This is a genomic window from Lentzea sp. NPDC004789 (assembly GCF_053601075.1).
The window spans coordinates 57,672-100,130 of record NZ_JBSGBE010000031.1 but is presented as its reverse complement, the minus strand read 5'-3'; the positions used below and the strand labels follow the sequence as shown (position 1 = coordinate 100,130).

Below are 42,459 nucleotides of genomic sequence, written 5' to 3'. Positions count from 1 at the left end.
GCCACCGAGGTCGAGCTCAAGGAGCGCAAGCACCGCATCGAGGACGCGGTCCGCAACGCCAAGGCCGCCGTCGAGGAGGGCATCGTCGCCGGTGGCGGTGTGACGTTGCTGCAGGCCGCGAAAACGTGCTTCGACGGGCTGGGCCTGACCGGCGACGAGGCGATCGGCGCGAACATCGTCAAGGTGGCCGTCGAGGCTCCGCTCAAGCAGATCGCCGTGAACGCCGGTCTGGAGGGCGGAGTGGTCGTCGACAAGGTCAGGTCCCTGCCGCCCGGCCACGGCCTCAACGCGCTCACCGGCGAGTACCAGGACCTGATGGCCGCGGGCGTCATCGACCCGGCCAAGGTGACCCGCTCGGCACTGCAGAACGCGGCTTCGATCGCGGCGCTGTTCCTGACGACCGAGGCGGTCGTCGCGGAGAAGCCGGAGACCGAACAGCCCCCGGCGCCTCCCGCCGGAGGCATGGACTACTGAGTCACAACAACGTCCACGAAGGGAAGGAGAAGAACGCCATGCTGATGCGCACCGACCCGTTCCAGCTGCTGGACCAGCTGACCCAGCGGCTCGCCGGGACCACCTCGTACCGATCGGCCGTGCCCGTCGACGCCTACCGCGACGGCGACCAGTTCGTGGTGCACTTCGACCTGCCCGGTGTGAGCGCCGACTCCATCGACCTCGACGTGCAGGGCAACGTCCTCACCGTCAAGGCGCAGCGCAGCACCCTCGCGAACGACGTGGAGGTCGTGGTCGGTGAGCGGCCGTCCGGCACGTTCAGCCGCCAGCTGTACCTGGGCGACAACCTGGACACGGACAGGATCGAGGCCGGTTACGACGCCGGCGTGCTGACGCTGCGCATCCCGGTCGCGGAGCAGGCGAAGCCCCGCAAGATCGCCATCTCGGGCGGTCAGCGGCAGGCGATCAACGCCTGATCCGGGCGGAACCGCAGGTCCGGGGCCGGTCGCTGCCACTGGGGGCGACCGGCCCCGAGCCGCATCGGCGCGCGACAGCGGGCCTGTCCGCTACGTTCGGTACGACCGGTTGAGCCAACAGCCGTCTGACGATGTCGTCGTTCCAAGTGGCCCCGTGGAGGGCAAGACATGGCTGTGGACGCGTTGACGGTGCGCATGGGGCGAGTGGGCAACGCCTTCGTGGTGCGGGTGAGCGGGGAGATCGACATCGCGACGCGGCCGTTGCTGACCGCCGCCCTGCTCGACGCGTGCGGGTTCGCGGCCCCGTCGAACGCGCTGGTGCTCGATCTGGGCGGGGTGACCCACTTCGGAGCGGCCGGGATCGATGCCGTGGAGCTCGCGGAGCGGTGGTCCCGCGCCGAACGGGTCGCCCTGCGGGTCGTCGTGACGCCGCGGATCGGGTTCGTGCTCGGGCTCACGGAGGTCGGCAGACGGGTGCGGATGGAGGAGTCGCTCGACGATGCGCTGTGCGGCAACGACGAAGCGGCCGGGTGACACGTTCGTCCGTCCAAAAAGGAGGGACGACCGACTCGGCCGTCCCTCCGTCCACCACGCCGGGCGTCAGCTTCGGTGCTCGGGTTCCGCCATCGGATCCTGCGCCTGACAACGGCCCCGCAGGGTCCAGCCGTCGGGCACCCCGCTCACCGTCGCGTGCTCGCTGGTGGCGCTGATCTGCAGGGTGGCGTTGCCCAGCCGCAGGTCCGCGAGCCGCACCGCGCCCCAGCCGGACGGCAGGTGCGGGTTCAGCTCCAGGCTGCGGCCCGGCACGTGCGGCCGCAGTCCGAGGAACGACCGCACCAGCAGCAACGGTGCCGCGCTCGCCCACGCCTGCGGTGAACACGAGGTCGGGTACGGCACCGGCGGGCTGAACTCCGAGCGGGCGAACCCGCAGAACAGCTCGGGCAGCCTTCCTCCGAACGCCGAGGCCGCGTCGAGCAGTCCGCACGCCAGCCGCTGCGCCAGCTCCACCGCGCCGGGGATGTGCGCGTACCGCAGCAGGCCCGCGACCGCCAGCGCGGTGTCATGTGGCCACACCGAGCCGTTGTGGTAGCTCATCGGGTTGTACGCACCCATGTTCGCGGCCAGCGTGCGCAAGCCGTAGCCGGTGTCCATGTCCTCGGACGCGAGACGGTCGACCAGCACGGCCGCGTGCTCGTCCGGGACGATGCCGCTCCACAGGCACTGCGCGGCGTTGCTGGTCAGTGCGTCCACCGGAGCTCCGCTGCCGTCCAGCGCCACCGCGTACCAGCCGCGGTCGGGCAGCCAGAAGGCCTCGGCGAACCGGTGCCGCAGCTTCTCCGCCTGCTCCCGCAACCGGACCGCGGTGTCGGTGTCGCCGAACGCCTCCGCGAGCTCGGCCCGCGCCAGCCAGGCGGCGTACACGTAACCCTGCACCTCGCACAGCGCGATCGGTGAGGACACGGTCCTGCCCGCGGCGTCGTTGATCCCGTCGAAGCTGTCCTTCCAACCCTGGTTGATCAGCCCGACGTCGGTGGACCGGCGGTAGGCCAGGAACCCGTCGCCGCACGCCCGGTCGATCCACTCCAGCGCGGCGTCGGCAGCGGGCAGCAGCGCGCGGACCTCCGCCTCGTCGGCACCCCAGCGCCAGCACTCGCCGAGCAGCGCGACGAACAGCGGTGTGGCGTCGACGGTTCCGTAGTAGTGGCTGCCGCCGAGCACCCGGTTCGAGTCCGGACCGAGCCGCAGCTCGTGCAGGATGCGGCCCGGTTCCTCCTCGGTCACCGGGTCCACCCGCCTGCCCTGCTTGTCGGCCAGCGTCTCCAGCGTGCCCAGGGCGAGACCGGTGTCCAGCGGCAGCGCCATCCACGCGGTGAGCAGGCTGTCGCGGCCGAACAACGTCATGAACCACGGCGCCCCCGCCGCGACGAACGGTTTGTCCGGCAGCGACGGATCCCGGATCTGCAACGCGCCGAGGTCTCTTTCGCTGCGGCGCAACACGTTGTCGAGCGTGACGTCGTCCGCCTCGATCGTGGTGCTCGCGTCGCGCCACGCCTGAATGGTGCGTGCCGGGCCGCTGCTCTCGATGTGCTCGCCGGGGTGGAACCGCGGCTGCACCCGCAGGTTCGCCACCGTCGGCTGCACCACGATCTCGGTCGTCCACAGCCGCCGCGGCGGCACCACGATCCGCCAGACGAGCTCGCCGGGCAGCACGGTCGGCTCGGCCGACGCGCTGACCGACAGGCCGCGGGCGCCGCGGGAGCGGTCCCACAGCAGGAGCTCGGCACCCACCACCGTCGCGTCCGCGCCACCTCCGGACGTGCGGCCCTCCTTGACCGCGAACAGGTCGGCGAAGTCGGCGTCCACGTGCAGCGACAACGAGACCGCGGTGGCTTCCCGGCCGAGGTTGTGCAGGGTGATCGTCTCCCGCAGCCCGTCGCCGAGCAGCCGTTCGCGCACCACCAGCAGCGTGCTGTCCGCCTGGCCGGGCTTCGGCGGCCTGCGCAGCATGAACCGCGCCGCGAACGCCTCCGGTGTCACCACCGACAGCGCGTGCGGCGGCTGCCCGTCCAGGCGCAGCTCCCACCGCGACACCATCCGCGCGTCGCGGTAGAACAGCCCGTGCGAGGTGCCGGCCTCGACGTCACCGGTGCTGTTGGACAGGCAGAACGTGCTGCCGTCGACCAGCGTGACCGTGCCGTTGCCGGCGTGGCTCATCACCGGTTCACCGGCGTTGAGGGCCGTGGGTGCAGGTCCCTCCGTCATGACCGTTCTCCACCGGCGCGCAGGCTGTTCTTGTCGGCGTTTTCACGGAAACGCTTGCCGTAGCGGTGTTCCAGCGTGGAGTCGAGCGCCGGGTAGTCCTGCTGCAACGTCTCCAGCGCCGGCCGCGACCGCCGCAGCGCCCGCCGGTACGCGGCCTCGTAGCCCGCGCCGAGCCGGTCCGCGCCGAAGTTGTCCCTGACGTGCGCGCGGCACTTGGCCGGCTCGATGTCACGCACGTCGTGCAGCGCTTGCACGAGCTCCCGCGGCTCGTCGCGGACCAGTCCGGTGACGCCGTCCACGACGACCTCGGGCACCGCACCGCGGCGCAACGCCACCACCGGCGTGCCGCACGCCATGGCCTCGATCATGACCATGCCGAACGGTTCCTCCCACTGGATCGGGAACAGCAGGCAGCGCGCCCCTGCCAGGAGCTTGCGCTTCTGGGTCGCGTCCGCGACGCCGAACACGTGGTCGTTGTCGGTGAGCCGGGGGCGGACCTCGCGCTCGTAGTACTCCTGCTCGATCGGTTCGGCGCACTTGCCCGCGAGGATCAGCGGCACACCGGCGGCGTGCGCCACGTCCAGGGCCAGGTGCGGCGCCTTGTCCGGGTGGAACCGGCCGAGGAACAACGCGTACTCACCCTTGTTCTCCTCGAACGGCCAGTCCTCGACGTTCAGCGCGTTGTGCACGGTGCCGATCCAGTTCAGCTCCGGTGCGAGCTGGCGCTGCCGGTCGCTGATGGCGACGAGGTGCACGTCCTCGCCGAGTTCGCGGTAGTACCGGTGGAGGTCGTCGTTCACCGGCCCGTGCACGGTGACCACGGTCGGCACCCCCAGCGCGCGGTACGCGGCCGCGTTGAGCGGGCCCGCCAGCGTGTGGTCGTGCACCACGTCGACACGCCCGGCCTCGACGAGCCGCTCCACCGCACGGCGGCCGGCCAGGGCGTGCACCACCTCGGGATAGGGCTCGCCGAGGCGTTCCGGGATCGTGCGGTCCCAGACCGGCACGAACTCCGCGGCGGCACCGCACTCGCCGGCGCCGATCAAGGTCACCTCGTGACCGCGGCCGCTCAGCGCGTTCGCGAGATCCGCGACGACGGCCTCCACGCCGCCGTATGCCTTGGGAGGAACGTCGAAGTAGGGCGGGGCGACCATGGCAACCCGCAACGACGAATCGACACAAGACACACTGCTCAACACCACTTCCCCTCCTCGCATCCCGAACCCGGGATTAGCACTCTTCGCCATAGACTGCTAACAGGATTCGTCCATTCGCGCAACCCCGCCAGGCAGGCCGCACACGCGGGAACATCTGCGGCCAATACGTATGTGAACGTTAACTTCGACACGTTCTTCGACTGCCTGTCAGCACTTTGCCCAACGTCCGTTAACGCTCACATCGAGCATTGACCGTGCCGTGCGCGCGTGACTACATTCCGTGGCAGGCCGCCACCGCTCTGTCAGAACCGCACTGTTCGCCGAGCAACCGGAGCGTTCCCATGTCCTCATCGTTGAGTCGACGCATGCTCTTCCAAGCCGTTGGTGTGGCCGCCGTCGCGACCGCGGCACCGCCGCTGATGGCGAGTTCGGCGCAGGCCGCCTCGGTGCCTCCGGTCCGCGGCGACGCCGGGGTGTCGGCCTTCCCGTTCGACCTGTCCGAGGTCCGGTTGACGCAGGGCCGGTGGCTGGACAACCAGAGCAGGACGCTGTCGTACCTGAGGTTCGTCGACGTCGACCGGTTGCTCTACAACTTCCGCGCCAACCACCGGTTGTCCACCAACGGCGCTGCGGCGCTGAGCGGCTGGGAGGCGCCGAACTTCCCGTTCCGCACGCACAGCCAGGGGCACTTCCTGAGCGCGTGGGCGCAGGCGTGGGCGGTGCTGGGCGACACGACGTGCCGGGACAAGGCCGGCTACATGGTGGCCGAACTCGCCAAGTGCCAGAACAACAACGCCGCGGCCGGGTTCAACACCGGGTACCTGTCGGGCTTTCCGGAGTCGGACTTCGACGCGATGGAGGCGGGCTCGCCGAAGTCGGTCTCGTACTACTCGCTGCACAAGACCCTCGCCGGGCTGCTGGACGTGTGGCGCCACCTCGGCAGCACCCAGGCGCGGGACGTGCTGCTGCGCATGGCCGGGTGGGTGGACTGGCGCACGGCCAGGTTGTCCTACAGCCAGATGCAGAACGTGCTGGGCACGGAGTTCGGCGGCATGAACGCGGTGCTCGCCGACCTGTACCAGCAGACGGGCGAGGCGCGCTGGCTGACCGCGGCGCAGCGGTTCGACCACGCGGCGGTGTTCGACCCGCTGGCGGCGAACCAGGACCGGCTGAACGGCCTGCACGCCAACACCCAGGTGCCGAAGTGGATCGGCGCGGCCCGCGAGTACAAGGCGACCGGCACCACCCGCTACCGCGACATCGCCGTCAACGCCTGGAACATCACCGTCGGCGCGCACACCTACGTCATCGGCGGCAACAGCCAGGCCGAGCACTTCCGCGCGCCCAACGCCATCGCCGCGTACCTCAACACCGACACGTGCGAGCAGTGCAACACCTACAACATGCTCAAGCTCACCCGTGAGCTGTGGCTGACCGACCCGAACAACGCGGCGTACTTCGACTTCTACGAGCGCGCCCTGCTCAACCACCTGATCGGCGCGCAGAACCCGGCGGACCCGCACGGCCACATCTGCTACTTCACCGGCCTCAACCCCGGTCACCGCAGGGGCAACACCGGGCCGGCGTGGGGCGGCGGCAACTGGAGCACCGACCACGGCACGTTCTGGTGCTGTCAGGGCACCGGGCTGGAGACCAACACCAAGCTCGCCGACTCCATCTACTTCCGCAGCGGCACCACGCTCACGGTGAACCTGTACACGCCGTCGGTGCTGACGTGGTCGGAGCGCGGCATCACGGTCACCCAGAGCACGACCTACCCGGCGAGCGACACCACGACGCTGACCGTCACCGGCAACGCGGGCGGATCGTGGACGATGCGGTTGCGGATCCCCGCCTGGACCTCCGGCGCGACGATCAACGTCAACGGCGTCGCGCAGGACGTGACCGCCACGCCCGGCAGCTACGCCTCGCTGACGCGGTCGTGGACGTCCGGTGACGTGGTGACGCTGCGGCTGCCGATGCGCGTGATCGTCCAGCCCGCCAACGACAACTCGAACGTCGTCGCGCTCACCTACGGCCCGGCCGTGCTGGCGGGCAACTACGGCAACACCAGCCTGTCGGCGCTGCCGACGCTGGACGTCAACTCCGTCACCCGCACCAGCACGTCGTCGCTCGCGTTCACCGCGAAGGCGAACGGGACGCAGGTGAACCTGGGACCGTTCCACGACGCGCACGGCTTCAACTACACCGTCTACTGGAACGCCGGCGGTGGCGGCACGGCGAGCTACCGGTTGGTCAACGCCGCCTCCGGCCTGGTGCTGGGCATCCAGAACATGTCCACTTCGGACGGTGGGCTGGCGTTGCAGTGGGCCGACAACGGCACCGCCGACCACAACTGGCAGCTGATCACCGACGGGTCCGACGTGCGGCTGCGCAACGTCAACAGCGGCAAGGTGCTGGGCGTGGAGAACATGTCCACCGCCGATAACGCGCGCGTGCTGCAGTGGTCGGACAACGGCACCGCCGACCACCGGTGGACCCTGATCGCCAACGGCGACGGCACGCACAAGATCCGCAACGCCAACAGCGGCAAGCTGCTCGGCATCCTCAACGGCTCGACCAGCCAGGGTGCGCAGGTCGTGCAGGACTCCGACAACGGCAGTGCGGACAACCGGTGGCGCCTGGTCGCCAACTGACGACGTGGTGCGGCGCCTTCACAGCGACTGCTCGTCCTTGCCGGCCGAGGTCCTGGTGGAGGCGCCGCCGAGCTGCCGGGCGGTGTTGACGAGGGCTTCCATGCTGAACGCCTGCGGGGTGTTGCCCATGTGCCGGCCGGTGGCGGTGTCGTACTCCTCGCTGAGCAGGCCGACGTCGTTGCGCAGGCCGAGCAGCCGTTCGAACAGGCCGCGGGCCTGCGCGGTGCGGCCGATGCCGTGCAGGGCGTCAGCGAGCCAGAAGGTGCAGGCGAGGAACGCTCCCTCGGTGCCGGGCAGGCCGTCCACGCCACCGTCGGCGTCGGGGCGGTAGCGCAGCACGAAACCGTTCTGGCACAGCTCGCGCCGCACGGCGTCGACCGTGCCCCGCACCCGCGGGTCGTCCCAGGGCAGGAACCCTACGCGCGGGATCAGCAGCAGCGACGCGTCGAGACCGCGGGAGCCGTAGAACTGGGTGAACGTGCCGCGTTCGGCGTCGTAGCCCTTGGCGCAGACCTCGGCGTGGATGCGGTCGCGGACCTCCCGCCACCGGTCGACCGGCCCGTCCAGGCCGTGGTTCTCCACCGTGTGCACCGCACGGTCGACACCGACCCAGGCCATGACCTTGGAGTGCACGAAGTGCCGGCGCGGGCCGCGCACCTCCCACAGGCCGTTGTCCGGGTCGTCCCAGTGGCCCTCAAGGTGGTCCAGCAGGGCTCGTTGCAGGTCCCAGGCCGTCTCGGTGCTGTGCAGTCCCGCCTCGCGGGCCAGGTGCAGGCCGTCGAGCACCTCGCCCCACACGTCGAGCTGGAACTGGTCGGCCGCGGCGTTGCCGATGCGCACCGGTGCCGCGCCCTCGTAGCCGGACAGCCACGCCAGTTCCTGCTCCGGCAGCCTGCGGGAGCCGTCGAGCCCGTACATGATCTGCAGCTTCGCCGGGTCGCCCGCCACGGCGCGCACCAGCCACTCCCGCCACGCGCGGGCTTCGGCGACGAAACCCGTGCCCAGCAACGCCTGCAGCGTGAACGTGGCGTCGCGCAGCCAGCAGAAGCGGTAGTCCCAGTTGCGCGGTCCCCGCCACTGCTCGGGCAGCGACGTGGTCGCGGCGGCCACGATGCCGCCGGTCGGCGCGTAGGTCAGCGCCTTGAGCGTGACCAGCGCCCGGCGCACCGCGTCCGGCCACGGGCCGTCGTAGGTGCAGCGGCCCGTCCACTCGGTCCAGAAGTCCTCGGTGTCCGAGATCGCCCGCTCGGCGTCGACCGCGTGCGGGCGCGGCAGGTGCGAGGCGGTGTGGGTGAGCACGAACGGCACGCGTTGCCCGGCGCGCACCTCGAACTCGGCGGTGGTGGTCAGGTCGTGGCCGTGCACCGGCACGCCCGCCTCCAGCCAGACCGCGTCCGGACCGGCCACCGCCGACAGCGCGCCACCGTGATGACGCACCCACGGCACGACGTTGCCGTAGTCGAACCGCAGCCGCAGGTCCATCCGCATCGGCACGCTGCCCGACACGCCCTCCACCACGCGCACGACGTCCGCGGCCTCGCCACGCGGCGGCATGCAGTCCACGACGCGCACCGAACCGTCCGGTGTGTCCCACTGCGACTCCAGCACCAGCGTGTCGCCGCGGTAGCCGCGCCGGTCGGCCGGGCCGCCGTTGGCCGGGGCGAGCAGCCACCGGCCGGCGTCCACGTCGTGCAGCAGTGCGGCGAAGCAGGCGTGCGAGTCGAAGCGGGGCAGGCACAGCCAGTCGATGCTGCCGTCCCGCCCGACCAGCGCCGCCGTGTGCAGATCGCCCAGCAGGGCGTAGTCCTCGATCGGCGACGGCACGGCTCAGCGGCTCCCGTCCAGGCTGATGACGACCTTCACGTCGTCGGACCGGGCCTCGAAGGCGTCCTCGTAGGACTCCAGCGGCACCCGTCGCGTGATCAGGCCGCGCAACCAGTCCGGGTCGGCCTCGGCCAGCACGTCGGCGGCCTGCCGGTAGTGGCGCAGGTTGGCGTTGACCGAGCCGACCACCACGTCGTTCTCCAGCACGATCTCGCGGTTCACGCTGCCGGCGTCGACCGCGATCCTCCGCCCGGACGGTGAGACCCCGGTCAGGCACACCACGCCGAAGGAAGCGGTGTTGCGGATCGCGGAGAAGACCAGGCCGCCCGCACCGGTCGCCTCGATGACGACGTCCGGTTGGAGCTTTCCCGCCACCTCGTCGGCGTCCTCGTGGTGGTAGGTGGCGCCCAGCTGCTCGACCAGGCGCGGTTTCGGCCCGTCCGTCACGCGGTCGAGCACGTGCACGTCGAGCCCCTGCTGCACACCGATCAACGCCGCCAGCAACCCGATCGGCCCGGCACCGGTGACCAGCGCCCGCGTCGGCTCGTACCAGGCGCGCTCACCGACGCGACGCACCTGCTCCCACGCCTTGGCGACCACCGAGGTCGGCTCCATCAGCACGCCGGTGTCGGCCAGTGCCGGATCCAGCTTGACGGCGTAGTCGGTCTCCACGCACCACAACTCGGCTCCGTACCCGTCGAGCTCCTTGATGCCGCGCTCGGTGTACCGGCCGTTGCGGCAGCTGTCGAACTCACCTCGCGCGCAGGCCCCGCACGGCACCGGATCCGGCCTCCGCACCACGCCCACCACGAGATCCCCGGCCGAGAACCCGCTGTCGCCCGGCGCGGACCGCACCCTGCCGAGCGACTCGTGCCCCAGCACCAGCCGGTCCCGGCCAGGCGGTGCCCAGCCGTAGTCGGCACGCACGATCTCCTTGTCCGTGCCGCACACGCCGACGGCGATCCCCTCCACCAGCAACTCGTCCGTACCCGGCGCCGGGTCGGGCAATTCGGTCAGCTGCAACGAATTCTTCGTCCCTGGGAGAACTGTGAGCGCACGCATGCCACCGGGCTACCCACCACCGCCGGGGCCATGCGGGATTGCGTCTTTCCCCACGGCTGTTCAAGATCGGGCGATGACCGACCTGCACGCGCTCTACCGCGACCTGCACCAGCACCCCGAACTGTCGCTGCGGGAGTTCCGGACGGCCGGGGTGCTGGCCGATGCCCTGCGCCCGCTGGGTTTCGACGTCACCACCGGCGTCGGCGGCACCGGCGTGGTCGGCGTGCTGCGCAACGGCGACGGCCCGGTCGTCCTGCTGCGCGCCGACATCGACGCGTTGCCCGTGGAGGAGAAGACCGGGCTGCCGTACGCGTCGACCCAACGCGCGACCAACGCCGACGGTGAAGAAGTGCCCGTGGCGCACGCGTGCGGGCACGACATGCACGCCACGTGCCTGATCGGGGCGGCCGAGCAGCTGGCCGGTGCCCGCGCCGAGTGGTCGGGGACGTTGCTGGTGGTGTTCCAGCCGGCCGAGGAACTGGGCTGCGGCGCGCGGAACATGGTCGAGGACGGCCTGTTCGAGCGGTTCGGCAAGCCCGATGTCGTGCTGGCGCAACACGTCGGGCCGTTGCCCGCCGGGATGATCGCGCACGGCAGCGGGCCGGTGATGGCGGCCTCGGACTCGCTCCGCGTCACGTTGTTCGGCCGGGGCGGCCACGGCTCGGCACCGGAGATCGCGGTCGATCCGGTGCTGATGGCCGCGCATGTCGTCGTGCGGCTGCAGGGAATCGTCGCGCGCGAGATCGCACCGTCAGAGCGTGCTGTGGTGACGGTGGGGCGGCTGCTGGCCGGCACCAAGGACAACGTGATCCCGGAGACGGCCGAGGTCGGCGTCAACATCCGCACGTTCAACGAGCACACTCGCGGCATCGTGCGCGCGGCCGTCGAACGCATCGTTCGTGCCGAGGCGGCGGCGTCCGGTGCGCCGCGCGAGCCCGAGTTCGAGTGGCACGACGGCACTCCGGTGCTCGTGTCGGATCCGGACGCGACCGCCAGGACGGTGGCCGCGTTCACCGAACGGTTCGGCCAGGAGCGGCTGATCCCCGGCGCGCTGGTCAACTCCAGCGAGGACGTCGGCGTGTTCGGCACGGAGGCCGGGGTGCCGACGGTGTTCTGGTTCTTCGGCGGCATCGACTTCTCCGCCTGGGAGCCCGGGAAGGCCGTGGCGATGAACCACTCCCCCGAGTTCGCGCCGGACCTGGAACCGACGCTGACCACCGGGGTCGAGGCACTGGTCGTCGCGGCACGGGCGTGGCTGGGGAGTTAGATCCTGCCGTGCACGCCGACACCGGCCACCGAAGTCGGCGCTGGTCGTCGCACGGATGTGGCCCAGAAGTCGGCCGCGATCCTGCCGCACACCCCGACGCCGTCCGTCGCCTCGCGGGCGTGGCTCAAGCGGTAGCCGCGATCCCGTCGTACATCACGCGCCGGATCGCCTCGCTGAGCGCGGTCTGGTCCTCCGGCGTGCGCAGCGAGGCGATGGCCGAGCCGAGGATCATGCCGTTGATGGCCCTGGCGGTGTTGCCGACGTCGAGGTCGGCGCGCAGGTAGCCCAGCTCGACGCCGTGCGAGAGGTAGGCGGCGGTGAGCGCGGCGGCCAGGTCGAACAGGTCGAGGATGCGTTCCGCCATGGCCCGGTCGATGCCCGGCGCCTCGAACAGCAGCAGCCGCGGCACGCGCGGGTCCTCGCCGAAGATGCGGGCGAGCGCCTCGCCGATGCGCGCGGACTGCTCGCGGTACTCGGCGAGCGTCGACACCGCGTCCGGCGCGTTCTCCGCGGTGAGGGCGCCGGTGATGCGCGCGACCAGGTCGTCCACGACGTGGTCGACGATGTCCCGCTTGTTCTGGAAGTAGCGGTAGAACGTGCCGTGCCCGATGCCGAGCCGCGTGGCGACGTCGGCGATCCCCGTGGCGTGGTAGCCGCGTTCGGCGAAGCAGTCGAACGCCGCGTCGATGATCTCGCGGCGCAGCTCCTGCTTCTTGCGCTCGGCTCGGCTCACGGGTTCGGTACTGGACGTCATGCACCTGAGTCTATGACCTGCGGACTCTTGTGATCACCCGAGAACTGACATACCGTTCCGGAACTGACATGCGATTCCGTTTCAGCGGAGGAGGTCGGATGACCCCGCAGTACGACGCGGTCGTCGTCGGTGCCGGGTTCGGCGGCATGGGCGCGGCGATCGAGCTCAGGCGGCTCGGGCTGAACGACCTGCTGATCCTGGAACGGGAGGGCGACCTCGGCGGCACGTGGCACGTCAACCGCTATCCGGGCCTCGCCGTGGACATCCCGTCCTCGACCTACTCCTACTCGTTCGAGCCGAACCCGCACTGGTCGCGGCTGTTCGCGCCGGGCGAGGAGCTCAAGCGCTACGCCGCGCACGTCGCGGACAAGTACGACCTGCGCCGGTTCATGCGCTTCGGCACCGTCGTGACCGGAGCCTCGTGGCGCGACGACCACTGGGAGGTGAGGACCGCGGACGGATCGGTCGTCACCGCGCGGTACCTGGTGACCGCGACGGGGTTCCTGTCCCAGCCGAAGACGCCCGACATCCCGGGCATCTCCTCGTTCGAGGGCGAGGTGATGCACACCGCCGCGTGGGAACCGGCCGACCTGACCGGCAAGCGGGTCGCGATCATCGGCACCGGAGCCACGGCCGTGCAGCTGATCCCCCAGCTCGCCCGGTCCGCGGCTGCTTTGACCGTGTACCAGCGCACGCCGATCTGGGTCAGCCCGAAACCCGACTACCCGATCCCCGTGCCGTTGCGGAAGCTGTTCGCGCGCTTACCTTTCGTCCAGCGGGCCGTGCGGTGGCTGGGCAGCTCGATCCTCGAACTGATGATGATCTCGGGCGTGGTGCACTACCGGCAGCTGCGCGTCGCGAACCGGCTGGCCGAACGGTGGTGCCGCGCGCATCTGCACCGCCAGGTCCACGATCCGGTGCTGCGCCGCGAGCTCACGCCCGGCTACTCGTTCGGCTGCAAGCGCCCGACGTTCTCCAACGACTACTTCCGCACGTTCACCGAACCCCACGTGCGCCTGGAAACCGCGACCATCGAGCGGATCGACAGCTCGGGGATCATCACCGCGAAGGGCCGCACCGAGATCGACGTCCTCGTGCTGGCCACGGGATTCGACCTGTGGGACACCAACTTCCCCGCGTTCGAGGTGATCGGGCGCGACGGCAGAGATCTCGGCGCGTGGTGGCGGCAGCACAGGTTCCAGGCCTACGAGGGCGTGACCGTGCCGGGCTTCCCGAACTACCTGTCGCTCAACAGTCCCTACGCCTACAGCGGACTCTCGTACTTCACGACCATCGAGTGCCAGATGACGCACATGCGGCGGTTGTTCACCGGGATGCGGCAACGCGGCGCGGAGGTCTTCGAGGTCACCCAGCGGGCCAACGACGAGTTCCTCGGCCGCATGCGCGCGAAGGTCGCGCACAACACGGTGTTCTCACTCGGCCAGTGCGCCACCGCGCACAGCTACTACTTCAACCAGCACGGCGAAGCGACCCTGCTGCGGCCGACCTCGACGATCAGCGCGCAGCGGGCCGCAGGCCGCTTCCCGTTGCGGGACTACGAGTTCTCGCCGGTCACGCGCACAGGCACAGCAGGTGGCCCTCAGGGTCGGCCAGCACCGTCCACCGCCCCTCGCCGGGCTGGAACTCCGGCTTCGTAGCACCGAGTTCGAGCACCTGCTCGACGGCCAGGTCGAGGTCGTCGACCTGGAAGTCCAGGTGCGCCTGCTTGCCGGGACCCGGCCAGGCGGCGGGCCGGTGGTCCGGCACGCGGAAGAACGCGAGCTGGACGCCGTCCTCGCCGAGGTAGGCGCTGTCCTCGTCACTGGACGTGATCTTCCACCCCGTGACGGCGTGGTAGAACTCGGCCAGCGCCCGCGGGTCGGCGCAGTCGAGGACGATCGTGGTGAGTCGGGCCAGTGCGGGCATGGTGTTCTCCTTCGTTCGTTGCGCACCAGCCTCGGCCACGGGCACCCCGGTGGTCTTGAAGATCCTTGCGCCGGAATTGTCAGACCCCCGGCCTAGCCTGCGGGGGTGCTGTCGTTCGTCGATCTCGTGGTGCGGCCGGAGTTCTCCGTGTCCGCGGTGGACTGCCGTGACGACCACCGCGGCTGGTCGGCCGAGCCGCCGCGGCAGGACGTGCGGCTCGTGCTCGTGCGCCGCGGCGGGTTCCGGCGCCGGGTCCGCGGCGTGCCGGCCGATCTCGACCGCACCGTCGGCTACCTCGGCCTGCCCGGCGAGGAGGAGCAGTTCGCCCACCCGGCCGGTGGTGACGAGTGCACGTCGATCGGGCTCAAACCGGCGCTCTGGCACGCGATCGCCGGTGACGCGCCACGGGTGCGCGGGTCGTCGTTGTACGTGGACGGTGAGCTCGACCTGGCCCACCGGCGGCTGCTGACGGCCGCGCGCACCGACCCGTCCGAAGAACTCGTCGGGCTCGTGGGGGAAATCGTGCGGCAGGTCGTCACCACGACCGTTCCGGACGGCACGGCCGACCAGGCGCTGGTGGCCAGGGCGCGCGGTGTGATCGGCGACGACCACCCCGCCGCGGCCGGGCTCCTTCCGCTGGCCGCGTTGCTGGGCGTCTCGCCGTACCGGCTGAGCCGTGCGTTCACCCGTGAGCTCGGGGTGTCGCTGACCCGCTACCGCAACCGGGTGCGCGTCGCCCGTGCTCTGGATCGTTTGGAACAGGGCGAATCCGGCCTCGCCGCGCTGGCCGCCGACCTCGGGTTCGCCGACCAGGCGCACCTGTGCCGGACCGTGCGCGAACACCTCGGACACACCCCAACCGCTCTGCGCAGACTACTTGCGACAGAACGGACATCTGCCCCATCGAAGGAAAGTGCGGCAGCAAGTCGTACAAAAATCGACGCATAGTGGTGTGTGAATAAGTTAGTACTTGTTAACGAAGGTTTCGGAACTCATTCTTTCCCTGCTCCGCCACACATTCACCTCAGACGAACCATCGGCTCCCCTGCAACCGCGAGCCGGTGCCTTCGCCCTGCAACGAGGAGAACCAATGCAAGCGAGACGCTCTCTCGTGCTGGCCGCGGCAGGAACACTTGTCGCAGCCGTTCTCACCCAAACCGGCGCGAACAGTGCCGTCGCCCAGCCGCCGGCGCAGACCGCCGACGCGATGGCGGTGGACGCGGCCGCGAGCCTGGTCGACAGCAAGCCGTCCCAGTTGCACGCCAGCGCGAACGACTCGTTCGTCCGCCACGGCGTCATCTCGTCGACGAACGGGCTGAAGTACATCCCGTACGAGCGGACCTACAAGGGAATGTCCGTGGTGGGCGGCGACTTCGTCGTCGTCACCAACGCGACCGGCCAGGTGCTGCACACCTCCGTCGACCAGAACTCCACGATCGATCTCCCCAGCACCACCGCGACGGTCACCAAGGCCCAGGCCGAGGCCACCGCCAAGTCCGCGCTGTCCAAGGTGGACAGCACGGGTGCCGCGGAGCAGGTCGTCTACGCGCTCGACTCCACGCCGAAGCTCGCCTGGAAGGTCTCGGTCGTCGGCCGGGACGACGAGGGCCCGAGCAAGCTCGACGTGATCGTCGACGCCGCCACCGGCCAGGTGCTGCACAAGCAGGAGCACGTCCTGCACGGCACCGGCACCAGTGGCTGGAACGGGCCGAACCCCGTCACCATCGCCACCACGCAGTCCGGTGGCACGTACTCCATGAAGGACCCGAACCTCACCAACGTCAGCTGCCAGGACGCGGCGAACAACACGACGTTCACCAAGTCCACCGACACGTGGGGCAACGGCACCCAGACCAACCGCGAGACCGGTTGCGTCGACGTGCTCTTCGCGGCGCAGACCGAGTCGAAGATGCTCACGCAGTGGCTGGGCCGCAACGGTTTTGACGGCAACGGCGGTGGTTGGCCGATGCGCGTCGGCCTGAACGACCAGAACGCCTACTACGACGGCAGCCAGGTCCAGATCGGCAAGAACACCGCCGGCCAGTGGATCGGTTCGCTCGACGTCGTCGCGCACGAGCTCGGCCACGGCATCGACGACCACACCCCCGGCGGCATCTCCGGTTCCGGCACGCAGGAGTTCGTCGCGGACGTCTTCGGCGCCACCACCGAGTGGTTCGCCAACGAGCCGTCGCCTTACGACACCCCGGACTTCCTCGTCGGCGAGACGATCAACCTCGTCGGCAGCGGCCCGATCCGCAACATGTACAACCCGTCCGCGCTCGGCCACGCGAACTGCTACTCCAGCTCGATCCCGAGCACCGAGGTCCACGCGGCCGCCGGTCCCGGCAACCACTGGTTCTACCTGCTCTCGCAGGGCACGAACCCGACCAACGGCCAGCCGACCAGCACCACCTGCAACAACACCACGATCACGGGTCTCGGCGTCGAGAAGGCCATCAAGATCTTCTACAACGCCATGCTGCTCAAGACGTCCGGCAGCTCGTACCTCAAGTACCGCACCTGGACGCTGACCGCCGCGAAGAACCTCTACCCCGGTAGCTGCGCGGAGTTCAACACGGTCAAGGCGGCCTGGGACGCGGTCAGCGTCCCCGCGCAGTCGGCCGACCCGACGTGCAGCGCGACCGGCACCGTCACGGTCAGCAACCCCGGCAACCAGTCGAGCACGGTCGGCACCGCGGTGAACCTGCCGGTGTCGGCGAGCGGCGGCACCGCGCCCTACACGTGGTCCGCGACCGGCCTGCCCGCCGGCCTGTCGATCAACTCGGGCACCGGCACCATCTCCGGCACCCCGACCACCGCCGCCACCTCGAACGTCACGGTGACCGCGCAGGACAGCACCGGCAAGAGCGGCTCCGCGTCGTTCAGCTGGACCGTCGGCACCGGCGGCGGCAACTGCTCCGGCCAGAAGATCGCCAACCCGGGCTTCGAGTCCGGCGCCGCCTCGTGGACGGCGACCTCCGGCGTCATCGGCCAGCACGGCTCGAACGGCCAGCCGGCCCACTCCGGCACCTGGTCGTCCTGGCTGAACGGCTACGGCTCGTCGCACACCGACTCGCTGTCCCAGTCGGTGACGATCCCCGCGGGCTGCAAGGCGTCGCTGAGCTTCTACCTGCACATCGACACCTCCGAGACCGGCAGCACCGTCTACGACAAGCTGACCGTCACCGCGGGCACCACCACGCTCGGCACCTTCTCCAACGTGAACGCCGCGTCGGGCTACGTGCTCAAGACGTTCGACGTGTCCTCGTTCGCGGGCCAGACCGTGACCTTCAAGTTCACCGGCGTGGAGGACACCTCGGCGCAGACGTCGTTCGTGATCGACGACACGGCACTGACGCTGAGCTGACCGGTCTAACCTGAGCACCTCGAAAGCGAGAGGTGCTCATGAAGAAGCAGGTCTACGCGGTTGCCGCGATCGTGGACTCGATCGCGGCAACCGTGCGTCGTACCAGGGCCCTGCGGTCCGTGACGAAGACCGCCCTCATGCCCCTCCTGGCCACGGCCACCCCTCCCCGCGACCCCGGCATGGCGATCGGCCTGGCCGGCTCGTGGGCGGGCGACGTGGCCCTGCTCGGCGACTCGGACCGCGCGTTCCGCGCCGGACTCTTCAGCTTCCTCGTCGCACACCTCGGCTACACCGCCGCACTGATGCGCAGATCACAACCGGGCGCCCGCAAGGCCGTCGTGCCGGTCGTCACCGCCTCCGCCGCCGCCGCAGCCGCGTTCGCCCGCGCCGCCGGCCCCTCGACGGGCCGCCCGGTCGGCCTCTACGCACTCACGCTCGGCACCATGGTGGCCGCCGCCTCGACCGTCCGCGGTGCGGGCGCACGGCGGGTTTTCGGTGGTGCAGCCCTCTTCGCGGTGTCGGACGCCCTGCTCGGCGCCAGCCGGTTCGTCCTCAGAGGACGCGCGGCCCAGGTCGCGTCGGCGGGCGTGATGCCCACCTACGCGGCGGCGCAGTGGCTGATCCACACCGGGTTCGAGCGGACCGGGGACCCCGCGTGAAAACCCGGTGGATGCCCTGTGCTAACGTTCTTCGTGTCGGAAACGCAAGGCTCCGGCACAAGAGACAGGCGCCGCTAGCTCAGTTGGTTAGAGCAGCTGACTCTTAATCAGCGGGTCCGGGGTTCGAGTCCCTGGCGGCGTACTCCGAAGAAGCAGGTAGAGATTCGTCTCTACCTGCTTCTTCGCATTTCCGCGCGTGGCACCCCGCCGGCCTTCGGAACGCCGAACTCGGTCTCGCGGATTCGCCGAGCGTCGAGCTGGGCGGTGTGACCGCTCCCCCTTGTCGCGGCCACACCTGGCTCTACAGCCGTACCAGCCTGATCTCGTGGTCTGCCTCGACGGCCGGCGGCTCCTCCTCCGGCACCGGTGAACGCAACGCCCGTGCGGTGGCGAAAACCGACTTCCAGGTGTCCCACACGGCGATCATCGCGGCCGACAGCACGACCGAGGCCGCGACCGCGAGCACTCCGCCGTCGTCGAGCAGCACCACCACGGCGACGACGGCCCACAGCTCGACGGCGGTGAAGACGACGGCGAGCAGCACGTGTTCGGTGTGCTTGCGGCGTGCACGCGCCTTCTGCTTGCGGGAGCTGGCTTCCGGCAACGGGTGGTGCTTCATGACGGCTCCTGATGTGTCCTCGGTGTCTTGTGCACCAAGGAGAACGCCGTCGCGCCGAGAAGTTTGCGTCATATGCCACACAAGGAGCGAAGTGCGTCCTCGCGTAGAATTTCGATGCTGGTGCGGCGGGTTTCGATGATCCCGGCCTCCCGCAACGTCTTCAACGCCCGCGCCAGCGTCTCGCGCGAGATGCCGGCGATTCCGGCGAGCTCCCGCTGGCTGAGCGGCACCGTCGCGATCATGTCGCTGGTCCCGCGATGCGCGAGGTCGAGCAGCACGGCACCCACCCGGTGCAACGAGGGGCCGGTACGGAGGTCCTGCTGATCGCCCGTCGCCCGTTGCCGCGACACCACGACGCACAGCACCGCCCACACGATCTTCGGGTGTTCCTCGCACAGCCTCTTCAACGCGTGGGCGGAAATCACCATGCCGCGCACGGGATCCACCGCCGTGAGCGTCGCGGAACGGCCGCCGCCGTCGATGGCGGAGAGCTCACCGATGATCTCGCCGGGCCCGCGGACCGCGAGCACGGTCTCCTCGCCGCTGAGGGTGAACCGGCTGACCCGCACGCGTCCGCGGGACACGACGAGCATGTTCCGCGACCTGTCCCCCTGATGGCAGATCACCGATCCGGCCTCGAACGTCACGCGGGTCGCCGCAGCCTGCAGCGCGTTCCGGTCCGCGACGTCGAGCATCTCCCAGAACGACTGGTCGATCCCCATGCTTCCATGATTCACGGATCAGCACGGTGGTCACTGCCCCGATCGATCTAATCCCACCGAATTCGAGCCGATGGGTGTGACCGGATGGCGGCCATTCCACCGCGGCGAGAACTGTCCTATCTGGACACCGGCTACGTCGTCCCGGTCACCCCGGCTGGGCAGCCCACCGCCGCGAACACGGTTTTACCGCCGTCCGCCAGAGATCTCGTGCCCCATTCGCGGGCCAGTTTGTCGATCACCACTATGCCGCGGCCTCGCATACCGCCGAGCCGGAAGCGTCCGTGCACAGGCCGAAGTTCCGAGGTGTCGTCGACCTCGATGGTGATCTCGCAGTGAGCGAGACTCCGGAGGACGCGAAGCCGGCCGGTGCCCGCCGTGTGGTCCAACACGTTGCTCACGAGTTCGGTCATGACGAGCAACACGTCGTAGCGGTGGTCCTCGCCGAGATCGTCCAGCGTGGCGGCGAGGCGGACGCGCAACTGCGCCACCGTGCTCGTCGGTTCGACAGGCAGGTCCAGGACGACGGATGTCGAATCGTCGCCGATCGTCGTCACGGGGCGCCTCCGGGTTGGCACGCGCGGCAGGCCGGACCGGCTCAGGCTAGACCACCATCGCGGGACGGTTCGGCTTCCGCACTTCCGCAACCCGGCGCCGAGGTGTTCAACAGTCGTATCATGCGTTGAACGTGCGTCGAGCAGCTGGCGCCGTGGGTTCCACCCGACGGCGAAGGAGTGCGTGGCATGGCCGACGACGTGCGAACGGTTCCACCGTCTGATCAGTCGCTCAACGGTGACCGCCCCGACGCGCTGGAGCGCCTCGACGAGACCGCTGACGCGCTGGAGGTGTTGCGTGACGCGCTCACCGGCGAGGAATCGCTCGACGACGCGTTGCAGCGGCTCGCGGAGACCGCGGCGAAGGCGATCCCCGACGCCGACGCGGTGACCGTCTCCGTGGTGACGCTGCGGCAACCGCGCACCGCGGCCGCCACGGACCGCCTTCTCGTCGACGTCGACGAGAAGCAGTACAGCGCCGATCGCGGCCCGTGCCTGCAGTCCGCCCGCACCCTGGAGCCCGTCCGCGCGGTCGTCGGCGAGCACCGCGACGAGTGGCCGGAGTTCGAGGCCGCGGCGGCGGAGCAGGACATCCGCGCCTACCTGTCGGTCCCCGTGATCCTGCCGGCCACCGACCGGACGCAGGCCGAACACGTCGGTTCGCTCAACATCTACAGCCACACCGCAGCGGCCTTCGACCCGTTCGACGAGGGCCTCATGCGCCTGTTCACCACGGCGGCCTCGGCCACGATCAGCAGCGCCCAACGGTGGCAACGCTCCCGCGAACAAATCGAGCAGCTTGAACGAGCGCTGGTGTCACGTGCCGTCATCGATCAGGCCAAAGGCGTCCTGATGGCAGTGCACAAGTGCACCCCGGACGAGGCCTTCTCGATGCTCGTGGAGCGGTCGCAGCACGAGAACGTCAAACTGCGCGACGTGGCCAAGAACCTGCTCGACTCGGTCGTGCTGTCCTGACCGAGGGTCACCCGGCCACGGGCGCGACCTTCCGGTTCCGCGCCACGTGCTTCGGGGCCTGGGCGACCGCCGGACGGCGAAGTGCCTTCAGGCCGATGGTGACCGCGGCGGTGGTCAGGACGCCTGCCGCGACGGCGGCCAGGAACAGCAGGGGCTTCCCGAAGTCCGCGACGCCGAACAGTCCACCGTCGGCACGGCTGACCGTGGCGCCGAAGTTCGCGATCAGGGAACCGGTCACGGCACCACCCGCCATGCACGCCGGGATGACCCGAAGGGGGTCACCGAGCACCAGCGGGGTCACGCCCTCGGGGACCGAGACGAGACCGAACAGCCAGGCGGCCTTGCCGTACTTGCGTTCGGCCTCCGTGAACGACTTGCCGCGCACGACGGTGGCCAGCGTCATGGCCAGCGGCGGAACCATGCCGGCCGCCACGATGGCCGCCATGATGGTCATGTTGATCGGGCTCAGCTTCGACGGATCGGCCCCGATCACCTCCATCGAGCCGAACGCGATGACCGACCTCGTGACCAGCCCGCCGAGGTCGGAGCACACCAGCGCGCCGGCGACCAGGCCGAGCAGCGGCAGGCTCAGGAACTCGAGGTCGACCAGCTGTCCGTGCAGCCAGTTCGTGAACGCGTTCAGCGCCTGGCCCAGAACCGCGATGGTCAGGAACGCGGTGGCCGCGGTCGCCAGAACGGGGACCAGGACGGCGGAGGTGAGGCCCCGCAGCGCCTTCGGGACGGTGAGCCTGGTGAGTGCGCCGGCCGCCGCGGCGGCGGTCAGGCCGGCGAGCAGGCCGCCGAGGGGGCCGGTGCCGATGCCCATGGCGGTCAGGCCGCCGACGATGCCGGGCAGCAGCGCCGGACCGCCCGCCAGACCGTAGGCGACGTATCCGCTGACGGCGGTCGGGACGACGTAGGTCAGCGCCATCATCCCGGTCCGGTAGAGCAGGGCTCCCCACGTGGCCGGCTGGGTCCAGTCACCGGCGGACAGCAGCCCCGCGGACGAGGCGGTGACGTCCGGGCCGCTGAGCGCGAAGCCGAGGACGATCAGGACGGCGGTGACCGAGGTGAGGAACACCAGATGGGGAGTGCCGGACCGGATCCAGCTGCCGAGCTTCGCGAGGGCGTTCGCGCCTTGTGCGGCTGTCCGGTCCGGGAAGGTGAGTTGCGGCTGTGCGGCCCGCTGGGCGCGGGCACTCGGACGGGCCATGGTGGTTCTCCAGGTTCGTGGGTGCCGTCGGCGGAGGCCGCGGCGCGCGGGTACGGGTCGGGGGTGGCGCTGCGGGACCCCGGAGGGAGGCGGGCGGTGAAGACCGCCTCCCCCGGGCGTCAGCCGGACTGCGTCCTGGTGCTCAGTGAGTGACCAGGCCGAGGGCGTAGCTCTGCAGCAGGGGACCGATCTTGGAACCCACCATGTGCGGGATGGAGCATCCGCAGCGGCCGCCGTCCCAGAGCCAGACGACACCCGAGTGCGTGCCGGCGATGAAGGCGGCCGACCCCGTCTGGTCGGTGTCGAAGATCGGGGCGCCGGAGTCACCGGCTTCGGTCAGCTTGCCGTTGTTGAAGAACGGCGCGTTGTTTCCGCCCTGGTCGTAGAGGAACCCGTTGCCGTTGTCGATACCCGCGTCGCTGGCGCTCCAGCGGATGCTGTAGTTCGTGTTCGAGACGGGGTGACCGCAGTGGTTGAACGTCGTCTGACCGCTGACGCACAGCATCAGGCCGTTCCACACGCCGGAGCCGCCGTGCACGAAGATCTTGGAGGTGCTGTACTCGGTCCCGCCCGTGTAGATCCAACCGTCGTAGGCGAGCCCGTGCAGGAGCGAGACGTCGAGGTGGGTGTCACGCATGTCGACCGAGCCGACCTGCTGTCCCCAGTGTCCGCGGTGGTCCTTGTTCATGAAGGTGTCGCCGTCCGTGTCGCAGTGCGCTGCGGTCGTCAGCGCCCGTTGACCGGTGAAGACGCTCTCGACAGCGACGCCTGCCGTGCAGACGCCCCCGTTGCGGCTGTTGATGAGCGAGATTCCGCCGTAGAACGGGTAGCCGTCGTTGAAGCGGTCGATTCCGTTCTGCGACTCGAAGCGGCCCCGGTGGATCTCGACCTTGCCCGCGTAGGACTTGTTCAGACCGTCCGTGACCGACGCCGGCGCATCGGTGGTGACGACGACCTTGTCCGTCTTCGCGTCGTAGGTGCTGGAGATCCCGTACTTCCCCGCGTCCGCGCTGAACTTGCGGTCCATCACCGTCTTCTGGATCGAGTCCAGTTCACTCTTGCTGAACTGGCTGGTCCGCACGGCGACCTTCCCAGCGGCCGGGAGGGAGGCGACGACCCCCGCCAGGTCGGTGGCGGGCGTACCGGCCGGTAGCATCAGCACCGGGTCGGAATCGGACGAAACCCCCAGCGCGGAGGCCTTCTGCGCGACCGCGTCGACCTCCTTCCACACCGAGTCACCGGACTGCGCCGCACCGGCACCAGGGGCGGGTGACGCCTCTGCGACCGACGAGACCGCCGGGATCGCCGTCATCGCGACGGCCGCGGCAGCGGCGGCGAGCACGCCGAGCCGTGATGCCCTCATTCCGTTTCTCATTGCTCTCACCGTTCTGGCCCGGTACCGGGCCGTCAGAACCTGCTGTGGTGGCTTCCACCTGCGTGGACAGCAGCGAAGATGTACGTTCTGGCCGGCCCGGAACAATGGGGAACGCGTCGATTGGGTAGTCGCCCGCGACCAGATGGGTATTGGCCGGCCCGGTCCCGGCCTCCGCGAGCCGTGCCCCCGTCAAGAGCCGACTCCGCGGATGTTTTGCCCGCCGTCCGAGCGGGTAGACAGGCGCGTCAGCACAGACAGACGCGACTGAGGGACTGCCGAATGCGCATCAGCCGCAAGCCGACGGGCGCGAGGTTCTTCGAGCTGTTCGCCGAGATCGGCGCGAACATCGGCGCCAGCGTCGAGCTGCTGCGCGAGTTCGTGCGCGCGCCCGCCGAGCAGCGCGCGGAACTGGCGGCGCGGATGCACGCGCTGGAGAACGCGGGCGACGACGCCACTCACGCCATCATCGAGCACCTGGACCGGTCCTTCGTCACGCCGTTCGACCGGGAGGACATCTACCGGCTGGCGTCCAGGTTGGACGACGTCGTCGACCACATGGACGCCGCGGTCGACCTCGCGACGCTGTACCGGGTGGGCGAGCTGCCGGACGGGGTCGGGGTGCAGGCCGACCTGCTGTGCCGGGCGGCCCGGCTCACCGCCGAGGCGATGCCGCGGCTCGCCGAACCGCAGGAGCTGACCGCGTTCTGGGTCGAGGTCAACCAGCTGGAGAACGAGGCCGACCAGGTGTACCGGCGGCTGCTGTCCGAGCTGTTCAACGGTGAGCGCAACGCCCTTGAGGTCATGAAGCTCAAGGAGGTGGTGGACGAGCTGGAGGCCGCCGCCGACGCCTTCGAACACGTGGCGAACGCGGTGCACTCGATCGCGGTCAAGGAAGCGTGATGCTGACCGCCGGACTGGTGGTCGTGGTGGTGCTCGCGCTCGCTTTCGACTTCACCAACGGCTTCCACGACGCGGCCAACGCCATCGCCACCGCGGTGTCCACCCGTGCGCTCACGCTGCGTGCCGCGCTCTCGCTCGCGGCGGTGATGAACCTGGTGGGCGCGCTGCTCGGCACCGGCGTCGCCGTCACGATCGCCTCGGGCATCATCGAGACCCCGGTCGGCGACGACGCGCTGCACGTGGTCACCGCCGCGCTGGCCGGAGCGATCACCTGGAACCTGGTCACCTGGTACTTCGGCCTGCCGTCGTCGTCCTCGCACGCCCTGGTGGGCGGCCTGGTCGGGGCGGCGCTCGCCTCCACGACGACCGTGCACTGGGCGGGTGTGCTGGAGAAGGTCGTCATCCCCATGGTGGTCTCCCCCGTCGTCGGCCTGGTGCTCGGCTACCTGGTGATGACGACGATCATGTGGGCGTTCCGCGACGCCAACGCGCACCGCGCCGGGCGCCTGATGCGCCGGGCGCAGGTGTTCTCCGCGGCGAGCCTCGCCCTGGGGCACGGATTGCAGGACGCCCAGAAGAGCATGGGCGTCATCGTGCTGGCGTTGGTCGTCACCGGGAACCAGACCGGCTACTCCGTGCCGTTCTGGGTGATCCTCGCGTGCGCGCTGGCGTTGTCGGCCGGAACCTACGCGGGCGGCCTGCGGATCATGCGCACCCTGGGCAGGCGCATCTTCCACCTCACCCCGCCGCACGGCTTCGCCGCCGAGCTGTCGGCTTCCTCCGTGCTGTACCTGACCGCGTTCGTGTTCCACGCCCCGATCTCCACCACGCACGTGATCACCTCGGCCGTGATGGGCGTGGGTGCGACCACCCGCCGCTCGGCGGTGCGCTGGGCGGTGGCCGCGGACATCGCCAAGGGCTGGGTGCTGACCCTGCCCGCCTCCGCCACCGTCGCCGCCGGCGCGTACGGCGTGGTGACCTTGCTGTGACCGTCCACAAGGGACAGCGATAAACCGTTCAGCGGACGGCGAAAGCTCCGGTACCGTCGAACGGACACAGGAGGGAGCGCCATGAGCCGCTACAACGTCATGACCGCGATCCCTTACGTGAACGGCAAACCGCACGTGGGACACGCACTGGAACTCGTCCAGGCGGACGTCCTGGCACGCCGCCATCGCCAGCGCGGTGACGAGGTGCGCGCCCAGACGGGCACCGACGACAACGCGCTGAAGAACGTCCAGAGCGCCGAGGCGGAGGGCATCAGCCCCGCCGAGTACGTCGGCCGCGTGGCGGAGCGGTTCATCGAGCTCGGTGACGCGCTCGACCTCTCGTTCGACGACTTCATCCGGACGAGCTCGGACCCGCGGCACAAGCCGGGCGTCGACCGGCTCTGGGCGGCCTGTGCCGAGCGGGACGACTTCTACCGCAAGACCTACAGCGGCCTGTACTGCGTGGGCTGCGAGCTGTTCTACCAACCCGCCGAACTGGCCGACGGCCGGTGCCCCGAGCACGGCACGGTGCCGGAGCAGGTCGAGGAGAACAACTGGTTCTTCCGGCTCAGCCGGTACCAGGACCGCCTGGTCGAGCTGATCTCCAGCGACACGATCCGGATCGAGCCCGCGTCCCGCAAGCGCGAGGTGCTGTCGTTCGTGGGCAACGGGCTGGAGGACTTCAGCGTTTCGCGCAGCACCACGCGCGCACGCGGCTGGGGCATTCCCGTGCCGGGAGATCCTGACCAGGTCGTCTACGTGTGGTTCGACGCGCTGGCCAACTACCTCACCGGCCCCGGCTACGGCAGCGATCCCGACGGCTTCCGCCACTGGTGGACCGAGAGCGACGAGCGCGTGCACGTGATCGGCAAGGGCATCATCCGGTTCCACGCCGTCTACTGGCCCGCGATGCTGCTGTCGGCGGGGCTCGCCCTGCCCACCACGATCTTCGTCCACGAGTACCTGACCGCCGGCGGGCAGAAGATCAGCAAGTCGTTCGGCAACGCCGAGGACCCGGCCGACATCACCGCCCGCTACGGCACCGACGCCCTGCGCTGGTGGATGCTGCGCGACGTGGCTCGCGCGGACGACACGGACTACACCGCGGAGCGGCTTGTCGGTCGTGCCAACGAGGATCTCGCCAACAACATCGGCAACCTCGTCAATCGGACCGTGTCGATGGTGCGGCGCTACCGGTCCGGTCAGGTGCCCGCCACGGCGGCGGACAACCCCGCGGCGCGGGAACTCCGCGTCGCGAGGGCCGAAGCAGCGGACCTGATCGACCGGGCGCTGGCGGGGTTCGACTTCCGGCGCGCCGTCGAGGCCGTGGTCCGGATCGGCCACGAGGGCAACCGCTACGTGGAGGCCACCGCGCCCTGGGCGCTGGCGAAGGCCGGGCGCGCGGAGGAGCTCGACGCGGTGCTCGGCGAGCTGGTCGTCACCTGCCGTGAGCTGGCCGTGCACCTGGAGCCGTTCCTGCCGGGGGCCGCTCGCCGCATCGCCGCGCAGTGCGGCGACGGCGGGCCGGTCGTGACCGCGCCTAGTCCGGTGTTCCCCAGGCTCGAGGCCTGAGCCGTACGCGTGCGGTTCGCGGCCGCTTCACCACTCGTGCACGGCCAGGTCGTCGCGACCGGGCATACTGCGCGAATGGCACCCCGCCCGGCGAGCGACTTCGCCCAGCTGTCCGCCGAGATCAAGCAGGCCGGCCTGCTCGACCGGCGGCGCGGCTACTACTACGCCCGCATCACCGCGAACCTGCTCGTCTACGGGGGCGCGTGGGTGGCGTTCGCGCTGATCGGCGACTCGTGGTGGCAGCTCGCCGTCGCCGTCGTCCTGGCGGTGATGACGACCCAGCTCGCGTTCATCGGACACGACGCGGGGCACAAGCAGATCTTCGCGTCGAAGCGGTGGAACGCGATCGCCGGCTACGTCCACGGCGGACTGATCGGGGTCAGCCAGGACTGGTGGGTCGGCAAGCACAACCGTCACCACGCCAACCCCAACCACGAGGACGAGGACCCGGACGTCGACATCTCGGTGCTGGCGTTCACGCGGCGGCAGGGCGAGGCCAAGCGCGGCCCGCGGCGGTGGATCACCTCGCACCAGGCGGTGTTGTTCTTCCCGTTGCTGCTGCTGGAAGGCTTCGCGCTGCACTGGCACTCGATCAGGTACTCCGGGCGCGAGCGGTACCTGATGATCGCGAACGTCGTGGTCTACCTGGCCGTGGTGTTCTGGGTGCTGTCGCCCGTGCACGCGATCGTGTTCGTGTTGGTGCACCAGGGTTTGTGGGGCTTCTACATGGGATGTTCCTTCGCCCCCAACCACAAGGGCATGCCGGTGCTCTCGGCCGGGCACACCCTCGACTTCCTCCGCAAGCAGGTGCTGACCTCGCGCAACGTCCGCGGCGGCTGGTTCGTCGACCTCCTGCTCGGCGGGCTGAACTACCAGATCGAGCACCACCTGTTCCCGAGCATGCCCCGGCCGCACCTGAAGCACGCGCAGGTGATCGTGAGCGAGTTCTGCCGGCAACGCGGGATCTCCTATGCGCAGTGCGGGTTGTTCCGGTCGTACGGGTACGTGCTGGAGCACCTGAGCGAGGTCGCGGCACCGTTGCGGAAAGCCGCCGCCTGACGGTCCGATTCCCGCCAGCTCCGCGGCGGGAAATCCAGCAGGCTGGTCCACATGGGATCACTTGAAGGCAAAGCGGCTCTGGTCACCGGTGGAAGCCGCGGCATCGGGGCCGCGGTGGCCGCGAGGCTCGCGGCACTGGGCGCCCAGGTCGCGGTCACGTACCAGAACACCAAGCCGGACAACGGTTTCGCGATCCAGGCGGACAGCGCCGACGCGGACGCCGTGGTGGCGGCGGTGGACGAGGCAGCGGCCGAGTTCGGCCGGCTCGACGTGCTCGTGAACAACGCGGGGGTGTTCCAGGTCGGGCCGTTGGAGGACCTGGGACGGGAAGCGTTCGACCACACCATGGCCGTGAACGTCCGGGCACCGTTCCTCGCGGCACGGGCGGCGGCACGGCACATGCGCGAGGGCGGCCGGATCATCAGCATCGGCAGCAACGTCGCGGTGTACGCGCCGTTCGCCGGTTTCGCCCTCTACTCCGCCAGCAAGACGGCGCTCATCGGCATGACGAAGGGCCTCGCGCGCGAGCTGGGCCCGTTGGGCATCACCGCGAACATCGTCAACCCCGGTCCTACCGACACGGACATGAATCCGGCGAACGGGCCGATGGCGGACACGATCCGCGGCCTGACCGCATTGGGCCGCTATGGAAAGCCGGAGGAGATCGCGGAAGTCGTCGCGGCACTGGCGGGTGACGCCGGTGCGTACGTCACCGGTGCCAGCATCAACGCGGACGGGGGCTTCACGGCGTGAGGCTGTGAAACCCGTTCAGCGGCCGTCGGCTAGGTTCTCCGCCACGTCGCGGAGGGGATCGGAATGACGGACTTGCTGGCCGGGTTGCTGAACGCGCCCGCCGCCGAGCTCTACCAACGCCTGCTGCGGGCCGGTCAGCTGCCGATCACCGACCTGCCGGAGGTCGAGGAGCTGGTCGAGGCCGGGTTCGCCCGCAAGAGGTTCGTGGGCGAACCGGTGATCGTGCCGGTCGAACCGTCGCGCGCGGTCGACCAGGCGCTGATCACCGTGCAACGCCAGCTCCTCGACCAGCACCGCATGATCGTGCGCGTCCGCGAGCAGATGCACGCACTGCAGAAAGAATTCGTCGCCAATGCGGAGCGCGACGACAACGGCATCAGCGTCCACACCGACCCGGCCGAGATCGGCGCGCTGTCGGTCGAACTCTGCCTGTCCGCCGAACGCGACTTCGCGAACCTCGAGACCGAGCACTACCGCAACCCGCCGGACGGCCGGTCGGCCAAGGTGCCGCCGGCCGCCGTGCTGGAACGCGGCGTGCAGTTCCGCAACATCTACTCCCGACCGGTGCTGGACCTGCCGTTCGCGGGCGAGATGGTCCGGCGTTGCGCGGAAGGTGGGTGGCAGCTGCGGGTGCTGCCCGAGCTGCCGATGAAGATGGTGCTCGTCGACGACCGGGCGGCCCTGCTGCCCCTCGACCGCACCGGCATGGAAGGTGCCGTGCTGGTCAGGGCTCCGGTCATCGTCGCCGCGCTGCGCATGTACTTCGAGCTGCTGTGGAACCAGGCGCTGCCGTTGCACGACGGCGGCACGGTCAGCAAGTTCTCCGCGCATCAACGAACCGTGCTGCGGTTGATGATCGGCGGGATGACCGACGCCGCGATCGCCCGCCATCTCGACGTCAGCGAACGGACCGTGCGCCGGCACATCTCCGCCGCACTCGACCAGCTCGGCGTGGACAACCGGATCACGGCGACCGCGATGATCGTCCGCGACGGCTGGCTCGACTAGTTGCCGCCTGAGCCAGGAGGACCGTCGCACTGCCACTCGACCGGACCGGTGCCGTGCGGTTTCTGGTAGCCGCCCACGAAGATCGACCTGTATCCACCGCCGATCTCATCACCGGCGACCCACGGCCGCTCGAGCTTCGCGCACGTGCCCGGCAGCAGCAGGACCAGCTTGCTCCCACTGGACGTGAGGCCGAACGCCGAGTTCGGATACCGCTCCGCCAGGTCGAACGGCGCGATCGTGGCGCGGTCCACCCCGTCCGGGACGACGAGCCGGATCTTCGACCTGGTGAAGGTGTCACTCCAGACGTTCACGGTGCCCGTGTCGGCGATGAACCCGGCGCCGGTGTGGCCGTCCAGCACACTTCCCGCGGGCATCGTGGCCACCACGGCTTCCCGGCCCCACGTGTCCGCACCGTCCCGCCAGCCCGTGTGCTCCCACCGGTGTACCGCGCCCGACGGCTCGGTCCCGTAGATGGCACCGGGCTCCGCGGACGTGAGCGAGCTGAACGAGCTCCAGTCGGTCTTGGCACCGACCTGCCGCCAGTTCGCGAGATCGCTGGACCAGAACAGCCCGCTGCCGACGACCCGGTAGTACACCCCTGAGCTGTACTTCTCCCCTGACCAGAACACCGTCGAGACGTCATCCCAGCCCGAGGCCGCGATGACGTTCTGCCCGCTCCAGCGCGTCACGCCGGGAGAGCGGTTCGCATCGAGACAGAAGCTGTGCGCCACCAGCCCACCCTCGGCCGTGATGCCGAAGACCGATCGCCCCCACAGGTAGCACGGTTCGAAGGCCTCTGCCGGCGAAGCCATCGTCAAGAGCATCACGAAGGCCAGCAGAACTTTCCGCAATCCCATGGCGCAGAAACTAGTCAGTGATCACCGTTCGACGGAACGACCGGATCCGGACACTGTCCGAATCCGGTCATCTCCCCCTGGCCGGTACCGGCCATTGGCCGCCAGTTCCCCTTACCTGGCACCAAATCCGCTGCCTAGCTTGGCCGCACACCACCCGGACCCAGTTGGGAGTACGACCAATGCGCAGCAGAATCCTCGCCCTCGCCGCCGGTCTGGCGATCGCGGCACTGGCGACGATCACCGCACCCGCGAGCGCCGCGCCCGGCGCGTTCTACGCCGAGGTGATCAACCGCAACAGCGGCAAGTGCGTCAACCTGGCCGGCCAGTCCGGCGACAACGGCGCGTGGATCCAGCAGTACCACTGCGACAACACGCCCGCCGCCAAGTTCCTGTTCCTGCAGAACCGGGACGGCTTCTACGAGATCTCGAACCAGAGCAGCCGCAAGTGCATCGACATCGAGTCCGGCGGCTGGTGGAACGGCGCCCGCACCCAGCAGTTCAACTGCAACGGCAGCCTGACCCAGCAGTGGCGGCTCGCCGACCTCGGCAACGGGTACTACAACTTCGTCAACCGCAACAGCAACCGGTGCCTCGACGTCCCGTGGGCCAGCACGGACGACCGCGTGATCCTCAACATCTGGGACTGCGTGGCGGGCACCGGGGAACAGCAGTTCCGCCTCAACATCAGCTGAGAGCTCAGGCCCAGGTGACGGGCAGGGCGTGCACGCCGTAGATGTTCATGTCGGTCCTGAGCTTCACCTCGCGGGCCTCGACCGCGAGGTGCAGGCTCGGGAACCGGCGCAGCAGCCCGGAGAACCCGGCGCGCATCTCGATGCGGGCCAGCTGCTGACCGAGGCACTGGTGGATGCCGTGCCCGAACGACAGGTGCCCGCGGGCGTTGCGGCGGACGTCCAGCGTGTCGGCGTGTTCGAACTTCTCGGGGTCGTGGTTGCCCGCCAGCAGCGACAGGATCACCGTCGAGCCCTCGCGGATCGTCTCCCCGAAGAACTCGATGTCCTCTGCCGCGTAACGGAAGAAGACGTCACCGACGGCCAGGTAGCGCAGCAGCTCCTCGACCGCGTCGGGGACCAGCTCGGGTTCCTCGCGCAGCAGGGCCAGCTGGTCCGGGTGCTCCAGCAGGGCGAAAGTGCCCAGCGCCAGCATGTTCGCGGTCGTCTCGTGGCCGGCGAGCAGCAGCAGGAACGCCATGCCGGTGAGTTCCTCCAGGCTGAGGTCCTCGTCGCGGGCCAGGTCGGACAGCAGGTCGTCGGCGGGCTCGGCGCGCTTGCGGCTGACCAGTTCGTACAGGTACGTGTGCATCGCCATGTACGCGGCCATCTTGTCTTCGAGGTTCACGTCGCGTTCCATGAACTTCGTTGAGTTCGACTGGAACGTCTCGCGGTCCGCGTAGGGCACCCCGAGGATCTCGCAGATCACCAACGACGGCACCGGAAGCGCGAACTCCTTCACGAGGTCGACCGGCGGCGTGAGCTTCGCGAGCTCGTCCAGCTGCCGTTCGGTGATCTCGATGATGCCCTCCTCCAGCGCCTTCATCCGCTTGACGGTGAACGCTCCGGTGAGCTTGCGCCGCAACCGGGTGTGGTCGGGCGGGTCCATGCTGATGAACAGTCCCGGTGTCTGCGGGGACGGCTCGGTCTGCTCCGGCATTCCCGGCGTCGGGAACGGGACGTGGATGATGCCGAGGTCCTGCCGGTTGCTGAATCTGACGTCGGCCAGCGCGGCTCGCACCGCTTCGTAGCCGGTGACCAACCAGCCCTCGTGACCGTCGGGGAAGAGCATCGGGCTGACCGGACGCGTCGACCGCAGCTCGGTGATCCGGCTGGGCGGGTCGAACGGGGTGACGTCGCGGTCCGTCGGCAAACCGTGCTGCATGAGCTCAATTCTCCTTCAGCGGGTGGATTCGCGGTTGAAGAGCTTCTTGGACCAGAAGTAGCCGCCGAAGCCGATGATGACGCACCAGCCCAGCGCGAGGTAGCCGTTGTTGCCGATCGGTGTGCCCATCAGCAGTCCGCGCAGGGCGGCGATGAACGGGGTGAACGGCTGGTACTCGGCGAACCAGCGCAACACCGCGGGCATCGAGTCGGTGGGCACGAAACCGTTGCCGAAGAACGGGAGCAGGAGCATCGGGGTGCCGACGTTGCTCGACGACTCGACGGACTTGCTCACCAGCCCGAGCGCGGCGGAGAACCAGATGAGCGCGAACGCCATGGCCACCAGCAGACCGGCCAGCACGAGCCACTCGGCCAGGTCCGCCCGCGGCCGGAACCCGATCGCCACCGCGACGCCGAACACCAGCGACATCGCGAGCACCGTCTGCACCAGGCTGCCGATCACGTGTCCGGTGAGGACGGACACGCGGGCGATCGCCATGGTGCGGAAGCGATCCACGATGCCGCCGGTCATGTCCATCGCGATCGAGATGCTCGTGCCCTGCACGGCGGCGGTGATCGCCATCAGGACGATCGTCGGCGTGACGTAGTTCAGGTACTCCGCGCGGCCGCCGGTCGGCCCGCCGATGCCCGCGCCCAGCGTGCCGCCGAAGACGTACACGAACAGCAGCAGGAAGATGACCGGCAGGAGCATGAGCTGCAGGGTCATCGACGGGTAGCGGATCATCCGCTTGAGGTTGCGGCGCACCATCGTCGCCGAGTCGGTCAACACGTGGGTCATGGCTGGTTCACCTTCTCGGTGAGAGCGAGGAAGACGTCGTCGAGGTCGGGCGTGTGCGTGCTGAGCGAGTCGACCGGGACGGCGTTCTCGTCGAGCCGGTCGAGCAGTGCCTTGAGCGAGCCGACACTGCCGTCGTTCGGCACGCGCAACGCGAGCGCCTCGCCGTCACGGGACGCGTTGGCGACGACCCGCGTGGCGGCTTCGAGGTGCCGGAGATCGTTGAACTGCAACAGGACGTGGCCGCCGGGGATGCGCCGCTTGAGCTCGTCCGGACTGCCCTCGGCGACGATCCGGCCGTGGTCGAGCACCGCGATCCGGTCGGCGAGCTCGTCGGCCTCCTCCAGGTACTGGGTGGTGAGGAAGATCGTGACGCCGTCCGCGACGAGCCGCCGCACGATCTCCCACATGGTCCGGCGGCTGCGCGGGTCGAGGCCGGTGGTCGGCTCGTCGAGGAAGATCACCTGCGGCGACCCGACCAGCGTCATCGCGAGGTCGAGCCGGCGCCGCATGCCGCCGGAGTAGGTGGCGGCGGACTTGTCGGCCGCGTCGGCGATGTCGAACTGCTCCAGCAGCAGCTGGACCTTCACCCTGCCCTCGGCCCGGCCGAGGTGGTTCAGGTCGGCCATCAGCTTCAGGTTCTCCCGGCCCGTCAACAGGTCGTCGACGGCGGAGAACTGGCCGGTGACGCCGATCGCCCGGCGGACCGCGTCGGGATCACGTGCCACGTCGTGGCCCGCGACCGTCGCGCTGCCGCCGTCCGCGCGGATCAGCGTGGAGAGGATCTTGACCGTGGTGGTCTTGCCGGCACCGTTCGCGCCGAGCAACGAGAAGACGGTGCCGCGCTTGACGTTCAGGTCGACGCCGTCGAGCACGACGTGGTCACCGTAGGACCGGCGCAGGCCGGTCGCCTCGATCGCGTTCACGGAAGTTCCCCTCAGGCCCGCCGGACGACGATGTCGCCGGTGGAGGTGTGCGCGGTGATCCGGACGGTGTTGTCGAGCAGTTCGGGACCCTCGCTCGCGTCCAGCTCGTTGCTGACCCGGCCGAACGCGGTCTTGAGGTCGAGCCACGCGGCGGTGCCCTGCGCGATGCCGAACTCCAGGTTGCCCATCGAGGTGTTCAGCCCGGCCTCGCCCTGCACGAGCTCACCGATGCTGATGTGCCCCATGGAGGTCTTGACGTCCACGTCGGCACCGGCCCGCGCCACGGTGATGTTGCCGTTGGCCGCGCGCACCCTCAGATCGCCCGCGACCGCACCGAGTTCGGTGTTGCCGTTGGAGTTCTTGACGCGGGCGCTGCCGGCGATGTTGCCCGCCGTGATCTGCCCGGTGCCGGAGTGCAGGTCGGCGTCGCCACCGATGTCGCCAACGGTGATGTCACCGGCGGACGTGTCGGCGCGCAGCGTGCCGGTGCGGTCGAGGTTGATGCGCCCCATCGAGTTCTTGACGCGGCACTCCCCCAGCTGCCCGGTGCCGCGCACGCTGCCTGCCGTGACGTCGACGCGGGCCTGCGAACCGGCCGGCAGCTCGATCACCACGTCGACGGACCTGGACTTCTTGGAGAAGTCGAACGTCCGCTTCGGGCCGCGGACGACGAGCTCGCCGTCGACGAACTCGACGCGGGTGGCCTCAGCGGCCTCGACGTCGGAGGAGTCCGCGGGGTCGGACGGGCGGACGTCGACGACGGTGTCGAACCGGTCGCTCGCGATGAGCTGCACGTAACCGACGTAGATGTCGACCGTGGCGGTGATCGGTAGCGGAGAGTCGTAGGAAGGCATGGCTGTCCCCTCAGAACGTGGTGGAAGAGCATCCCCGCAGGTCAGCGGGGCGAGGTGAGAGCGCGGCTAGCGCACCCATCCGGTGAAGCGCTGGGAGGCGAACTTGCCGCGCGGTTCGGCGTCGGCGTCCCGCCCCGGTGACCGCAGTGCGGCCGACGCGGCCCTGACCAGCCACGCGTTGACGGACCGGCCCTCCCTGCCCGCGGCCTCCTCGACCGCGGCCTTGAGCGGCTCGGGGAGCCGGACGTTGATCCGCACCGCGGGCCCGTCCTCCAGGCCCGCGTCGGTGACCGGTGCCGCGGCGGGAACCTCCTCGACCGGCTGCTCCGCCTTCGGCACGGCCACCACGAACTCCGGGTCACGACCGCGCAGGCGCACCTGCACCGAGCCCGGCGCCAGCTCCTGGGTGATCTCGTCGGCGGCGGCCGACAGCGCTTCGAGCAGCGCGAGCCGGATCGCCGACTCCATCGACACGGTCAGCCGCTCGATCAGCGCACCGGCGTCCGCACCACCGGCGTCTGCGGCGGTCAGCAGCTCGCGACCGAGGGAGTTCACGTACGGCGTCAGGTCCATGGCACCACTATGGCACGCGGTGGCACCACACACAAGCCATCTTGGCATAACAGTGGTGCCAAAGTGGCTCATTGCCGGTCAGGGCGTTTTCAGCGCGATGTCAACCGGCGCTGTCCACCGGTCGTCTACTAGGGCGTGCAACGAGAGATGAGCGTCGACTTCGACCGGTTCGTGCTCGACCGGTCGACCGCGCTGCTGCGCACGGCTGTGCTTCTGGTGGGGGACGTCGGCCATGCCGAGGACATCCTGCAGACAGCGCTGATGAGGCTGGCGGCGCGCTGGAAGTCCGTCCACACGGCGCCTGAGGCGTTCGTCCGGCAGGTGCTGGTCAACCTGGCGCGCGACCGCTGGCGCCGGGCCCGCAGACGGGTGCGGGAACACGAGCTGACCAACGTCGAACAGGTGACGACCGACCACGACCTCGCCGCCTCGATCGCCGACCGCGACGCGGTGCGCCGGGCGTTGGCGAAACTGCCCGCGCGGCAACGGGAAGTGGTGGTGCTGCGGTTCTTCGCCGACCTGTCGGTGGCGGAGACCGCGGAAGCACTGCGCACCTCGGAAGGAACGGTCAAGGCCCACACGAGCCGGGCCGTCGCACGGTTGCGGGAACTGCTCGGAGAACAGATCACGGAGAAGGCTCATGGTGTCTGACAACGAACTGCTCGACGACGTGCGCACCGTGCTGCACGCCGAGGTCATCGGCGTGACCGCCAACTCCCCCGCGCTGCTCGCGGCCGTGCGGCGCAAGCAGTCCCGCCGCCGCTGGGCCTGGCTCGCGGTCCCGTTGGTCACCGCAGCAGCAGCGGCAGCCGTCGTGCTGACGCCCGCAGCACCCCGGACGACCGCACCGGTCGAGGTCGCACAGGTGCTTCAGCAGACGAACAGCGCGCTCGACGGAGTGCGCGGGATGGTGATCCACGAACAGGCACCCGCGGGTGAGGGCGAGAAGTACTTCAAGCCGGGCGAGAAGGGCCTGAGCGAACGGTGGCACGCCGCCGACGGCAGCGCCTTCCGGTACCGGGCCTCCGTGGACGGCAAGCCCGTCGTGGACCTCAGCCGCTCGGCCGCCGGTGACATCTTCGTCGACCACCGCGCCCGCACGTACCGGTCGCTGCCCGGCGAGACGCCGTCGGACGACGACGTGTGGACGCCGGAGAAGATCCAGAAGGCGATCAAGGACGGCCGCATCACCGTGACCGGGCCTGGCGATCCCGTCAACGGCAAGCAGACCGTGCGGCTGAACGTCGCTGCGGGCAAGGCGGAGCCGGCGACCGAGATGTGGGTCGACGCCACCACCTACCTGCCGATGCGCTGGCACTGGGTGCAGGACGGCGCGGCCACGTTCGACGTGACGTGGCTGCCACCGACCCCGGAGAACCTCGCCCAGCTCAAGACGCAGATCCCGGACGGGTTCACCGAGGTCAGGTGAGAGCGTCCGCGAATGTTGCCAGCGTCGGCGCACCGCGCTGCCGGTCGAGCACGGCGAACACGACGTGGTCGAAGAACCTGTTGTCGCGCAACGCCGTCCGGAACGCCCGGGCCACGGTCGCGGGGTCGTTGCCGAACACCCCGCAGCCCCAGGCACCGAGCACGAGCCGCCGATGGCCATGCGCCGCGGCCAGGCGCAGCACGCGGACGGCGCGGCGCCGCAGGGCGGCGGGAACGTCGCCGGCGCGCTCGGGCTGGTTGCGCAGGATCGCGGACAGGTTGGGCGCCGCCGCGGTGAGGAACGAGACCTCGTAGGGCTCCGCGAGCAGATTTCCCTCGTCGTCGCGGAAAACCGGCACGTTCGGCGAGTAGATCACGCGGTCGCTGTAGGTGAGGTCCTCGTGCGCGCGGTGATGCGCGTAGAAGTCACCGGCCGCCAGCAGGCAGGGGTAGAGCGCCGACGAACGCGCGACGCTCTCCTCCTGTGCCTGCGCACCGTTGAGGAACCCACCACCGGGGTTGCGCGCGGAGGCGAAGACCAGACAGGCGAGGTCACCGCCAAGTCGCCGAGCCGCCTCCAAAGTGGACTCGTCGGTGACCTCGATCTTCGGCGGTTCTCCCTGCGCCGGAAGGGAAAGCTCTTCCTCCGGCAGGTGCAACCGGGTGCCCGCCACCGCGGGAGCGACGGCGATCCGGATGCCGTCGTAGGAACCCCGCTCCGCGATCGCAACGGTCTCGTGGGCGATCGCCCGCAGCCTTCTCCTCATGATGCGGGCAATTGTGCCAAGCGCGCCAAGCGGTTTTCACCGCGTCAGATCCGCGCGTAGACCTCGGCGACCGCGCCGAACGCCGCCTTCGGCTCCCAGGTGCCGTCCTCGTAGACCTTCACGATGCCGGGGCTCGCCATGTCGAGGTCGCGGCTCGGCTCGTCCGGCCGATGCGGGTAGTTGGCGAGCGCGAACATGTACACGAACGCGCCGTCCACGCCCTCGGCCTCGAAGATCTCCAGCAGTTCGCGCAGGTAGGTCGCCTGCTCCTGCTCGTCGCGGACGTACCCGTCCTTCACCCGCACCGGCAGCCCGGCCTCGTCGTGCTCGACGATCTCCATGCTGCGCGGCGCCACCGCGCCGGAACCGTGCCACGCGGCCGTGTTGAACCCGGTGATCGCGACCGGTTTCCCTTGCGCGACAACGTTCCGGATGCCCTCGGCGTACCGGTCGGCGACCTCGGCCGACCGGATCAGCTCGAACGACATGATGTCGAAGAGCGTCCAGTCGACCTGCTCGAACGGGATGCAGGCGTAGGTGAGCCTGCCGCCGAACTCCTTCCGCACCGCGGCGACGGCCTCGACGAGGAACTCGCCCAGCCGGGCGGCGGCCTCGCGCATCCGCTCGGGCTGCCCCAGCACCCCGCTCAGGCGCTGCAGCACGTCGTCTCCCGGCATGAAACCGGAGTTCATGATGCTCAGCTCGACGCCGGTGACGAACACGATCTCGGCACCGCCGGCCCGGATCCGTTCCGCTCGGCGCGCGCAGTCGGTGAACAGGTCCAGGATCTCGGCCGGCGTCAGCTCCAGCGGGTACGGCGAGAACCAGATCTCCAGCCCGAGCTCGGCCGCGACGCGCGCGGCCTGCTCCAGCCGTTCCGGTGAGCCGCCGACGAGGTGCACGGCGTTGCAGTGCAGGTCGTCCCTGATCACGGTCAGGTCCTCGCGGACCACGTCGAGGTCGAACTTCTCCAGCGAAATCTCGCCGTGGCGGACGAAGCCGGTGTCGTAGGCAATGCCTTTTGCTCTCATACCTACATGCGTACACGCAATTTTGCGTGCACGCAACTTCAGCTCGGCCAGACCAGCAGCACCGGGCACGGCGCGTGGTCGACGACGAACCGCGTCGCCGGGCCGAGGCTGCGCGGACCGGCGTGGCTCACGTCGCCGTCGCGGCACACCACGAGCAGAGAGGCGTCTCGGGCGGCCGCAACGACTTCGTGCCCGACCCGGCCCACCCGCGCGGACGTCGTGCACGGCAGCCCCAGCCGTTCGGCCGCCGCTTCGAGCAACCGGGCCGCGTGGCCCGCGGCGAGGTCGTCCAGCCTGCGGCCGGGATCGCGGGACGGGTGCCGCCCGAACAGCCCGGCGAGCGCGCCGTGCGCGGCACCGGGCACGTCGTGGTCGCTGACGTGCAGCAGCAGGAAATCCGGCCCGTGCGCCCGAGCCGCGTCCACACTGGACTGCCAGGTGTCGTCGGCGATCCACACGACAACCGTCATGGTCATCCTCCGATCACGTGCAGGGACGCCCACAGTGCCACGACCGCACCGACCAGGGTGGCAGGCACGGCGAGCAGACCCAGGCGGGTGAACTCGGGCAGGTTCACCTCGGTGTCGTGGTCGTGCACGATCCGCCGCCACAGCAACGTCGCGAGCGACCCGGCGTAGGTGAGGTTCGGCCCCAGGTTCACGCCCAGCAGCACCGCCAGCACCGCACCGGCCCCGAGCGGCACGACCAACGGCAGCAGCACGAGCACCGCGGGCAGGTTGTTGATCACGTTGGCCAGCACGGCCGCGACGGCCGCCACCGCGAGCAGGGCGACCAGGCCGTTGCCGCTCGGCACGACGTGCCGCAGCAGGTCGTCGAGCCCGTTGTCCACCACCGCCCGCACCACGATCCCAAGGCCGAGCACGAACGCGAGGAACGGCAACGACGCGGACTGCACGATCTTCAGCACGGACGTGCGGCGCCGGACCAGCGCCCGCACCGCCAGCGCCAGCGCCCCCGCGCACGCCGCCCAGGCCGGGTCGATCCCGGTGGCCGACGCCACGACGAACCCGACCAGCGTCAGGCCCACCGTCGCCAGCGCGAACACCGGCAGCTCCCCCGGCGGCCGTTCGGCCGGCGCGTGGGCGGGCGCGTCGAGATCGGTGCGGAAGAACCGCCGGAACACCACGTACTCGATCCCGATGGCCACGACCCACGGCAACGCCATCAGCCCCGCGAACCGCGTGAAGCTCAGGCCGCTGGACGCGAACGCCAGCAGGTTCGTCAGGTTCGACACCGGCAGCAGCAACGACGCGCTGTTGGACAGGTGCGTGCACGCGTACACGTGCGGTTTCGGCCGCACACCGAGCTGGGCCGCCGTCGCGAACACCACCGGCGTCAGCAGCACGACCGTGGCGTCCAGGCTCAGCACCGCCGTGATCACCGACGCCGTGACGAACACACCGCCCAGCAACGTCCGCGGCCGCCCGCCGGACGCGCGCGCCATCCAGGTGCCGCACGCCTGGAAGAGACCTTCGTCGTCGCACAGCTGCGCCAGCACGAGGATCGCGGCCAGGAATCCGATCACGGGCCCGAGCCGCACCGCCTCGTCCACCGCGTGCCCGACGGGCAACGCTCCGGCCAGCACGACCAGGACGGCCGCGGGCACCGCCACGGCGGCCTCGGGCCAGCCCCACGGCCGCACGACCGCGCAGACGAGCACGCCCGCCAGCAGCACCACCGACAGCGCCAGCACCGGTCCTCCTCACGTCTCGACCGTCGCTGACCTTATGGGCCGCGACGTGCGGCTGCGTCGTGAGCTGCGTCGTGAGCTGCGTCGTAACCACGTCACGAACCAGGACGATCTGGCGTACATGAGACGATTAGCGGTTCCGCTGCTGGCCCTTGCCCTGATCTCTCCCACCCCGGCGTTCGCGGACGACCACCCCTACACCACGCTCTACGCCCCCACCGACGGCGTCTCCGTCCCGGTGAACGAGCCGCTGCTCCTGATCGGCGGCGCCTTCAACGGCGAGACCGCCGGCATCACCGAGGTCGACGTCTCCACCGACGACGGCGCCACGTGGACGTCCACCGACGCGCGCACCGAGAAGTGGACGTTCCTGCTGACGCCGACCACCCCCGGCCCGCTGACGATCACGGCTCGTGCCCACACCGAGTCGACCACCGGTCCGGTCACCGTGTCGCGCACCGTCCACGTCGGCGGCAGCACGACCCCGCCGGTGACCAACCCGACCTTCTTCTTCGGCGACACCACGGAACCCGACGTCTTCGACCCGGACACGCAGGCCGTCGAAGTCGGCCTGCGCACCACCGTCGACCGCACCGGCGCGCTCGCCGGTCTGGCACTGCGCCGCGGCGCCTACACCGGGCCGATCACCGCTCACGTGTGGTCCGCGGACGGCACGTTGCTCGCGTCCCAGGCCGCCCCCGGCGCCGAGTACTACCAGCGCATCACGTTCGGCACGCCGGTTCCCGTCCAAGCGGGCAACGAGTACGTCGTCTCCTACTTCACGCCCGCAGGTGGTTACGTGTCAACGGAGAACTACTTCGTGGGCGGCGTCGCGCACACGCCGTTCTACGCGCCCGTGAACGCCGGCGTGTACAGCTACGGCGGCGGATTCCCCACTGACACCTGGCACGCCGCCAACTACTGGGTCCAGCCGATCTTCGGCACGGCCTGAGCCTCACGTGACCGGTGGCACCGCTCGCCGCAGCACGCGGTCGGTGCCGCCGGTCGCGTCCAGCAACCGGATCAGCGCCCGTTTCGCCGCGCGGTCACCGACCTGCTGGTCCAGCTCGCGGCGCAACCGCCGGCTGTCCTCGACGAGCCGCCTGCCGCGATCGGTGAGGTGCGCGCGCCGGATCCGGCTGTCCTCCAGGTCCGGCGACCGTTCGACGTAGCCGAGGCGTTCCAGCTCCAGCAGCTGCTTCGAGGCGGCCTGCTGGGTGACGCCGAGCAGCTCACCCAGCTCGGACACCGTCGGCGCACCCTCGATCAGGTGCTGGATCACGTACCCGTGCGAGACGCGGACACCGGAGTGCCCGATCTCGTGCAACCGCCGCAGGATCGCATCGTTCGCCGAGCTGCCCGCGAGGTGGGCGAGGGTCGCGAGGTCGAGGTCCATCAGATCCACCGCACCATTGTACAACTCTGGTTGTACAATCGGGGTTGTACAACTATGGTTGTGGGAATGGAGACCATTCACTCGCTGCACCGAGCGCTCGAAGCCGGGCAGTCCGGCGACGAGCTGG

Annotated in this window: 43 protein-coding genes and 1 tRNA gene (1 of these 44 cut by a window edge); 22 read left to right on the top strand and 22 right to left on the bottom strand. The window is 69.8% G+C overall.

Features of this window, described 5'->3' with window-relative positions:
• The 3 genes from ACWEIJ_RS42505 to ACWEIJ_RS42495 form a co-directional block, all read left to right on the top strand.
• A partial coding sequence (locus ACWEIJ_RS42505; protein WP_449842972.1) for a TCP-1/cpn60 chaperonin family protein occupies positions 1-474 on the top strand: 474 nt, incomplete at its 5' end.
• 38 nt (positions 475-512) lie between these two features.
• Entirely contained in the window at positions 513-929 is a 417-nt protein-coding gene (locus ACWEIJ_RS42500; protein WP_449842971.1) for an Hsp20/alpha crystallin family protein, read from the top strand.
• Between the two features lie 168 nt (positions 930-1,097).
• Complete coding sequence (locus tag ACWEIJ_RS42495; RefSeq protein WP_449842970.1) at positions 1,098-1,463, top strand: STAS domain-containing protein; 366 nt, start codon at positions 1,098-1,100, stop codon at positions 1,461-1,463.
• A 66-nt stretch (positions 1,464-1,529) separates the two neighbouring features.
• On the opposite strand, the gene ACWEIJ_RS42490 is transcribed toward ACWEIJ_RS42495, so the two are convergent.
• Positions 1,530-3,692 carry a glycogen debranching N-terminal domain-containing protein gene (locus tag ACWEIJ_RS42490; RefSeq protein ID WP_449842969.1) on the bottom strand — a complete coding sequence of 721 codons (2,163 nt, stop codon included), beginning with the start codon at positions 3,690-3,692 and terminating at the stop codon, positions 1,530-1,532.
• Complete coding sequence (locus ACWEIJ_RS42485) at positions 3,689-4,846, bottom strand: glycosyltransferase family 4 protein (RefSeq protein ID WP_449842977.1); 1,158 nt, start codon at positions 4,844-4,846, stop codon at positions 3,689-3,691. The genes ACWEIJ_RS42490 and ACWEIJ_RS42485 overlap by 4 nt, the downstream gene beginning before the upstream one ends.
• 368 nt (positions 4,847-5,214) lie before the next feature.
• On the opposite strand from ACWEIJ_RS42485, the gene ACWEIJ_RS42480 reads away from it, so the two are divergent.
• Entirely contained in the window at positions 5,215-7,506 is a 2,292-nt protein-coding gene (locus ACWEIJ_RS42480; protein ID WP_449842968.1) for a beta-L-arabinofuranosidase domain-containing protein, read from the top strand.
• A gap of 18 nt (positions 7,507-7,524) precedes the next feature.
• Here the strand turns inward: ACWEIJ_RS42480 and ACWEIJ_RS42475 are convergent, their stop codons facing one another.
• Together ACWEIJ_RS42475 and ACWEIJ_RS42470 are read right to left on the bottom strand one after the other, a co-directional pair.
• Entirely contained in the window at positions 7,525-9,330 is a 1,806-nt protein-coding gene (locus ACWEIJ_RS42475) for a glycoside hydrolase family 15 protein (RefSeq protein WP_449842967.1), read from the bottom strand.
• A gap of 3 nt (positions 9,331-9,333) precedes the next feature.
• Positions 9,334-10,353, bottom strand: a complete 1,020-nt coding sequence (locus ACWEIJ_RS42470) for a glucose 1-dehydrogenase (protein WP_449842966.1) — start codon at positions 10,351-10,353, stop codon at positions 9,334-9,336.
• Between the two features lie 112 nt (positions 10,354-10,465).
• Here ACWEIJ_RS42470 and ACWEIJ_RS42465 point away from each other — a divergent pair, with 112 nt between their 5' ends.
• On the top strand, positions 10,466-11,659 hold the full coding sequence (locus ACWEIJ_RS42465) for an amidohydrolase (RefSeq protein ID WP_449842965.1): 1,194 nt from the start codon (positions 10,466-10,468) through the stop codon (positions 11,657-11,659).
• A 124-nt stretch (positions 11,660-11,783) separates the two neighbouring features.
• Here the strand turns inward: ACWEIJ_RS42465 and ACWEIJ_RS42460 are convergent, their stop codons facing one another.
• Positions 11,784-12,413: a TetR/AcrR family transcriptional regulator gene (locus tag ACWEIJ_RS42460; RefSeq protein ID WP_449842964.1), complete on the bottom strand. Its 630-nt coding sequence runs from the start codon at positions 12,411-12,413 to the stop codon at positions 11,784-11,786.
• A 98-nt stretch (positions 12,414-12,511) separates the two neighbouring features.
• Here ACWEIJ_RS42460 and ACWEIJ_RS42455 point away from each other — a divergent pair, with 98 nt between their 5' ends.
• On the top strand, positions 12,512-14,071 hold the full coding sequence (locus ACWEIJ_RS42455) for a flavin-containing monooxygenase (protein WP_449842963.1): 1,560 nt from the start codon (positions 12,512-12,514) through the stop codon (positions 14,069-14,071).
• On the opposite strand, the gene ACWEIJ_RS42450 is transcribed toward ACWEIJ_RS42455, so the two are convergent.
• The gene (locus ACWEIJ_RS42450; protein WP_449842962.1) at positions 13,986-14,339 is read right to left on the bottom strand and encodes a VOC family protein; all 354 of its coding nucleotides are present in this window, start codon (positions 14,337-14,339) and stop codon (positions 13,986-13,988) included. The genes ACWEIJ_RS42455 and ACWEIJ_RS42450 overlap by 86 nt on opposite strands.
• A gap of 105 nt (positions 14,340-14,444) precedes the next feature.
• Here ACWEIJ_RS42450 and ACWEIJ_RS42445 point away from each other — a divergent pair, with 105 nt between their 5' ends.
• The 4 genes from ACWEIJ_RS42445 (at position 14,445) to ACWEIJ_RS42430 (ending at position 18,507) form a co-directional block, all read left to right on the top strand.
• A complete protein-coding gene (locus tag ACWEIJ_RS42445; protein ID WP_449842961.1) occupies positions 14,445-15,287 on the top strand; it encodes a helix-turn-helix domain-containing protein in 843 nt (280 codons plus the stop codon).
• A 142-nt stretch (positions 15,288-15,429) separates the two neighbouring features.
• Positions 15,430-17,706: a M4 family metallopeptidase gene (locus ACWEIJ_RS42440; RefSeq protein ID WP_449842960.1), complete on the top strand. Its 2,277-nt coding sequence runs from the start codon at positions 15,430-15,432 to the stop codon at positions 17,704-17,706.
• A 38-nt stretch (positions 17,707-17,744) separates the two neighbouring features.
• Entirely contained in the window at positions 17,745-18,365 is a 621-nt protein-coding gene (locus ACWEIJ_RS42435; RefSeq protein ID WP_449842959.1) for a lysoplasmalogenase, read from the top strand.
• A 68-nt stretch (positions 18,366-18,433) separates the two neighbouring features.
• A tRNA-Lys gene (locus tag ACWEIJ_RS42430) sits at positions 18,434-18,507 on the top strand.
• A gap of 159 nt (positions 18,508-18,666) precedes the next feature.
• Here ACWEIJ_RS42430 and ACWEIJ_RS42425 read toward each other — a convergent pair.
• The 3 genes from ACWEIJ_RS42425 to ACWEIJ_RS42415 form a co-directional block, all read right to left on the bottom strand.
• On the bottom strand, positions 18,667-18,984 hold the full coding sequence (locus ACWEIJ_RS42425) for a hypothetical protein (protein ID WP_449842958.1): 318 nt from the start codon (positions 18,982-18,984) through the stop codon (positions 18,667-18,669).
• Between the two features lie 68 nt (positions 18,985-19,052).
• The gene (locus tag ACWEIJ_RS42420) at positions 19,053-19,706 is read right to left on the bottom strand and encodes a Crp/Fnr family transcriptional regulator (protein ID WP_449842957.1); all 654 of its coding nucleotides are present in this window, start codon (positions 19,704-19,706) and stop codon (positions 19,053-19,055) included.
• Positions 19,707-19,837: 131 nt separating this feature from the next.
• Entirely contained in the window at positions 19,838-20,260 is a 423-nt protein-coding gene (locus ACWEIJ_RS42415; RefSeq protein ID WP_449842956.1) for an ATP-binding protein, read from the bottom strand.
• Between the two features lie 186 nt (positions 20,261-20,446).
• Between ACWEIJ_RS42415 and ACWEIJ_RS42410 the strand changes: the two genes are divergently transcribed.
• Positions 20,447-21,232, top strand: a complete 786-nt coding sequence (locus ACWEIJ_RS42410; RefSeq protein WP_449842955.1) for an ANTAR domain-containing protein — start codon at positions 20,447-20,449, stop codon at positions 21,230-21,232.
• A gap of 7 nt (positions 21,233-21,239) precedes the next feature.
• Here ACWEIJ_RS42410 and ACWEIJ_RS42405 read toward each other — a convergent pair whose 3' ends face one another.
• Together ACWEIJ_RS42405 and ACWEIJ_RS42400 are read right to left on the bottom strand one after the other, a co-directional pair.
• Complete coding sequence (locus ACWEIJ_RS42405) at positions 21,240-22,445, bottom strand: fructose-specific PTS transporter subunit EIIC (protein ID WP_449842954.1); 1,206 nt, start codon at positions 22,443-22,445, stop codon at positions 21,240-21,242.
• A gap of 142 nt (positions 22,446-22,587) precedes the next feature.
• Positions 22,588-23,808 carry a hypothetical protein gene (locus ACWEIJ_RS42400; RefSeq protein WP_449842953.1) on the bottom strand — a complete coding sequence of 407 codons (1,221 nt, stop codon included), beginning with the start codon at positions 23,806-23,808 and terminating at the stop codon, positions 22,588-22,590.
• 291 nt (positions 23,809-24,099) lie between these two features.
• Between ACWEIJ_RS42400 and ACWEIJ_RS42395 the strand changes: the two genes are divergently transcribed.
• The 6 genes from ACWEIJ_RS42395 (at position 24,100) to ACWEIJ_RS42370 (ending at position 30,101) form a co-directional block, all read left to right on the top strand.
• A complete protein-coding gene (locus tag ACWEIJ_RS42395) occupies positions 24,100-24,720 on the top strand; it encodes a DUF47 domain-containing protein (protein ID WP_449842952.1) in 621 nt (206 codons plus the stop codon).
• Entirely contained in the window at positions 24,720-25,709 is a 990-nt protein-coding gene (locus ACWEIJ_RS42390) for an anion permease (RefSeq protein WP_449842951.1), read from the top strand. Before ACWEIJ_RS42395 ends, ACWEIJ_RS42390 begins: the two co-directional genes overlap by 1 nt.
• An 81-nt stretch (positions 25,710-25,790) precedes the next feature.
• The gene (locus tag ACWEIJ_RS42385) at positions 25,791-27,281 is read left to right on the top strand and encodes a methionine--tRNA ligase (RefSeq protein WP_449842950.1); all 1,491 of its coding nucleotides are present in this window, start codon (positions 25,791-25,793) and stop codon (positions 27,279-27,281) included.
• Between the two features lie 75 nt (positions 27,282-27,356).
• Positions 27,357-28,340: a fatty acid desaturase family protein gene (locus ACWEIJ_RS42380; protein ID WP_449842949.1), complete on the top strand. Its 984-nt coding sequence runs from the start codon at positions 27,357-27,359 to the stop codon at positions 28,338-28,340.
• Positions 28,341-28,391: 51 nt separating this feature from the next.
• On the top strand, positions 28,392-29,093 hold the full coding sequence (locus tag ACWEIJ_RS42375; RefSeq protein WP_449842948.1) for an SDR family NAD(P)-dependent oxidoreductase: 702 nt from the start codon (positions 28,392-28,394) through the stop codon (positions 29,091-29,093).
• Positions 29,094-29,156: 63 nt separating this feature from the next.
• Complete coding sequence (locus tag ACWEIJ_RS42370) at positions 29,157-30,101, top strand: LuxR C-terminal-related transcriptional regulator (protein ID WP_449842947.1); 945 nt, start codon at positions 29,157-29,159, stop codon at positions 30,099-30,101.
• On the opposite strand, the gene ACWEIJ_RS42365 is transcribed toward ACWEIJ_RS42370, so the two are convergent.
• Positions 30,098-30,913 carry a hypothetical protein gene (locus ACWEIJ_RS42365; protein ID WP_449842946.1) on the bottom strand — a complete coding sequence of 272 codons (816 nt, stop codon included), beginning with the start codon at positions 30,911-30,913 and terminating at the stop codon, positions 30,098-30,100. The genes ACWEIJ_RS42370 and ACWEIJ_RS42365 overlap by 4 nt on opposite strands.
• A 224-nt stretch (positions 30,914-31,137) precedes the next feature.
• Here ACWEIJ_RS42365 and ACWEIJ_RS42360 point away from each other — a divergent pair, with 224 nt between their 5' ends.
• On the top strand, positions 31,138-31,650 hold the full coding sequence (locus tag ACWEIJ_RS42360; protein WP_449842945.1) for an RICIN domain-containing protein: 513 nt from the start codon (positions 31,138-31,140) through the stop codon (positions 31,648-31,650).
• A 4-nt stretch (positions 31,651-31,654) separates the two neighbouring features.
• Here the strand turns inward: ACWEIJ_RS42360 and ACWEIJ_RS42355 are convergent, their stop codons facing one another.
• The 5 genes from ACWEIJ_RS42355 to ACWEIJ_RS42335 all read right to left on the bottom strand — a co-directional run bounded on the left by ACWEIJ_RS42355 (position 31,655) and on the right by ACWEIJ_RS42335 (position 35,999).
• Complete coding sequence (locus tag ACWEIJ_RS42355) at positions 31,655-32,851, bottom strand: cytochrome P450 (protein WP_449842944.1); 1,197 nt, start codon at positions 32,849-32,851, stop codon at positions 31,655-31,657.
• A 15-nt stretch (positions 32,852-32,866) separates the two neighbouring features.
• Positions 32,867-33,649: an ABC transporter permease gene (locus tag ACWEIJ_RS42350; RefSeq protein WP_449842943.1), complete on the bottom strand. Its 783-nt coding sequence runs from the start codon at positions 33,647-33,649 to the stop codon at positions 32,867-32,869.
• Entirely contained in the window at positions 33,646-34,572 is a 927-nt protein-coding gene (locus ACWEIJ_RS42345; RefSeq protein ID WP_449842942.1) for an ATP-binding cassette domain-containing protein, read from the bottom strand. Before ACWEIJ_RS42345 ends, ACWEIJ_RS42350 begins: the two co-directional genes overlap by 4 nt.
• Before the next feature lie 11 nt (positions 34,573-34,583).
• Positions 34,584-35,426, bottom strand: coding sequence for a DUF4097 family beta strand repeat-containing protein (locus tag ACWEIJ_RS42340; RefSeq protein WP_449842941.1), 843 nt, complete (start codon positions 35,424-35,426; stop codon positions 34,584-34,586).
• 66 nt (positions 35,427-35,492) lie between these two features.
• Positions 35,493-35,999, bottom strand: a complete 507-nt coding sequence (locus ACWEIJ_RS42335; protein ID WP_449842940.1) for a ribbon-helix-helix protein, CopG family — start codon at positions 35,997-35,999, stop codon at positions 35,493-35,495.
• A gap of 147 nt (positions 36,000-36,146) precedes the next feature.
• Between ACWEIJ_RS42335 and ACWEIJ_RS42330 the strand changes: the two genes are divergently transcribed.
• Together ACWEIJ_RS42330 and ACWEIJ_RS42325 are read left to right on the top strand one after the other, a co-directional pair.
• Positions 36,147-36,650 carry a SigE family RNA polymerase sigma factor gene (locus ACWEIJ_RS42330; RefSeq protein ID WP_449842939.1) on the top strand — a complete coding sequence of 168 codons (504 nt, stop codon included), beginning with the start codon at positions 36,147-36,149 and terminating at the stop codon, positions 36,648-36,650.
• Positions 36,640-37,428 carry a hypothetical protein gene (locus ACWEIJ_RS42325; RefSeq protein ID WP_449842938.1) on the top strand — a complete coding sequence of 263 codons (789 nt, stop codon included), beginning with the start codon at positions 36,640-36,642 and terminating at the stop codon, positions 37,426-37,428. Before ACWEIJ_RS42330 ends, ACWEIJ_RS42325 begins: the two co-directional genes overlap by 11 nt.
• Here ACWEIJ_RS42325 and ACWEIJ_RS42320 read toward each other — a convergent pair.
• From ACWEIJ_RS42320 to ACWEIJ_RS42305, 4 genes are read right to left on the bottom strand one after another with little or no spacing between them, the layout of a single operon-like run.
• Positions 37,421-38,194 (bottom strand): TIGR02452 family protein, encoded by a 774-nt coding sequence (locus ACWEIJ_RS42320; protein ID WP_449842937.1) that lies wholly within the window; start codon positions 38,192-38,194, stop codon positions 37,421-37,423. The genes ACWEIJ_RS42325 and ACWEIJ_RS42320 overlap by 8 nt on opposite strands.
• A 44-nt stretch (positions 38,195-38,238) precedes the next feature.
• Positions 38,239-39,225, bottom strand: coding sequence for a hypothetical protein (locus ACWEIJ_RS42315; RefSeq protein ID WP_449842936.1), 987 nt, complete (start codon positions 39,223-39,225; stop codon positions 38,239-38,241).
• A 38-nt stretch (positions 39,226-39,263) separates the two neighbouring features.
• Complete coding sequence (locus ACWEIJ_RS42310) at positions 39,264-39,695, bottom strand: universal stress protein (RefSeq protein WP_449842935.1); 432 nt, start codon at positions 39,693-39,695, stop codon at positions 39,264-39,266.
• A gap of 2 nt (positions 39,696-39,697) precedes the next feature.
• The gene (locus tag ACWEIJ_RS42305) at positions 39,698-40,930 is read right to left on the bottom strand and encodes an SLC13 family permease (protein ID WP_449842976.1); all 1,233 of its coding nucleotides are present in this window, start codon (positions 40,928-40,930) and stop codon (positions 39,698-39,700) included.
• A 43-nt stretch (positions 40,931-40,973) separates the two neighbouring features.
• Here ACWEIJ_RS42305 and ACWEIJ_RS42300 point away from each other — a divergent pair, with 43 nt between their 5' ends.
• The gene (locus ACWEIJ_RS42300) at positions 40,974-41,888 is read left to right on the top strand and encodes a DUF4082 domain-containing protein (protein ID WP_449842934.1); all 915 of its coding nucleotides are present in this window, start codon (positions 40,974-40,976) and stop codon (positions 41,886-41,888) included.
• 3 nt (positions 41,889-41,891) lie between these two features.
• On the opposite strand, the gene ACWEIJ_RS42295 is transcribed toward ACWEIJ_RS42300, so the two are convergent.
• Positions 41,892-42,332 carry a MarR family winged helix-turn-helix transcriptional regulator gene (locus tag ACWEIJ_RS42295; protein ID WP_449842975.1) on the bottom strand — a complete coding sequence of 147 codons (441 nt, stop codon included), beginning with the start codon at positions 42,330-42,332 and terminating at the stop codon, positions 41,892-41,894.
• A gap of 66 nt (positions 42,333-42,398) precedes the next feature.
• Here ACWEIJ_RS42295 and ACWEIJ_RS42290 point away from each other — a divergent pair, with 66 nt between their 5' ends.
• A protein-coding gene (locus tag ACWEIJ_RS42290; RefSeq protein ID WP_449842933.1) for a nuclear transport factor 2 family protein crosses the window boundary here: on the top strand, positions 42,399-42,459 show its 5' portion. 320 nt of this gene lie beyond the right edge of the window; 61 of the gene's 381 nt are visible here — the first part of the coding sequence; the start codon lies at positions 42,399-42,401; the stop codon falls past the right edge of the window.

Bases quoted from the DNA above. Each gene is read 5' to 3' on its own strand.
- ACWEIJ_RS42500 (WP_449842971.1), top strand. From the start codon at position 513: ATGCTGATGCGCACCGACCCGTTCCAGCTGCTGGACCAGCTGACCCAG.
- ACWEIJ_RS42495 (WP_449842970.1), top strand. From the start codon at position 1,098: ATGGCTGTGGACGCGTTGACGGTGCGCATGGGGCGAGTGGGCAACGCC.
- ACWEIJ_RS42490 (WP_449842969.1), bottom strand. From the start codon at position 3,692: ATGACGGAGGGACCTGCACCCACGGCCCTCAACGCCGGTGAACCGGTG.
- ACWEIJ_RS42485 (WP_449842977.1), bottom strand. From the start codon at position 4,846: ATGGTCGCCCCGCCCTACTTCGACGTTCCTCCCAAGGCATACGGCGGC.
- ACWEIJ_RS42480 (WP_449842968.1), top strand. From the start codon at position 5,215: ATGCTCTTCCAAGCCGTTGGTGTGGCCGCCGTCGCGACCGCGGCACCG.
- ACWEIJ_RS42465 (WP_449842965.1), top strand. From the start codon at position 10,466: ATGACCGACCTGCACGCGCTCTACCGCGACCTGCACCAGCACCCCGAA.
- ACWEIJ_RS42460 (WP_449842964.1), bottom strand. From the start codon at position 12,413: ATGACGTCCAGTACCGAACCCGTGAGCCGAGCCGAGCGCAAGAAGCAG.
- ACWEIJ_RS42455 (WP_449842963.1), top strand. From the start codon at position 12,512: ATGACCCCGCAGTACGACGCGGTCGTCGTCGGTGCCGGGTTCGGCGGC.
- ACWEIJ_RS42450 (WP_449842962.1), bottom strand. From the start codon at position 14,339: ATGCCCGCACTGGCCCGACTCACCACGATCGTCCTCGACTGCGCCGAC.
- ACWEIJ_RS42440 (WP_449842960.1), top strand. From the start codon at position 15,430: ATGCAAGCGAGACGCTCTCTCGTGCTGGCCGCGGCAGGAACACTTGTC.
- ACWEIJ_RS42435 (WP_449842959.1), top strand. From the start codon at position 17,745: ATGAAGAAGCAGGTCTACGCGGTTGCCGCGATCGTGGACTCGATCGCG.
- ACWEIJ_RS42425 (WP_449842958.1), bottom strand. From the start codon at position 18,984: ATGAAGCACCACCCGTTGCCGGAAGCCAGCTCCCGCAAGCAGAAGGCG.
- ACWEIJ_RS42420 (WP_449842957.1), bottom strand. From the start codon at position 19,706: ATGGGGATCGACCAGTCGTTCTGGGAGATGCTCGACGTCGCGGACCGG.
- ACWEIJ_RS42410 (WP_449842955.1), top strand. From the start codon at position 20,447: ATGGCCGACGACGTGCGAACGGTTCCACCGTCTGATCAGTCGCTCAAC.
- ACWEIJ_RS42405 (WP_449842954.1), bottom strand. From the start codon at position 22,445: ATGGCCCGTCCGAGTGCCCGCGCCCAGCGGGCCGCACAGCCGCAACTC.
- ACWEIJ_RS42400 (WP_449842953.1), bottom strand. From the start codon at position 23,808: ATGAGGGCATCACGGCTCGGCGTGCTCGCCGCCGCTGCCGCGGCCGTC.
- ACWEIJ_RS42395 (WP_449842952.1), top strand. From the start codon at position 24,100: ATGCGCATCAGCCGCAAGCCGACGGGCGCGAGGTTCTTCGAGCTGTTC.
- ACWEIJ_RS42390 (WP_449842951.1), top strand. From the start codon at position 24,720: ATGCTGACCGCCGGACTGGTGGTCGTGGTGGTGCTCGCGCTCGCTTTC.
- ACWEIJ_RS42385 (WP_449842950.1), top strand. From the start codon at position 25,791: ATGAGCCGCTACAACGTCATGACCGCGATCCCTTACGTGAACGGCAAA.
- ACWEIJ_RS42380 (WP_449842949.1), top strand. From the start codon at position 27,357: ATGGCACCCCGCCCGGCGAGCGACTTCGCCCAGCTGTCCGCCGAGATC.
- ACWEIJ_RS42375 (WP_449842948.1), top strand. From the start codon at position 28,392: ATGGGATCACTTGAAGGCAAAGCGGCTCTGGTCACCGGTGGAAGCCGC.
- ACWEIJ_RS42370 (WP_449842947.1), top strand. From the start codon at position 29,157: ATGACGGACTTGCTGGCCGGGTTGCTGAACGCGCCCGCCGCCGAGCTC.
- ACWEIJ_RS42365 (WP_449842946.1), bottom strand. From the start codon at position 30,913: ATGGCTTCGCCGGCAGAGGCCTTCGAACCGTGCTACCTGTGGGGGCGA.
- ACWEIJ_RS42360 (WP_449842945.1), top strand. From the start codon at position 31,138: ATGCGCAGCAGAATCCTCGCCCTCGCCGCCGGTCTGGCGATCGCGGCA.
- ACWEIJ_RS42355 (WP_449842944.1), bottom strand. From the start codon at position 32,851: ATGCAGCACGGTTTGCCGACGGACCGCGACGTCACCCCGTTCGACCCG.
- ACWEIJ_RS42350 (WP_449842943.1), bottom strand. From the start codon at position 33,649: ATGACCCACGTGTTGACCGACTCGGCGACGATGGTGCGCCGCAACCTC.
- ACWEIJ_RS42340 (WP_449842941.1), bottom strand. From the start codon at position 35,426: ATGCCTTCCTACGACTCTCCGCTACCGATCACCGCCACGGTCGACATC.
- ACWEIJ_RS42335 (WP_449842940.1), bottom strand. From the start codon at position 35,999: ATGGACCTGACGCCGTACGTGAACTCCCTCGGTCGCGAGCTGCTGACC.
- ACWEIJ_RS42330 (WP_449842939.1), top strand. From the start codon at position 36,147: ATGAGCGTCGACTTCGACCGGTTCGTGCTCGACCGGTCGACCGCGCTG.
- ACWEIJ_RS42325 (WP_449842938.1), top strand. From the start codon at position 36,640: ATGGTGTCTGACAACGAACTGCTCGACGACGTGCGCACCGTGCTGCAC.
- ACWEIJ_RS42320 (WP_449842937.1), bottom strand. From the start codon at position 38,194: ATGAGGAGAAGGCTGCGGGCGATCGCCCACGAGACCGTTGCGATCGCG.
- ACWEIJ_RS42315 (WP_449842936.1), bottom strand. From the start codon at position 39,225: ATGAGAGCAAAAGGCATTGCCTACGACACCGGCTTCGTCCGCCACGGC.
- ACWEIJ_RS42310 (WP_449842935.1), bottom strand. From the start codon at position 39,695: ATGACGGTTGTCGTGTGGATCGCCGACGACACCTGGCAGTCCAGTGTG.
- ACWEIJ_RS42300 (WP_449842934.1), top strand. From the start codon at position 40,974: ATGGGCCGCGACGTGCGGCTGCGTCGTGAGCTGCGTCGTGAGCTGCGT.
- ACWEIJ_RS42295 (WP_449842975.1), bottom strand. From the start codon at position 42,332: ATGGACCTCGACCTCGCGACCCTCGCCCACCTCGCGGGCAGCTCGGCG.